Below are 57,671 nucleotides of genomic sequence, written 5' to 3'. Positions count from 1 at the left end.
TCACATCGTCCAGCGTCTTCGCGCCTATCGGACGGTCGGCCCATAGCGCGACCTTCATGCCATCGGGGCTGAGCAGGAAACCGGAAATGCCGCCGGGCGCCTTGCTGATCTGCACCGGATCGCCGCCGGTCAGCGCCACGCGCCAGAGCTGATCGTCGCCGCTCGCGTCCGACTGAAAATAGAGCGCCGATCCGTCGGGCGAGAAGACGGGCGAGGCCTCATTCTTGTCCGCCATCGAAGCGATCTTGCGCGGTGCCTTACCCGGCTTGTCGATGGCAAGCAGATACAGGTCGGTGCGCCCACGATTGGCGGCCAGGTCGGTGCTGCGCAGCTGATAGGCCAGCCATTTGCCGTTGGGCGACACCGCCGGCGCGCCGATCCGGTCAAGATTCACCATGTCGGCGGGCGTGAACGGCCGGGCAAGCGCGGGCGCGCAGGCCAGCGCCATCGCGCCGATCCCCCCAAGCAGCAAAGTCTTCATGCATATCGTCCCATGTCGTGCAGGCGGCGCCCGGACCCGATAGGGTCGTGCGCCGTCAGGATGACAGTGGGTCTAGGCCGCTGCGCCAGCGGCCGCAAGGCCAGCCTTAACGGCTGGTGATGCGCGCGATTTCCTTGGCCACCATATCCTCGACCAGCGCAGGCAGGCGCGCATCGAGCCATTCCTTGAGCATCGGCCGCAGCATGGAGCGGACCAAGCCGTCGAGCGTGTTTTCCTCGCCATCGCGCGGCGCGACCAGCATGGAGGACAGCGCAGAAAGCGAATGGCGCGCGGCCACTTCGCTTTCGACCGAGAGGATCGTATCGTCGCCCTTCGGATCGGACGGTTTGGCGGCAGCAGCTTTGGGAGCGGGCATCACTTCCTCCTCCGCGACCTCATCGGTCAATTCCAGCACTTCGTCGATCGCGGGCGCGACCGGGACGGACGCCGTCCGGGCGCTATCGGCACGGGCCCGGCGGGGCGCGGCCTGCACCGCCTCCTCGCCTTCTTCGGCGATGATCCGCTTGATGGACGAGAGTATCTCTTCCATCGAGGGTTCCTTGGTCATGTCACCCATGGATAGTCCCCGTCCAAAATCCATTGCGCAGCAATACCGCCTTAGAATTACCTGATCCGGTTAACAAGCAGTTAAGGCTGGCGGGCCGTCGCGGGGTCGACTTTGGCATCCTGCGCGGGCGTGTCAACGGTCCGCGTCGCCACTGGCGCGGGCGCTGCGCCCCAATCCCAGTCGAACCATTTTCCCTCGACCCGGTCATAATTGACCATCGGATCATAAAGGGTGCCGCTTTCCAGCCCCAGATCCTTGGCTTCGGCATGGCCCATCGCGGCGAGCAGTGAGAAGCCGGCGACATAGGCATTGCGCTGCGCCGACACCAGTTCGACCCGCGCGATCAGCGCCTCCTGCTCGGCATTGAGGATGTCGAGGATGGTGCGGCTGCCCACCGAATTTTCCGCCCGCACGCCTTCCAGCGACAGAGCGGTGGCGTCGACCGCCTTGCGGCTGGACTGGATCGTCTGGAGCGACGCCTGCCAGCTGGCATAGGCCGCTCGCGTCTGCGCGATGACGTTGCGCTCGGTTTCGATCTCCTGCTCGATCGCCTGCGATTCGAGCGCCTGATTCTGCCGCACCTGCGCCGCGGGCCGTCCGCCCTGGTAGAGCGGGATCGTCAACTGGACGCCGGCGGCGGCCTGCTTGTTGATCTGCGGCCCTTCGATGCTGTTGCCATCCGCGTCGAGCGCCGTGCTGTCGAGCGAATGGAGATAGTTGGTATAGCCCGCCTGGGTGAAGGCGGACACGGTGGGCAGCACGGTGCCGCGCGCCGCCTTCACGTCATAGCGCCGGGCCTCACGCTGCTTCTTGGCGGCCAATATGTCGGGATTGTCATTGAGCGCGACGCGCACCGCCACCGACGGATCGGCCGGCAGGCCGGGAAGCTGCGGCGGCGGCTCCAGCGCGTCGGGCGCTTCGCCCACCAGCGCGATATAATTTTCGCGGCTGGTGATGAGGTTGGCCTGCGCGGTCTGAAGGTCGGACCGCGCCAGCGCCAGTCGCGATTCGGACTGGGCCACGTCGGTGCGCGTCAGGTCGCCGACCTCGAACCGGTCGTTGGTCGCCTGAAGATTGACCTCCAGCACATTCACATTGGCCTGGTTGAGCGACACGATCGCGCTATCGCGGATCACGTCCATATAGGCCGCGACCGTTTGCGAGAAAATGCTGGCTTCGGTGCCGCGCAGGCCCGCTTGCCCCGCCTCCACGCGCACCTCGGCGGCCTTGACGCTGTTGCGCACGAACCCGCCGGAATAAATGGGTACGCTCAAGGACGCCTGGGCGTTCAGCGTGCGCTGCGGCGAGGTGAAGCTGATCGTAGGCTTGAGGATGCTTTCGCTATAACTGCCCTGGACGTCGGCGGCGGGTCGGCCATTCGCCTTCTGGATCGGTACATTCTCGTCGGTCGCACGCTGCCCCGCGCGCGCGCCGGTCAGCGTCGGGTTCGACGCGTAAGCCTTCGCCAGCGCGCCCTGCAGCGTTTCGGCATGCACTGGCAGGCTGATGGCGGAAGACAGCAACAGCAGGGCAGCTGCGGCATGGTGCCGTTTATAGGTGCGCTTGCCTGTCATCTCCCCCGCTCATCCTCCTTCTAGAACGTAAACGTCTTGGCCGCGCCGAACCCGGGCAAGGCCACCATTTCGATATCCGCCAGGCTGTTAAGCCCCAGCGCGCCGCCGACCATCCGACCCGCGCACAACCGCGTGACGCCGCGATCGATGATCCCAGTCACGACGCGGGCGCCATCGGCAAGCTGCTGAACGAGTGCGGCGGGAACTTCCTCCACCGCGCCGTCGATGAACAATATGTCATAGGGCGCGCCGTCGGGCGCCCCTTGGGCCAGTGTCCCGCGCACGACCGTGACGCCCGGGACGGCGATTTCGGGACCGCCCTCTTCTTCCACCGCCGTTACCTGCGCGCCCATTTCGGCAAGCAGCGCGGCGCTATATCCGGTCGCCGCGCCGATCAGCAGCACCTTGTCGCCCGCGTCGACCTGCGCTTCCTTGAGCAGCCGTCCCGTCACCAGCGGCGCATTGAGCGCGCGGCCGCCGTTCAGCGGGATGGGACGGTCGATATAGGTCATGGCGCGGCGCTCGGCGGGCACATAATCTTCCCGCGGCACCCGGGCCATCACGGCGATCACGCGCTGGTCATCCACGTCGCTGGTGCGCAACTGGCTTTCGACCATGGCGGTCCGCATCGAAGAATAGGTCTGCTCGCTCACGATAGTTCCTCGCTTGGCACAACTGTATTGGCAATGCAATACACTAAGGAGATCATCGGACCTCTAAATCAGCGGGCGCGCCGCGCCAAGCGGCTTTGCAAGAAGGCGCCCAAGTTTCTTGGGTCGCCGCCGCGCCATGCGGCTTGACTTTGCCGCCAAAGCCGCACATTTGCGGCGTCCCACTTGCAAGGCCCGATGGCGGAGTGGTTACGCAGCGGACTGCAAATCCGTGCACGCCGGTTCGATTCCGGCTCGGGCCTCCAAAATCCTGTCAGCACGAGCGTGTTGACGATTGAAAAAATCCCAGATTCCCGCTAGTTTAAGGCTATTCGTCGGTTGTCGGCGATGGCCTCTATTTGCCTGTAGCCGCGAATGATGGGGGCCTTTTCTTGGGGCCTCGTAAGGCCCCCACAGTAGCGAGGCCCCCAAATGGCGCTGACCGACACGGCAATCCGCAACGCCAAACCCAGGGAAAAGCCGTACAAGATCACGGACGCGCAGGGACTTTATCTTCTGGTCAATCCAAAGGGTAGCAAACTCTGGCGCGTCAAATATAGGATGGACGGCGTGGAGCGAAAGCTGGCGCTGGGATCATATCCTGAAATCACATTGGCCGAGGCGCGATCTGCGCGCGATGCGGCGCGCAGGCAACTCGCCCATGCGATCGATCCTAACGTCGCCAAGCGTCAGGCTCGCATTGAGGCCAGCATCCGGGCCAACAACAGTTTCGCTACCGTAGCCGAGGAACTGATTGAGAAGAAAACGCGGGAGGGTTTGGCGGAACCGACACTGGAAAAGATGCGCTGGTTCGTGAAACTGCTTGGCGGCGATTTCGGCAAGCGTCCCGTCGCTGAAATCACGCCGCAGGAACTGTTGCATGAATTGCGTAAGCATGAACGACGGGGCCGGTTAGAGACGGCGAATCTTCTCCGAGCGTTCGCCAGCCGTGTGTTTCGCTATGCGGTGGCGACAGCGCGGGCCGAGCGTGACCCGGGCCAACTGCTGATAGGCGCGCTGACTACGGCGAAGGTCAAGCATTTCCCCGCGATCACCGATCCGGTGGCTTTCGGAGCATTGCTTCGGGCAATCGAGGATTACCAGGGCGATCCCGCTGTCATGTATGCCCTAAAACTGACACCTCATGTCTTCCAACGTCCAGGCGAAATCCGGCAGATGGAATGGACCGAGGTGAATTTTCAAAAGGCGGTCTGGATCATCCCGGAAGGGAAGATGAAGATGCGCCAGTCCCATTCGGTGCCCCTATCCCGCCAATCGCTGGCGATCCTAACTGATATGCGGTCCCTGTCCGGCTCCGGGCGTTATGCCTTCCCGTCGATCAGGACACGGACAAGGCCGATCAGCGATAACACGATCAACGCCGCCTTGCGCCGCATGGGCTTTTCCAAGGATCAGATGACCGCCCATGGATTCCGCACGTCCGCATCCTCGCTGTTGAACGAATCCGGCAAATGGAACCCCGATGCCATCGAACGGGCGCTAGCGCATATGGTCGCGGGTAGCGTTCGGCGCATCTACAACCAGTCGGCCTATTGGCCGGAGCGTGTCGAAATGGCCCAGTGGTGGAGCGATTATATCGATGAACTGCGTGAAGGAGGAAACCGATGCATGGCGGCAAGACACCCGCTCTCTCCCAAATAGAGCGTCCCGGTAGCGATCATCACCGCGCCCTTCCGCACATTGCCGCCAGGCTTCTGTATGCCAAGGAGGCAGAACGCGAGGCGCTTCTTGAGATCGACAACATTGCTGCCGGGATTGAACGAAAGGTCCAAACCAGATTTCTGTTTTGCGCCATTGTGTTTTCCCTATCCTCATTTTTCGCGCTGATTGGCTTCTTCGTTTGGGGTGCAGAGACATTAGGCCAGCATGATCTTGGCCAGAGGCCAGCTTACGTTATTTTCCCCCTGCTTTTGATCGCAGGCGCGGCCGCCGTATACTGGCGGAATTTTCAATATGGGCTTGGCTTGGTTCGGCATAAACGCCCAGCCCTGTATGGAAAAGGCCGTCAGTCCACTATCGATACGCTTGAAAGCCTTTTTGCCTACCTTGGCGACCGAACTGGTCCCAAAGCCTATTTTTATGACCGAAAAGGCATCAGGCGTCCGATTAGCCGTCGCCATTTTTTTGGCCGGTTGAGAGGATTGCTCCTCTCTGAAGAACCCGGTGCGCGATGCCTTGTAATGCCTCCCAAGGGATTTTGGTTCAGCGCGCAGATTTTCGTGGAAGCGGAACCGGAAGAAATCATTCGCGCCCTTAAGGTCAAACCGCAAGCGGGAGGACGGCCAAAGGAATATGACTATGAGGCAATGCTCCTGACCCTGATCGAGCATCCGAGCCTACGCGCAATTGATCCCGAAAGCAGCCGTATCGAAACACAGATCATGAAATTGATCCATGCTCGCTGCGATCCCAGTGAGGATCATGGCAACAACATTCCGGTGCCTGAACCTACGGAATTGCGGAAATTCGCCAAGAGAATCATCGCGGCGATAAAAAATAATCGAAATCCACCTACACCATGAAAGACCGCATTACCGAAAACGCGCGGGAAAACGTCGGTGCTCGCAAAACCGATTTACCGAACTTTTCGAACATTGGCGGATTCAGGCGGCTTTCAGGTTCCCGCACGACCCAGCCCCAGCCTTGTGCAACTTGAGGCGTCTCCCACCGCGAATCATCAACTACGGAGGCTCACATGGAACCACTTGCCATATCCATCAATGATACCGCCAAGGCGCTAGGCGTCGGGCGATCATCGGTTTACGCCCTGATAAAATCCGGCGGACTGGATGCGATCAAGATTGGCAGGCGAACCCTGCTGACCACCGAGTCAATCCGGCGCTTGGCGCAATCGCGAACCGTCATCTGACCCCCAGGCGCTACGCGGTCCCAGCCTTTTGAGTTGGCGGGCCGCTCCGCGCCTACGTGCATCCCCCCCGCCCCCTGAACTCTCGCAACCGTGTTTTCACGGAAGGAGGCCCTATGCTCATTTTCCGCAAGGCCGTTGATCGGCTTGCCGACCTGCTGCGCCGTGACCGCAAGGTTACGTATCGCGCGTTCCTCGATGCCCGCACCGCGTCCTATGTGACGCCGTTGCTCGACAAGATCGTCGCTGACGACGCGGATGGCGACACGATTCGCAATGCGCTGATCCCGTGGAAGCGTGCCCAACGCCCGCCCATCGCCATCTATCACGGCGACATTTCCCAATGCCGGATCGACGGACCTTGGCAGGTGGCGGACGACCAGTGGCTTCCCTTGGGCGGCCTGATCGTCACCAGTGGCGTGACCGCCCATCTTAATCCGTTCGAGGCACAGGCGCTGCACAAGCGGATGCAGCAGGCGATTGAGGACGTGACCCTCGCGTGGGTCCGGAAGCATGATCTTTATGCCCTCCGCTATGTCTCGGAAGAAATCGACCGGAGCATTGCCGACCCCGCCGCCAAGGCGATGATCGCGGCGTGGGCGTTTGGGAAGCGCGAGGCCGACACCATGCCGGACGCAAGCCCGGACACGGCGCGCGATTGCTGCCCCGGCGAACCCAGTGACGGCTTGTGCGCCCTTTGCCGGAAAGGACTGGGACATGCCTGATATGGTCGCCGCAACGGCAAGGTTGCAGGGCTGCGATGCTACGCATCGAGCCGACAATTCAGATACACACCTCACGCACGGGTGCATCCAGCTTTTCTGCGGGTTTGACGGGATGCGGATAGCATCTCGCCAAACGCGGCTTGGCCAAAACAGCGCAAATCTGCCATTTCACGCGATGGCGAATAGCATCTCGGCTGGAGCGGTGCGATGAGCGCCCGTGCCCAGACCGTGCGGCTTTCTCCGGCCCAGCACCGCGCCCTTGCCGGCTTTGCCCGGCAACGCGGATTGAGCGAATATGCCATGCTCGCCCGCGTCGTGGACACGGGACTCGCGGCCCTCGTTCAAGGGACGGGCAGCACAATCGACACCCGCGAGATCGTGACCGAACTGGCATCGGTCGGTACGCGCATCGTGGACGTGGAGCACATGCTGGACCGCGCCCTGTTCACCGCCTGCGCGGCCTATTGCTACGCCCGCAGTGCCGCCAGCGGCGCGCGCAAGAGCGACGCGATCCTCACCGAGGAGATCACCGCCGCCTACGATCGCCAGCGGGGCCTCGCGCGGGAGAAGCGGCCATGACCAGCCCCGACGATCGCCGCAACCATGCCGATGCCCTGCGCAAGCATCATCTCAGCACGCAAGGCGCTCGCCTCAAGCGCCAGGCCCTCGTGATGCTGGCCTCGATTGCCCTCGGCGGACTGGCACTGCCCAACATGATGCTCGGCCGTGACGTGATGCTTGCCACCAGCACCTACTATTGGGCCAGGACAAAGCTCTGGGCCGTGTCCGGCTGGGAATCCGATACGGGGATCGACGTTCGCTTTCCCAACCATGTCGAGGAAGGGCGTTCGGCACGCCAGATCATCGCGCATCCCTATTTCCGACGGCGCGTCGATCTTGTCTGGTCTTGGGCCAGGTGGGGATGTTGGCTGGGCTTCGGCACCTGGCTGCTGGCGTTGATCGCCTTGCGCGGCGCGCTGGCCCGGCGGCGCGAGCGCCTGTTGGCCGACCGCTGGATCGGCGGAACGCAGGTAGTGGACGAGAAGCAGCTTGCCAGGTTGACCGGCAAAGAGGCTGACGCCCACACCTTGTCGATCGGCAAGGTGCCGATCCCCGCCCGCCTCGAAACCCGCCACATGGCGATGATCGGAACGACCGGCAGCGGCAAGACCACGGCCTTGCGGCAATTGCTTGATGGCATCGAGGCACGCGGCGAAGCCGCCCTGGTCTATGACACCAGCGGCGAGTTCATCGCACACTATTACAACCCGGCGCGCGGCGACGTGATCCTCAATCCGTTCGATGCCCGCTGCGCCTTCTGGTCACCCTTTGCCGAGATTGCCCACCCTGCCGATGCTGACCGCATCGCCCACCAGCTGATCACCGAGACCGGGCAGCACGACAGCGACGTGTGGCTCGATACCAGCCGCATCCTTGTTGCCAATATGATCCGAGCTTTGTGGCAGGAGAACAAGTGCACCCTGCCCGACTTGCTCCATGCCCTCAAGAACCGGCCAAAGGACGACTTGAAGGAATGGCTGGCCACCAGTTCGTCGGCGCGGACCTTTGCCGACGATGCCGACCGGGCCACGGGCAGCGTCCTGTTCATGCTGGCGAAGGCGGCGGACCTGATCCAGTTCCTGCGCGCCGGGGACGGCAAGGCGAGGCCCTTCGCCTTCCGCAGCTTCATTGAAGCGCTGGACCGGCATCCCGGTGCGCGACCCTGGATATTCGTGCCGAGGAAGGAGGACTACTTCGAGGCGTCGAAGCCGTTGCTTGCCTGCTGGCTGGAATGTGCCGCCAGCGCCATGCTGGGCCTGCGCTCTTCCGAAGATCGGCGTATCTGGTTCGTGCTGGACGAGCTAGCTGATCTGCCCCGCGTAGATAATCTGGCGCGGCTGCTGCCCGAAGGACGCAAGTTCGGCGCGGCGGTGGTGCTGACCTTTCAGGCGCTGGGCCAGATGCAGCACCGCTATGGGCCGCAGATCGCAGAATCCATGCTGGGCTGCTGCAACACCAAGCTGTTCCTGCAAACCATCGACAGCGACACACGGCAATGGGCCAGCCAGACCATTGGCGATTGCGAGATGGAGATCCGCACCAAGACCGACATGCTGGGTGACGGCGACGAGGGCCACCGCATAAACTTGGGCAGAATGCGCGAGGTGCGGCCAGCCGTCATGGAGAGCCAGCTCCGCCTTGCTCGGCACGAAGGCTATCTGCTGCTGCCCGACGGCTTGCCGGTGGCCAGGATCAGGCTGACCGCCGATCATATCGCGCAGCGTGGCGATCCCCGCCAGCCGGGGTTCATCGGCGCCGATCCGGCGACCATGCTGTGGGGACAGGCCGCCAGCAGCACTGTTCCACCGCCATCGTCGTCATCAGCATCGTCGTCACCCACCCCGAAGCCTGACAGTCAGGGACCGGTGTGATGGTGGCGTCGGTATCGGCGCTGACCAGTTCAGCGCAAGCCAGCAGCTATTATGAGGCCGACGACTATTATGCCGACGGCGGGCTATCGCCGTCGCAATGGCAAGGTGCTGGCGCGGAGGCGCTGGGCCTGTCGGGCGAAGTGGATCGCGATGAGTTCCGCGCTCTGCTCGACGGCAGGATCGGCGACCAGCAGCTTGGCACCTTCCGCGACGGGCAGTTGGAGCATCGTCCCGGTTGGGACGTGACCCTGAGCGCGCCCAAGTCGGTGTCGATCATGGCCGACGTCGCGGGTGACCGGCGGTTGTTCGAGGCGCATGGTGAGGCTGTGAAAACCGCGATGGCCCATGTCGAACGTCATATGGCCGCCACCCGTATCCGCGACGGCGGCACCGTTGCCCGCGAGGCGACCAGCAATCTGGTGATCGCCAGCTTCCAGCACGGCACCAGCCGCGCCCAGGACCCGCAGCTTCATACCCACAATGTCATCCTGAACGCGACACAGGGCGAGGACGGTGCCTGGCGCAGCCTCGAACCGCGCGCGATCTATCAGCTTCAGAAGCAGATCGGGGCCATCTACCGGCAGGAACTGGCCTTGAAGGTCCGAGAACTGGGCTATGAGATCGAGGCGGGCAAGGAGTCCCTGTTCGAGATCAAGGGTGTCTCCAACCAAGTCATCGAGGCGTTCAGCACCCGCAGCGCCGAGATCGAGGCGGCGCTTGTGGAACGTGGTACGTCCCGCAGCACGGCAAGCGCCATCGAGAAGCAGGTGGCCACGCTCGACACCCGTGAGGCCAAGGTTGCTGCCGATCATGGGAACCTTGTGGCGGAGTGGCGGGAGACGGCAGCCAAAGCGGGGTTTGGGGCGGAGGCAAGACTGGCGATGGTCCGGGAGGCCGAAGTCAGGGCCGCCGATCCGGCTTATCGTGCTACCATGGAATTGCACGGCAACGGCGCCGCCGCACGCGCTGTTGCCCACGCCGCCGACAAGCTGGGTGAGCGGCAGTCAGTATTTTCCGCCGCCGCCTTGCAGGAGGAAGCCGGAAGGATCGGGCTGGGGCGGATCGGTTACGCCCAGATCGGGGCGGCGATCGATGCCGCGACGAAACAGGGCGACTTGATCGACCGCACCCATATCGACCTGCGCGGTGCGGAATTTACCGGGTTCACCACCCGGCAGAATGTCGAGACCGAAGCCAGGATGCTGCGGATCGAGGTCGAGGGGCGCAGTGCGCTCTCCCCCATCGCCTCACCGCTTGCCGCCGCCAAGGCTGTTGCCAGCGCAGCGGCGCAGGCCGAGCGCGCAGGCCGTGGCTGGATTCCCGATCAGCGCGCCGCCGCCGAGCAGCTTCTGACCAGCCGCAACCGGATCACCGCCGTCCAGGGCTATGCCGGCACCGCCAAGACCACGACCGTGCTGGCGACTTTCGCCCGCGAGGCCGAAGCGCGCGGGATAGCCGTGACGGCCCTGGCTCCGACCGCGTCGGCGGCGATGGTATTGGGCGAGGCGCTGGGCACGCGCGGCGATACCGTTGCCCGGCACCTGCTGTCGCCAGAGCGTGGCGATCCCACCCGGCCCACCGCGTGGATTGTGGACGAGGCATCCCTGTTGTCGGCGCGCGATACCGCGCGGCTGTTCGACCTCGCCGCGAAGCATGATGCCCGCATCCTGCTGGTCGGAGACGTGAAGCAGCTGGGGTCGGTCGAGGCGGGCGCGGCCTTTGCCCAGTTGCAGGGCGCTGGCATGGAAACCGCCAAGCTGGCCGAGATCGTGCGACAGACCAACCTCGCCACCAAGGAGGCTGTGCTGGCGTCGATTGAGGGAGATGCCAGGAAGGCGCTTGCTGCGCTGGATCGGGGTGGTGGGCAGATCATCGAGAGTGCCGAACGCTCGACACGCTTTGCCGCCATTGTCGAGCGGTACGCCGGGCTCGACAAGGCAGGGCGTGCCCGCACCATCGTGATCGAGCCATCGCGTGAGGGGCGCGATGCGTTGACCGCCGACATTCGTACGGCGCTTGCCAAGTCGGGAGCGCTGACCGGCCCCGCCGTCCCGGTGGAAGCCCTCGTCAACAAGGGACTGACCCGCGCGGAGGCGCGCGATCCGTTAAGTTACGACAAGGGCGATGTTGTCCGCTTCACCCGCGACTATGCCGACAAGGGCGTCGTGCGGGGTGAAGCCTATCGCGTCGAGCGCATCGACCCGGCCAGGGCTGCCATAGCGCTCAAGGCGGAGGACGGGCGTGAGGTGGACTGGCGCTTGCGGCAATGGGGTGCGGGTCATGCCCAGGCCTTCTCGGCCCAGCCGATCGACCTGAAGGCCGGTGATGCCATCCGGTTCACCCGCAACGATCGCGAAGCAGGGCGAATCAATGGCGAGCGTGGCGACGTGATTGCCGTCGATCAGCAGGCTCGCACCGCTACGATCCAGACCGGGCGAGGAGCGACCGAAACACTCCATCTCGATGCCGCCCGCGACCGGCATATTGCCCATGGCTATGTCGATACGGCCTTTGCGGCCCAGGGGCGCACCGCCGATCACGTCATGATCCATGCCGACAGCAAGGCGGCCAATCTGGTCGACCAGCAGTCCTTCTATGTGGGGATATCACGGGCTAGGGAATCCGCCATCATCTTCACCAACGATCGCGGCAAGCTGGTGGCGGCGATAAACGAGCGCGCTGGGCAGGTGCAGACTGCTATCGCTCAGACCGCAGCATCGCGGCTGGCGGCAGGCAACGCGAACGGAGCCGGTCTCGGGTGAGGCCTGGCTTACGCCCACGAACCTAGCGGGGTGGCGGAAATCAGTTTTCTTATCCTACTCTTTGAACCCGATATTTGTTTGTCTGTTTCGCCGCACGTAGTGACCAGGTTTGCATGCACGCCGGAGCGCCCCTTTCTAGGAGCGCAGATTGAATAGCAGACATTACGGCCGCTCAGTTGACTAGACAAACGCCTCGGGAGGGGCCGCTTGTCCATACTGAACGACCGATTGCGTCAGCTTTTCGTAGCCAAGACTCGACAAATTAGATGCCATACGTGGATACCTCTGCCTTTGCCTTTTTAGCTCTATCAGGCCGAGGGAATCGTGCTAGCTACCAATCATTGGGTGTGGCAAACGGGGCTATCAGTGAATCTGGGAGAATTAGAAGCATTTGCTGACAAGCTAAAGGCCAAGTTCGCCCTTCCCGGTTCAGCTTCTCCGGAAGATCAGCTCAAGCCAGTGGTTGCCGATCTCCTCGCAGGGGCTGGCGTCTCATACGGCCTGACGGTCGAAACGCGAACCGAAGCTCATCTCTCTGATCACAAGGTCCGCCCCGACATCGCGGTCTATGTCGACGGGCTGATCTGTGGCTACATCGAACTGAAAGCCCCGGGCCTCGGTGCCGATGCGCCAAAACTAAAGGGCGATCATAACAAGAGGCAATGGGAGAAGCTGAAGGGTCTGCCCAACCTCATCTATACGGATGGGCAAGAGTGGGCGCTTTACCGGACGGGCGAGCGCCCCGACAGCCAGCCGATTGTGCGGTTGCACGACGATCCCACCGATAAAGGCAAGGCTGCGGTCCAGAAGGATGATGCCGATGGGTTGGAGCGACTCTTCCGGGATTTTCTCGGTTGGACCCCTAATGTCCCCCAAAACCCATCCAGCCTGGCCAAATATCTCGCCCCCCTAAGCCGTTTCCTACGCTCGGAGGTCGAGAACGCCCTTGATCAGTCTGGCTCAGCGGTAGAACTCCTCGCAAACGAGTGGCGACAGTTCTTCTTCCCGGACTCAGATAAGGGGAAATTCGCTGATGCCTACGCCCAGACAGTCACTTACGCGATGCTCCTGGCCCGGCTTTCAGGGGCAAACAAGCTCGACCCAGCCGAAGCAGCTAAGACGCTCGACAAGAACAACGGCCTCCTTGCCCGCACGCTTGAACTGCTCGGTCAGCCGGACGCCCGAAAGGAATTGTCGGTCGGATTCGAAATGCTCCAGCGGTCGCTGGAGGGGCTCAACCCGCACGACTTCCTGAAATCCAAGCCCGATCTGTGGCTCTATTTCTACGAGGACTTCCTCGCCGCCTACGATCCGAAGCTGCGCAAGGATTACGGTGTCTATTACACCCCTCGCGAAGTCGTTGAATTGCAGGTGCGGCTGGCCAGCGAGTTGCTGGAAAAGCGGTTCAGCAAGAAGCTCGGCTTCGCTGATGACGGCGTGGTCTTTCTAGACCCGGCCGTCGGCACCGGCACCTATCCCGTCGCAGCAGTCAAACACGGGCTAGAGAAAGTTCGTACTCGATCCGGTCCAGGCGCCGTGCCCGCACGTGCCCGGCAGATGGCCGAGAATATGCATGGCTTCGAAATACTCGTCGGACCTTATGCCGTTGCCCACCTCAGGCTGACACAGGCGCTCGAAGGCGCGATGAATAACGCCAAAGCCGGAGGGGAACCTGAAGAGAAGCTAGACAAGCGGCTCAACATCTATCTCGCCGACACGCTTGCAAGTCCGAACAAGGCTCCTCCTGGCGGGCTGGACCTGACACACAAGGCGTTGACTCAGGAGCATGAGGCTGCACGAAAGGTGAAGCAGGGTGGCGAAATCCTCGTTTGCCTCGGCAATCCTCCATACGATCGGCAACATATCGAGGATGGAGACACCTCCACCAAGCGTAAAGGTGGCTGGGTCCGATTTGGCGACCAGATTGAAGGTGGAGCCAAGGTTGAAGAGCAAGGGGAACGCCCAATTTTCAAGGATTTCACTGATCCTGCGACGAAAGCTGGAGCCGGGGTCCACCTGAAGAACCTATACAATGATTATGTCTATTTCTGGCGTTGGGCGCTCTGGCGACTGTTCGAGCAGCAGACCTGCGGCGGCATTGTGACCTTCATCACCGCGTCCAGCTTTCTCGGCGGCCCGGCCTTCGTGGGTATGCGCGAACATATGCGGCGCGAGTTCGACGAAATTTATGTGATCAATCTTGGGGGCGATCTACTCGGGACGCGAAAAACGCCCAATGTCTTCAACATTCAGACCCCGGTCGCTATCACAATCGGCGTTCGATCCGGAGCAAGGGACACCGCGAAGGCTGCCAATGTCAAATATGTGCGGGTTGAGGCAGACAATCGAGCCGCCAAACTCCTCGCACTGGACGCTCTAGATAAAATAGACAGCTTTCCTTGGGAATCCGTCTCAGATGGCTGGCTTGACCCATTTTATCCGAAATCAAATGCTGCCTATTTTTTCTGGCCTGAACTGGCCAACATCTTCCCTTGGCAGCACAGCGGCTCCCAGTTCAAAAGAGTTTGGCCCATTGGTGAAAACGCCGAGACGCTTGGCCGGCGTTGGAAAGAGCTATGTTCGGCACCCATCGATGCGCGGAAGAAGCTTTTTAAGGAATCACGCGATCGGAAGATCTCCAAATCATATTCGAATTTCGAAGGCGTGGCCGGCACTGCTCTCGCGAACCTTGTGATAGGCGATCCCGCTCCTGAGGTCGGCCGCTATTGCTATCGATCATTCGACCGCCAATACGCGCTGATTGATAATCGGCTTGCTGACTATATCCGGCCACCATTGGTTAAGGCCAGAGGTGAAGCCAACCTGTTCTTCGCTTCACTTATGACAAAGATGCTTGGTGTGGGTGCGGCAATGACTGCCACCTCAGAGCTTCCCGATCTTGACGTCTTTTGCGGTCGAGGCGGGAAAGACGTTTTCCCGCTGTATCGTGATGCAGCCGGGACCGATCCGAATATAACTATGGGCCTCTTGGCAGCGCTTGCGACGGAATACGATACCGAGGTCACACCAGAAGACCTTGCGGCCTATGTCTATGCGGCGTTGGGAGGGCAGTCATACACCCGGCGCTTCTGGAATGAACTCGAGACTCCTGGTCCGCGCGTCCCGCTGACGAAGAGTAGCAAGATTTTTGCGGACACGGCGAAGCTAGGCCGCAAGCTGATCTGGCTACACACCTACGCCGAGCGGTTCAGGGGCGATGACCGTGGCGACGAGGTGTCAGCCGGTTCAGCCAAGATCATCAAGGGGGTTTCCGACAGCCCAACCCAATACCCTGAGACTTACAGCTTCGATCCGGACTCGGGCGAAATCTTTATCGGGACTGGCCGAATTGGACCGGTTACGGCCGAAGTCTGGGAGTTCGAGGTTTCGGGCCTTAAAGTGGTTCAGTCCTGGCTCGGCTATCGCATGAAAAAGCGTGCGGGGAAGAAATCTTCACCCTTGGACCTCATTCGTCCGGAACGCTGGACAGCCCGAATGAGCGAGGAATTGCTTGAACTCCTCTGGGTGCTCGAAGCAACTTTGGCCATGGAAGCGGATCTTGAGGCGCAATTGGACAAGATCGTTGCCGGGCCGTGTTTCACGTCGGCTGAATTACCGGAGCCTTCGGACGACGAGCGAAAGGCACCCGGCGCCGGGACAAGTGCGGCTGGAGGGCTGCTCGGGCTGATGGGTGTCGAGGCCGACGAGGAAGATGACGGCGGCGATAAGGATGAAGATGGCGATTATTGAGTCAGTCGGATAATATTTAGTTCCGAATATTCATTGATCAAGTTGGACGTGGGCGACGAAGCTACCTGTTGGCCAATCTTCGCAAACGCTTGTCGTTTGGCGTAGAACTTCTCATGTGGATCTACCTTTGCACGTTTGAAGCGGCCCGGACAGCTGTCGAACGGCAGGTAACGAGAGGGCGATAGATTGTTTCGTACAGTGAGGATATATCACTGTCGGAGCCTTTATCGGAGCACGCCTTGCAGATTCCCATCCGCCTCGCTTCAGGAGAACTAGCATTGGTCGCGCTGCGGCTGGATCAGTCGCAGCCCGACGGCTTGTCCCGCTGGATCGCAGAAGACGTGCCGCATGAGCTTACCATCACGACGGGTGAAGCTGGCCGGATCGTCAAAATCGAAAAGTCCCAGGATATCGGATCAACGGCGGGTGAGATAGGCGAAGTCTTCATACAAACACTGGCTGAGCGGTCGATTCAGGAGGCTGCGGGCATAGAGGTGACGGAGGAATTCGAAGATGATTCACCCGAGCCCTTCCCATACGATCCGGAGTTCATCCGGGTCGACACGAAACCATTTAACATCAGCCTCGTCTATGACATGATCAAGGACGGCGACATCAACCTGTCGCCCGATTTCCAGCGCCAGTTCGTATGGACCGATATCGGCGCGCGGTCGCGCCTCATCGAATCAATCATGCTGCGCATCCCGCTGCCGGTCTTCTACCTCGCACAGGATCACGCCGGACGCCTGCAGGTCGTTGACGGTCTGCAGCGGCTGACAGTCATCAAGCAGTTCCTCGACAACGAGCTCCGCCTGCGCGACCTGGAATATCTTAAGGAAGAGGAGGGCAAGGTCTTCCGTCACGACGATCCGAGCCGATGCATCGACCAGCGCTTCCGGAAGCGGATAATGCAGACGCAGATCATGATGAACATCATCGATCCGCAGACGCCGGCGGACGTGAAGTTCGACATCTTCAAGCGCATCAACCAAGGCGGGCGCCCCCTGAACGCTCAGGAGATCCGCAACTGCATGTCGTCGCCGGAGACGAGGCATCTCCTACACAGCCTGTCCCGATCGCCCGATTTCCTGGAGGCGACCTGCTCGAGCGTTGGCACCGTGCGCATGCAGGATCAGGAAATCGCGCTCCGCTTCGTGGCGTTTCGGCTTGCAGACCTAAAACGTCAGGCGCCCTATTTGGGAAACATGGAGCGGTTCCTAGATCAGACGATCGAAACGATAAACCGAGACCCCCGCCTGTTCGATCAACTTGTCCCTGCCTTCGAGCGCAGCATGCGCAACAGCGCGCACCTCTTCGGAGCCTTCGCCTTCCGGAAATGCAGCCCGCAGGATCTGCTTCCGGGCGCACGTCGCAGGCTGATGAACAACTCGCTCTTCACGACTTGGTCTGTTGTTTTGGCGGAGCGGGACGAAGAGGACGTCCGGACCGTCGAGGCGGAAAGCTTCGCCGGGCTGATCGCCCACGAGCTCGATAGCGACGCCGACTATTATGACAGCGTCTCATTCGGCACCAATGATCGGCGCCGGCTGCGCTACGCGTTCGAGAAAGCCCGGGCCCTCTGCGCGGAGCATATCGGATGATCCGCGACGTCCATCTGACCAATTTCAAATGCTTTCAGCAGGAGCGGATACCGCTGAACCGGCTGACCGTGCTGAGCGGCGGAAACGGGGTCGGCAAGTCGAGCGTGATCCAGTCGCTGCTTCTCCTCCGGCAGACCGGAGATCGAGCACGCCTCCTAACCGGAGCGGTCAGCGGCACCGATGGAGGACACCCCCTGCTGAGCATCAAGCTCAACGATGAGTATCGGTTAAACCTAGGCAACAGCGCTACCCTCACAAACGCAGACATCGAATCCGACATCGTTGTCCTGGGGGTGTCGGGCGACGACACCGAACCGGTCCTTTGTAGTTTCGAGGCGAGCAACACCAAGCCGACGACGAGCATCGTCTGCCTTGAGGCGCCCGGGGACCTGCTCGCGCGTGCCGGCGCCCTTCCGATCTTTCGGCAGGAATTTCATTACCTCGTCGCGGAGCGGGTTGGCCCGCGGGATCTGCAACCCATGGCCGACCAACCCTTCATCTCCACCGGGTACGCAGGCGAGTTCACGGCGTTTGCGATCTCTCAGGCAGAGGCCGAGGGCCGGATGGTGGCGAAGCCGTTGTGCATCGTGGCTGATTCCAGCCTCTTCCGGATCCAGCTCGAGGCCTGGATGGGGCGCCTCGTACCGGGAGCGCAAATCTTCACCACGCCCCATCCTGATCTCAATCGTGTACAGATGGCGATCGGCCGGCGGGGTGCAACGGCGAGAGCGTTACCCCCGGCCAATACCGGCTTCGGGATCAGCTATGCCTTACCGGTAGTAGTGAGCGGGCTGCTCGCGGCTCCGGGATCGATGCTGATTGTCGAGAACCCCGAGGCCCATCTCCACCCCGGCGCCCAGACCGCGATCGGGATCTTCCTTGCCTCGGTAGCCTCATCGGGCGTCCAAGTTCTTGTCGAGACCCATAGCGAAAATGTTCTGAACGGTGTCCGCCTCGCCGCTTTGCGAGACATTATCCCGTATGACGATGCGAGGTTCCTGTTCCTGTCGCTCGGCGAAGGGCCGGGGCAGCCGATTCTCCACCCGATCACGATGGATAAGGCGGCCGAGCTCACGAGCTGGCCACCCGGCTTTTTCGATCAGCAGGGTGCCGACCTGGCTGAGATGATGAAGGCCCGTCGAGCCTTGGCCGCACAGGCCAAGAGCTAACTTACCACCATGCCGGCGAGCCTCATCCATAGCCTTGGACGTTATGATCCGCCACCAGATGCGACGCGCGAAGCGCTGGTCCAGCGTATAGAGGCGCTGCTTGTGCTCGACGGCGAACTACGCGAAGCCGGGTACGCGATCCACAAGGACGAAGACCTTTACTATGCTGAGGTCCTTCCCGACATCGCTCTCTACCAGATCCTCTTCGAAAGCACCGAGGGTATTGGCCGGGACATGCAGCTTCTCCTGCAGCTTGCTATCGACAGGACCGTGTCAACCGCCTTGGCCGAGCTTGAGACGCTGGGCGCCGTCGGTGAGCTTGGACCTTGGGCGGAAGAAGGGGCGCGGAGCATCAATGCGCTTCACCAATGGATCGCGGTAGTGCGCGAGCAACTCAAGGCATATCAGGGCGATCGCGACGGCTTTCTCATGGAATGCCGCCAAGCGTTCCCGGATTTCGTCTTCAGCAAGCGCTTTCCCGGCTGTCTCGACACCTTTAAAGGCAATCTGAACGACTTCGTCGCGGTGATTGTATCCGCGCTCGTCTCGCTTGCCGACGACATGCCAGAGTGCATGGAACAGCCTACCACGCAGGCGTGCATGAAGGCATTCACCGCGATGTCAGGTTACGAGACGTCGATGGAGGGGGACGCGGACCGCAGGGATGCACTGACCTTCCAGTTCGCGGGCAAGGACGGCACAATCCGGATCCTGTGCGAGCCCCATATCAAACTCCATTGCTCGGCCCGCGCCGGCGACGCCGAATATTACTTCCACCGCATCTATTTCTCGAGTGCGGAGCATGCCGAGTTCGAGGGCAAGACGCTCATTGGGCATATAGGTGAGCATCTGTGAGATGCGGGATGAAGACGGCGATCAGTACCTCATTATGGGGCGGCTGCGTGCCGTCCCCAAAGAAGCATGAAGCCCGTGTGGCGACCAGAATCCAGTATTTGCACTTCGTTGCCTCGTACCAGTCACGACCGGCGCATTTGCGACGGCGGAGAGTGGGTGCCTGTGGACTCGGGCCGCGATAGAGAAGCAGTTGTTCTTTCGCTAAACTTTGACCCAGTGCCGTCGATGGCAACGGGCAAGCTCACTTGGGCTTTTTCTCCTTTGGAGCCGCGTCGATCGCCCGCGCGGACGGATTCGTCTCGAATGGCAGGAGCATGTGGAGGACGAGCACCTGCCCGGTCGCATGCGAGTTGACCAGCGAGCCGGTGACACGACCTCCATCGAGATCGAGCATCTCGAACGGCCCGACGGCGGTCAAGGACGTGGCGGTCTTCTGGATTTCCTTGAACCAGTGGGCGTCATCGCGGCGGACGGAATAGCCGAGCATCATCCCTACGTGCTGGTCTGTGTAGGGTTCGGCGTCGGCGAAGCGGAGAAGGCCGTTCTTTCCGCAGTACGCGGCGACGTCCCCTCCGCCAAAGAGCACCTTAGCCTCGATGCGCAGATCAAGGTCCGGCACGACGAGCGATCTGACCTGGATGTCGGTCGTGTAGGCTTTCGAGCCAAGCTTGTTCTGTTTCTTGCGGGGCTGCTGCTGGACGAAGCAGACCTGATATCGGCTGATGAGATGCTCCGGCGGAGCGGCAGCCCGGACGAGTTCTAGCGCGCGAACGAGAGGGTCGGTGATTCCGTTCTCCATGGGCAGTACGACGTCCGAGCCCTTCGCCTTACGCGATCCGCTCGCCCAGTATCCGTCAAGCGCTGTGTGGTCGAATCCCAGTCCATACGAGCCAAGGATGTCCGCCGCGTCCCGCAGTGCGTTGCATGCCATAGCTGCAAAGCGCTCCCAGCCCTTGGCCCGCGCGTCACCGCCTGCAGTGCCGCCGCCCGGCACGCGCGAATGGAATGTCGTTGTAGTCAAGCGGCCATGATCTCCCTTACGGCGGCGAGCGCGTCCGCATAGGCACGCTCGACTGTCCAGGCAGACCGGACGTCAGGCTTAATTATGTCGATTATGGTGCTAGTCGAGCCGCGCACCAGCCGAAGCGCCGCCTCCTCGCCGATCTGCTGCCGGTGTCTGGGTGCAGGTGGAGCCGCTCCTCCACCAATAGTGATGCGGTAGGCAAGGCTGCCGGCATCGGCATCGCCGAATTCGACGCTAATCTCTTCCGGTAGCAGCGTCGCAATCTGCTCCCGCAGGACGGTCACATAGGCATCACGTCCGTCGTCGTCAGTCGGATTGGAGCCATCGGCCGGCCGGCGGCCGTCCTGATAACCTTCACGCAGATCGTGATGCTCAGCCACGGCGGCCTCGAAAAGCGCGCTTTGACCGAAGCGAATCCGGCAGAACGAAGTGAAGGCCTTGTCGTCGAAGCCGGTAACGGGGTTTGTGAGCAAATCCTGCATGTCATGATATGGGAAGGGAAGGCTGCGCAGGTCCTTTGCTTCGAACCGGCGCTGGTCGAAGACCCAGAGCCGGCCAAAGAGGGCGAGGAGGTATCTGCCGACGCTCGTCCTCGGGAACGCCCCGATCTCGCGGAGTGCGGCGATCCTGTCCTGCCGGGAGAGGATCCCACTTGTGAAGTGGATGCCGAGCAGCGACGAGGAGTACGCTGCTGGCCCATCGACCGGCAGGAAGTCGGATTGCGCGCGCGACATGAGGAGCATCGGGCCCTCGAAAGCCGTCCGGAAGGACACCGGCACCTGTGTCAGAAGTTCCGGCGGAAGCACGTAGTTGGGTTCCGTGCCAGGAAGGTCCCCCAACCGCAGGCGATAATGGTTGGACTTGGTGTTGAGGAGCATGTCTGCGGGGAGACCGGTCTCTTTAGGGCTACCACCCCGCCTTACGTCAATCGATGCGGCGCTCATAAACGCTCCCAGCGACCGGGCCGAGCCGTTGCGCGGGCTCGACAGCACTGACGCCAGTTGGCGATCGAGCGGCTGCAGCATAAGGTCCCGGAACCATTCGTGTCCCGGAAGGACAAGGTCGGCCTGCCGGAAGCGCTCCACCTGCCCTCGATCGACCACGATTGCCCACGGGACGCCATCCCGGCCGACGGGCTGGCTGGAAGGCTTCGGCGAGTAGCGCCAGGTCCAATCGAGCGGCTCGGGCGCGTGTGGGGTCGCGAAGACGACCGTTGCGGCCTCCCGCGCGTTTGCAAACAGCCTTTCGCGGAAGTGGGCGAGATTGGTAATGCCGAGGATACGCGAGGCCTCGGAGAGTGCTGCCGGAAACGCGGTCGCGGACGGAGCGATAAAGGACTTGGTCGGAAGGACCATCGCCACGTAGCCGTCAGGCGCACACAGGTCGCGCAGCGCGCGCCAGTAGAACACCTCCGCCATGCCGTCCTTAGGTGAGACGAGGCTGCCATTTTTCGGCGTTGCAATGCGCTTACGGTAGGTGTCTGCTTTGGAAGGTTCCGGGACCTTGGTCCATGGAGGGTTGGCAAGGACGTGCGTCGCCTTGCGGCGCAGATCCCAGGGCAGGACGTTGAAGGCATCCTGTGTACGGACACGGCTCACGAGTTTTGGGAACAGGCGCTGCCCGTCCGCCGTCGGCGGCAGATCGCGCAGCGTAAATCTGGGCAGGTAGTCAAGCATCGTGAGATAAAGGCTGAACCTGGCGACGTTGACTGCCTGTTGCTTAATCTCGAAACCAGCGACGCACCGAGCGAGCGTCTCATGCAGTAGTTGGGCAGACAGGACGTGGCCATCCGAACGCTGCTGCTCCACGATGCGCCTAAAGGCCGCGACGAGGAATGCTCCCGACCCGCATGCCGGATCTACGACAAGCGAATTGGCATTGAAGGGGTGCAGGTGGTCCATCTCGTCGACAACATAGTCGACGAGAAACGGGGGCGTGTAGAACGCGCCGTCCTCTTTCTTGCCTTCGCCATTCTCGAGTTCGAAGAAGCACTCGTATAGAGCGGAAATGGTCTCGGTCCGGATCGTCGCATAGTCGACGTCGAGGAAGCCGTACTGAATCTGGTCGCCTTGCGCGTCGTCCGCTCGGAGGACGCGGCGGATATAGTGGAGCGTCTCCGGGCCAACACGCTTGCGGTCTGTCGTTCCGATCGGGAAGATCGAGCCGTTGAGCTGTTCGTCGATGGCATCGAAGAGCCGCCACGTCTGGATGGCGGGCCACCGGGCAGGCGGCGGCCGTCCGTCCTCGACCCTCTCGTCCAGCACCACGTTCGGACATGCCGGCCGACCGTCGACCGTCAGATGATCGATCCAGGCTTGGTCGATGACACCGCGATCGGCGAGCACATAGAGGTAGAGAAACCGACCGACTAGCGCGTTCACCAGGTCGCGCCGGTCGCGAAGCCGGCGGTCCCGACGCACGGTGGCGTCGCTAAGAGCTCGCACAGCGCGGCCGAGACGCTCGTCGACGCGGGTCGGAACGTGGAAGTCTCGCCACGACGCCGAGCTCCGAAGCGCGGCGGCTGTTAGGGATGCGAGCGCGGCGGGCAAGCCTACGTCGAGCTCAGACCATGGCCACAGCGTCCGCTTCCGGTAATCGAATCCGTTGCGGATCTCGAATCCGTTCTCGGTCGCGATCAGGAGCAGCGGCGCGACGGACTGAGACCAAACGGCTCTGTGCACGGCGTCTGCATTCCCGGAGAAGGCGGCGGCTACGTAGAGGACGGGGACGCGGCGGACCGATCCGGATCCAAGGGAGGACATGGGGCAGAACGCGCCGACGAGGCCCATCCGCTCGAACGCCGAACGGACCGGCTGGGCCACCTGAATCGCCCCTAGTTCGTCGGCATTCTCCAAAAAGTCGGGGTCGCCACGCAGTCCGACCGCCCGGAGCAACTGCTCCAGTCGATCTGCAAATCCAGCCGAGGCGGCGGTGCCGGACGTCAAAACTGCCTTCCCGAGCTAGTTACGCTAAAGAAATCATACACCGGCGATGCGATCTCATCAAGAATCTTTCTTAAGACTCAGTGGTTTAGCTCTCAAAATGTTATTTTGTTCAGGAAGTTCAGGGGCTTAACCCGAGCATGTTGGTCCGAAGCGAACTGGCGCGAACGTCATCTAAAATCTGCCTCGCTGCGAAAGCATATGCAGCGGCGATGCGCAATTGACCACGTTGTACCAACGCTTGCGGCGAACGTTGGTCTTTCCGATGGCGTGCTGGATGTCCGGCCACGCTGTTGGACTCGCAGCGATTGCGCTTGCCAAACAACGGCGAATGCAGAAAGAATCCCGCCTATGCGTACCGATAGCGACCATCTTCCTGCGGCAAAGCAGCGCGAGCTTGAGCGCATCGTTGAGGTCATTTTCGAGGAGTTCCACGACGCGATCGGGAATGCCACGGGCCCTCGGAAGGGTGCGCGCATCCTGAAGGTCGTCCTCTTTGGCAGCCATGCGCGGGGTGACTGGGTGGATGCGCCGCTGTCGGCGAACCAGTACAAGTCCGACTACGATATCCTCGTCATTGTCAGCCAAAAGGAACTGACCGACCGGGCGGCTTACTGGGCAAAAGCCGAGGAGCGGCTGATCCGTGCCTATACGATCGAGAAGACTCTGCGCACGCCAGTCAATTTCATCGTCCATTCGCTGCATGAGGTGAATGACGGCCTCGCCCATGGCCGCGTCTTCTTCATGGAAGTCGCCAAAGACGGGATCGCGCTGTACGAAGCCGACGACCGGGAGCTGCGTGAACCCAAGCCCAAGACGCCGGATCAGGCATTGGCAGCGGTGAAGGAATATTTTGAGGAGTATTATCCAAGCGCGGTTGTTTGGCTCAACACATCGCGAGAACTAGCAAAGCAGAGTCGGCCCAAGGAAGCGGCCTTTCTGATGCATCAGGCTTCAGAACGGCTCTACTCGTGCTTGCTGCTGACGCTGACGTTTTACGCGCCATACAACCACAATATCGCCTTCCTGCGGTCGCTGGCCGAAGGGCTGGACCGCCGCCTCTACGGCATCTGGCCAGAAACCTCGCGCCGCGAGCGCGCCATGTTCCAGAAGCTGAAGGAGGCCTACACCAAGGCCCGCTATTCCAGGCACTACCGGATCAGCGCAGAAGATCTGGCCTGGCTTGGTGAACGGGTCGAAGAACTGGGCCGCGTTGTCCATCAGGTCTGCTCGGAACGGATCGCCGAACTGGAAGCCGCCTCCGGGAAGCAATGATACCGCCAGGCAGCTTGCCCGGTCTTTGCATGCCTGGCATATTCGGCGCTACGGGATGGAAGGACTGGCGGCCATCTCCGGGATAACCCCGCCAGGCATCATGTAGGTCCGGCCACCGAGGTCGGGCAGTTGCTGGAAGCCGCGATAGCGGCGCACAGCGGACACCGCTTGCACAATCCGCGCCCGAATGCGCGGACCGCTGGTGTGCGAGCTGCAAATGACACCTCCTACCGACGTTTACGCGCGCGAAGTGGTGATGGCGCGCGTCAATCATCTGGTCTGGCGCAAACAGAATGAGATCGAACGCATAGCGCGCATCATTCGCGCCTGCTTCGAGCCCGAAAAGGTTCAGGCGCCCAGACCAGGAAAGATCAGGCGGATAGTCCTGATCGGTCCCTATGCGCGCCGATCATGGTATGAGGACCAGCATACAATCCAGTTCTCGGATTATGAATTCTGGATCGTCGTCAACCATCCTGCCTTCAAGGATGAGCGTTGCTGGCAGCGGGTGCGCGATGTCATCGACAGCGAACTGGGCAATCGGTGTGCAGTCGATCTCGACATATTCTCCAAGGCCGACATCCGCATCGCCAGGATCGAGCGCGACACCTTCATCCTAGACCGCATCGAAGCCGGCATCACGCTCTACCGCGCCTCGCGCGACGCGCCGCTGAACGAACGCGAACGTCGGGAGGCAAAGCGATGATCCCCGCCCGTTCTATGGCCGCGTTTGAGGCTCTTTACCGAGCTGAATATGCACGGGTCCTGCGCTTCTTCCGAAAGCGCGTAGGAGGGGACGATGCTCCCGACCTCGCACAGGAGGTTTTCGTGAAGCTGTTCGCTGCGGGAGTGGCCGAACAAATCGAAAATCCGCCAGCCTATCTCACCCGATGTGCGCGCAACCTTCTTATCAGCCGTGCGCGCCGCAGAGCGTCAGCACATATCGTCACCTGTGCCATCGACGAGGGTCGGGATGCACCGGCGCCTCCCGAGCAGACGTGGGGGATTGAGGAGGGAGACATCCGGAGGGTTTATCGGCGGACACTGCTGGCCATGCCGCGCAAGACCCGCCGCATCTTCCTGATGCACCGGCTGAAATGCATGACCTATGCGGAAATCTCCGAGCAGGTCGGCATCGGCTGCAGTGGCGTCGAGTATCACATGACGCGCGCCCTGGCACGGTGCCGCAGGGCGGCTTCTGTGCATCGATTGTAGAATGGCTTCCTAAGCTCACGATTGAGCGCCGCCAGCGGCGCAACCTTTCCAAAGTTCCGGAGGGAGAAAGAGGCTCTGCCTCTCTCTCCCTGCAAGGTGCCGCTTTGGGGCCGTGGCTCGCTTCGCTGCGCCCGCACCACCCCCGGCACCGGACCTTGCCCCCACTCTCTCCGCCCCTCGCCGGGTCGGCAGGGGTCATGCGCGGCATGACCCGCTGCGCGGATTGGAAGGGAGTAACAGCAATGACCCAGAGCACCGGCAAGCAAGACCCTCACAGCCGTATCACCGACCGCATCCTGGCCGAACTTGAGCAAGGCACCCGCCCCTGGCTGAAACCGTGGAGCGGCGGTGACATCGCCAAGTCCGGTCAGGCTCGCCCCTTGCGCGCCACCGGCCAGCCCTACCGAGGGATCAACGTTCTTCTTTTGTGGATAGAGGCGCAGGCATCCGGTTTCGTCAGCCCGTCATGGATGACCTACAAGCAGGCGCAAGCCTTGGGCGCCCAGGTGCGTAAGGGGGAGCATGGCGCGTCCGTGGTCTATTATGGCGACAGCACCAAGACTGTGCATGACAACGCCAGCGGCGAGGATCGGGAACAGGGCTTCCGTTTCCTGAAAACCTACACCGTGTTCAATGTGGCGCAGATCGACTGCTTGCCCGAGCGTTTCCATATTGTGCCGGAACCGTCGCCGGAGGTGGAGCGCATCGAAGCCGCCGAGGCATTCTTTGCCAGCATCCCGGCAACCGTGAACCACGGCGGCGACAGAGCCTACTACATACCGTCAGCCGACCGCATCCAGCTGCCGCCCTTCGCGGCCTTCCATGATGCCCACGGATATTACGCTACGAGGGGCCACGAAACCGTGCATTGGACTCGCCACGAGAGCCGCCTTGATCGCAGCTTTGGCCGCGAGAAATGGGGCGATGCAGGCTATGCCCGCGAGGAATTGTGTGCAGAGCTTGGCGCGGCTTTCCTTGCCGCCGACCTTGGGCTTTGCATTGAGCCGCGCCCCGATCATGCCAGCTATATCGCAAGCTGGATCAAGGTGCTGCAAAACGACACCCGCGCCATTGTCCAAGCCGCCGCCCATGCCGAACGCGCCGTTGCCTATCTGCACCAACTGGCAAGCCCTGATAAGTTGAAGCAGGCGGCGTAGTCTTTCGATGATCGAGGCTGCCCCGAGAGAGGCGGCCGCTTCATTAGACCTTACGTCTCATCTCGGAACAAGCGGCATCGGCTTTGATGGCATCGAAAATCATGTGGTATCCTGTCAGACAATCAACGCGTTTTGTCCACGACGCCCAGCAACGTGTTCAGACGCACTCTGACCTGCATCACCATACGCGCATCAGGTTTCCGACCATCCAAGGACCCTCAAACCCTCGCGGCATTATCGTGGCGTATAAGCCGCTTCTGCTTCTCCATCAGGAACGCCGCTCGCCGAATACGGCTCGCGGGCGCGCCGAATTTTTTTCGACTGATGGGATGAGATACCCGGTCCAAGTGACCGTCGCACCGATCTAGCTTGCTCCGCTATCCAACAACGCACACCCCGACGACGTTGTTAACCCTATGATAAGGTGAAGGCATCATCAGCCCACCCCCGACCCTTCGCGGTCGCGGAGAAGGCTACCACCTCGAAGTAATTTTTGGAGCCCCGGCGGACTCCGCACTCGGCCTGTGAGGGGTAGCCTAAAGGGAGCATTGATGACCACGTCGCAAAATTCGAAGCCAGAAATCTGGATTGGACTTGATACGGGCGTTGCGTCGACCGCGCTATGTGCAATCGATGGCAACAGCAAAGTCCTCATTCAGCAGGAACTTCCGACGAAAGCTGCCAAAATCAGGGACCTGCTTGTCGAGCATTTTCCCGATGGTGTTAGCTCAATAGGCATGGAAGCCTGCTCAACAAGCCTTCAGGTCGTGAAGGGCCTCCGGGCATTCGGCTATAACGCCAACGCTTACGACACATTTGCCGTGCGGCGCTTTCTCGAATTGAGGAAGAACAAGACCGACAAGAACGACGCACGGGGCATAGCCGAAGTGGCGCGGCTGGGACGCGGATTTCTCGTTGAGGTCCATATCAAGAGCAACGAATGCTACGCTACGCGGTCCAAATTGGTAGCTCGGCACAATATGGTCCGGCAGCGCGTCTCTACAGAGCTGATGATAAAATCCATGCTGCGGGTATATGGCACTAGGATCAAGGAACGGACCCATAACGCAAGTCGCTTCCGATTCCATGTGGAGCGCGCCATTGAGGAAGTCAGGGCCGAGACGGGCCATGATCTTACCCAGCATATGAAGCCGCTCCTTGAGCTGTCGCTGAAGCTCAGGACTGAGATCGTGAACCTGGAAAGTGAACTCCACGATTTCGCGATGTCCAATGACCTTTGCAGGCGGTTCACCGAAATACCTGGCGTCAGCAGCATCACGGCAGTTTCGTTCTTCACCGCGATCGAGGAACCGACCCGATTTCGCCGGTCTACCGATGTCGCCGCGTATCTCGGTCTAACACCCAAGATCTTCGAGAGTGGCGATAGTACGCGGAACGGCGGGATCACCAAAGCGGGCAATCCCATGACGCGCGTGCACTTGGTCAGTGCCGCAACCGTGATGCTGGCTGTCGCCAAGAAGCATGATACGGCGCTGAGGCGCTGGGGACTGGACCGGGCTGAGGCGATCGGGTTTTCCAAGGCGCGAGTTGCGGTCGCCCGGAAACTTGCCGTCATCATGCTGAACATGTGGCGCACCGGCCGCTCGTATGAAGCCTTTCCTGAGGTTCGCGATCCCGAGCCTCTACCAGTTGCAGCCTAACGGCTGCAGGCGCGGCACCCCGTTGGGCAATATAAGGCAGCAATGACCTTGGATCAGATTCAGAGGGGGCCGCGCCATAACCACATTTCGGGAAAAACCTTCAGCTACCGTTCGCCTGCCCCATTCTCGCTATCCATCGGCGCTGGTGATGTGAAGCCTAACGTCCGAGGGCAGCAAGCAGCTTCCGCCACAAGCTGGGCGACTGGAATATCTTTCTGACCCGTGAGGCATTCGTCACCTCGTGATGCAGGAATCTCGCGATGGCCAGTGCGTCGCCATCTCCCTCGCGCTTAGCCTTTTCGATCAAGGCTGCTGTCTCCTTGGCGTTCAATGACAGGCTGGTCTTCTTGGTCATCGGTAGCTCCTGCATCTTCCGCGCGGATCGAATATATGCGATGGCCCGGTCTGGTCGAGTGTATTCACCGGTCAAATCCTGATGATCGGGCGTCACAGGAATGAGTGTTACGCGTAGCAAATCAGCTTAGCGAAGCCATTGTTTCGCTGACTGATGGTATATTTGGGGGCACGATCGGGGGCTTTAAACGCCTTCCCCTTATGTAAGCTACTGTTTAAAAAAGGATCATTTCCGGAATTCGATTCCGGCTCGGCCTCCAGTATCCTGTTTTTTTGGCCAGATGCCGCAGGCTGGCGCTCCATACAAGTTCATGGAATGGCGGTTCGAAAATTTATGCCGCACGTTGCCGCTGCCCCCCTTCGCTATCCCGATGGCGGCAGACAGCTTCAAAACGACCCGTCTCCTAACCTCACCAAGCAAAATGACAAACTGCACCGCTGCGTACTCACTCCTCACTTGCAGGGCACTCGATCCTTGTTCATGAAGGCCTGGAAATAGACAGGGATTCAATCATGGCCGGTTTCAATTTGTCTGATTTTGCCGCACTTTCGGACGAAGAATGGTTTGCTCAAATCACTGGCGAAGCCGATGATCGCCAAGGGCGTCCGCTGTTCCCTCTTCCGCCGGAAAGTCTTCAGACAAGCACTGTAGGAAGGTCAGGAAAGCCGATACTTCGTGATGCTTTCATGTTCTGGCAGTTTGTACGCCGCATGCTGATCCAGCACGGTAATGGCCTGTCGCGCAACACGCAGGTGATGGATTTCGGCTGTGCCTGGGGACGTATCATTCGCTACTGGCTGCGCGACCTGCCGGCAAAAAACCTGCACGGATTTGATGTGGAGGACCGCTTTCTGACGATCGCGCGCGAGCATGTTCCGGGTCCGAATTATACATTGAGCCAGGCCCGCCCTCCGCTTCCTGCCCCGGACAATAGTTTCGATGTCATTTACGCCTTCTCTGTATTCTCGCACCTGCCCAAGGACGTGGCGGATGCCTGGATCAAGGAATTTTCGCGTGTATTGAAGCCCGGCGGCATTGCCTGCCTGACGACACGTCCAAGAGCGCATATCGAGTTTGCAGGTTCCGAAGCCGACAAGACCGCGCATGCAGGAAATTATGCGCAGGTTATGACGGACAAGAATGACGCGTTGCGTCGATATGATGCAGGCGAATTCATATTCTACCCTGCTCATGGCGGCGGGGGTCTGGCCGCAGAAACCTATGGTGAGGCGATCATTCCTGGCGATTATGCCCGATCCCACTGGCAGGACCTTGAGTTGGTGACGTTTGCATCAAATTATTCGGCAACCTATCTTCAGCCCTGTTTCGTGCTACGAAAAAACTGATTGATATAGTTGGCAGCCAAAAGACCTGCGTGATTTTATCGCGTGGTCGCATAGCCTCTCAAGAAAGCCCGCCCCCCTGGTGGAGCGGGCTTTCTCCATTTGGCGGCGTGACCTTCTATTGACAGGCTAACCCGCCCATCTAAGGAAAAGCCGCGGCCCTTGATACCGCGCCACAGGCAAATTCAACAGAAAGACATACTCGTGTCCGCCATGCTCAAAATCACTCTGCCCGATGGTTCCGTGCGTGAAGTCGCGCCCGGCACTACCCCGGCGGATATTGCGGCGGCGATCGGTCCCGGTCTTGCCAAGGCGGCGATTGCGGCGCGGGTGGATGGCGAATTGCGCGATATCGGGCGGCCGCTGGAACAGGACGCCCAGCTTGCGCTCGTGACCGCGAAGGACGAGGCGGACGCGCTGGAACTCGCCCGCCATGATTTCGCGCATGTTCTGGCCGAAGCGGTGCAGGCTCTGTTTCCCGGCACGCAGATCACCTTCGGTCCCGCGACCGAGGATGGTTTCTATTACGACTTCGCGCCCAAGGATCGGCCCTTCACCGAGGAGGACCTGCCGGCGATCGAGGCGGAAATGCGCCGGATTATCGCCGAAGACAAGCCGCTTAAACGCGAAGTGATCGACCGCGATACGCTGATCGCTCAATGGGAAGCGGCGGGCGAGACGTTCAAGGCGCAATGGGCAGCCGAATTGCCGCAGGGAGAGGAACTGACCGTTTATCATTCTGGCGCCCCCGGTTCCGACGGCTCCTGGTACGACATGTGCCGCGGCCCCCACCTTGCCTCTACCGGCAAGCTCGATCCCCAGGCCTTCAAGCTGACGCGCGTTTCGGGCGCTTACTGGCGCGGCGACCAGAAGAACGCAATGCTCAGCCGCATCTATGGCACCGGCTGGCTGAACAAGAAGCAGTTGAACGCGCATCTGACGCGGCTGGAGGAAGCGGCCAAGCGCGACCATCGCAAGCTGGGCGCTGAAATGGACCTGTTCCATCTCCAGCAGGAAGCGCATGGGTCGGTCTTCTGGCACCCCAAGGGCTATCTCATCTGGCGCGAGCTGGAAGCCTATATGCGCCGCGCGATTGATGCGGCGGGCTATCGCGAGGTGAAGACGCCGCAGGTGCTGGACGCACGCCAGTGGGAACAGTCGGGCCACTGGGGCAAATATCGCGAAAATATGTTCGTGATCCCCGACGAAGTGCCCAATGTGGCGGATGAAGGCCCGCTGGTGTCGGACGATGCCGACTGGATGGCCTTGAAGCCCATGAACTGCCCCGCGCATGTCTTGATCTTCCGTCAGGGGATCAAGAGCTATCGCGACCTGCCCTTGCGCTTCTACGAAAATGGCTGCTGCCACCGCAACGAGCCGCACGGCGCGCTGCACGGTCTGATGCGCGTGCGCCAGTTCACGCAGGACGACGCCCATATTTTCTGCCGCGAAGACCAGATCGTCGAGGAAGTGCGCGCCTTCTGCTCGCTGGCCGATCGCATCTACAAGGATTTCGGTTTCCGATATTCGATCAAGCTCGCGCTGCGCCCTGAAAAGCGGTTTGGCAGCGAGGACATGTGGGACAAGGCGGAAAATGAGCTGCGCGACGCCGTCGTCGCGGCGGGCCTGGCGACCGAAGACTATGGCTGGGAGGAATTGCCCGGCGAAGGCGCTTTCTACGCGCCCAAGCTGGAATGGCATCTGACCGACGCGATCGGCCGTACCTGGCAAGTCGGCACGCTCCAGTCGGATCGCGTGCTGCCCGAACGACTCGACGCCGCCTATATTGGCGAGGATGGCGAACGGCATCGGCCGGTCATGCTCCACCGTGCGATCTTCGGCAGCTATGAGCGTTTCATCGGTATATTGATCGAACATTATGCGGGTAAATTCCCGCTGTGGCTCGCGCCGGTGCAGGCGGTGGTCGCGACCATCGTTTCGGATGCGGACGACTATGCCAGAGCGACGGTCGACAGGCTGCGCGCCGCAGGGATCCGGGCCGAACTCGATACCCGCAACGAGAAGATTAACTATAAGGTGCGCGAGCATAGCCTGGCCAAAGTGCCCAATTTGCTGGTCGTCGGCCGGCGCGAGGCGGATGAAGGCACGGTGGCGCTGCGTGAACTGGGCAAGGAGGGCCAGAACGTCCTGTCGCTCGACGAGGTGATCGCCCGACTTGAAAAAGAGGCGCTGGCTCCCGATATGCAGTGAGGCAGAAATGCCGCAAGGGTGCGTGATTTCGTAACGGCGGAACCGCGCACCCCTTCCCGCATTGGTAAAATGCCGCTAAAAGCCGTCCGTTTTCGTAACGACCATAGGAGATATTGCTATACGTCCCCCGATGATGCGCCGCCCGATGGCGCCGCCGCCGAAATCCGGCCCCCGTTATAACGAGTTCATCAACGTGCCCAAGGTGCGCGTGATTGATGATGAAGGCGAAAATCTGGGTGTGATGTTTACGCAGGAGGCGATCGAGCAGGCCTATGAGGTCGGCCTCGACCTCGTCGAAGTCTCGCCGAACGCCGATCCGCCGGTCTGCAAGTTCCTGGATATCGGCAAATTCAAATATGAAGCGCAGAAGAAGGCGAATATCGCCCGCAAGACGCAGAAGACCCAGGAACTTAAAGAAATCAAGATGCGCCCCAACATCGACGATCATGATTATGAGACGAAGATGAAGAAGGTGCATGACTTTATCGGCGATGGCGACAAGGTGAAGATCACGCTGCGCTTCCGCGGACGCGAACTCAGCCACCAGCAACTGGGCATGAACCTGCTCCAGCGCGTGGCCGAGAATGTGCAGGAAATCGCCAAGGTCGAAGCCTATCCGCGTATGGAAGGCCGCCAGATGCTGATGGTGCTGGCGCCGAAATAAGCGCGAGCGACAGCGATTGGAAAAAGGGCGGAGTCTTTACGGGACCCCGCCCTTTTTTGTTTGTGACGTATCAATTCAGCTGGCGTGCCCGGAAAAGCGATCGGGCAGCGTCTATCGTGTGAAGTGGCTGGCGCTGAGCAGAGAAATATCGCGCTTCCGTGTCCTAATGACTGCAAAGGCCCGTCCGGCTTCCCCTCATCCGTTGGGCAGCAGCAGATATTTTTCGCCGGTCCGCCTTGCGTTATAGGCCATTACCGCGTCGCGCTTGAGCGCGTCGTCCAGCGAAATGCGCGCCTGGTAGTGGCTGGCGAAGGTCGTCGTCAGATTATCGCGCACGCGCGCCCGCAAGCCTTCCAATGTCTTGGCATCAAGACTTTGCAGGAAGGGGAAAAGCAGCCAGCCGCCGACCGACCAGCTGAAACCGAAGCTGCGATTGAGAATGGTAGGCCCGGTATCGAGCGCGCCATAAATATAGGCCTGCTTGCGGCTGCTGGAGCCGTAGCGGCTATAGTCCTGCCCTTCCGACGCGACTTGCTCCATGGCGTGCAAAATTTGCCCGACCATCTTACCTCCGCCGATCGCGTCGAAGGCCAAGGTCGCGCCCGTTGCCTTGAGGGCGACGACGAGATCATTCCTGAAGTCATCGCTGCTGCTGTCGAGCACATGCTCCGCGCCCATGTCCTTCAACAGCGCGACCTGGGCCGGGCTGCGCACGATATTGACCAGCGGGATGCCATCTGCCTGGGTAATGCGCAGCAGCATCTGCCCCAGATTCGACGCGGCGGCCGTGTGAACGATGGCGCTATGGCCATCCCGTTTCATGGTTTCGACGAAGCCCAGCGCGGTCAACGGATTGACGAAGGCGGATGCCCCCTGCTCCGCCGTGGCATCGTCAGGCAGGACGATGACGGAGCGGGCATCGACCGTCCGATATTGGGCGAACATGCCGCCTGCGACGCAGGCCACCGTCTTGCCCAGCAGGGCCTGCGCCTCCGGGGCCTCGCCCGCCGCGACGACGGTGCCCGCCCCTTCGTTTCCGACCGGCATCGCCTGCCCGACACGCGCAGCCATCGCCCGGCGCGCGCCGTCCGGCATCGTCGCGACGATGCGTCCCTCGCCATAGTCGGCGGTATTCATGTCGGCCGGACCGAACAGCAGGCCAAGGTCGGATGGATTGATCGGCGCGGCATCGACCCGGACGACGACTTCATGCCCGGTCGGCTGGGGCAGCTTTTCCTCTGCCAGCTCCACGACCAGCTGGCCGTCCTCCTGCAGCGTCGTCAAAATCTTGCGGCCGCGCAACTCGCTCATCCTGTCCTCCTGCATCGTTCGGCCAAGAGGTAGTCATAGGTGCGGACGGAACAAGGGCCGGCGGCGAACCAGCCGTTCAGGCCGAAGGCTGATCGCGATAAAGCCCCGGATACAGGGATTTGAACGCCGCCAGCTTGGGCGCGTCCCAGCGCAGGATATAGGGGTGACGCGGATTTTTGCGCATGAAATCCTGATGATAGCTATCGGCGTCCTGGAATCCGGTGAACCGCTCGACCTTCGTCACAATCGGATCATTCCATACGCCGCTTTTCCCTAACTGCGCCAGATAAGCGCGCGCCGCCCGATCCTGTTCGCCGTTCAAGGGGAAAAGCGCGCTGCGATATTGCGTTCCCCGGTCAGGTCCCTGCCGGTTCAGCAGCGTCGGGTCGGCGATGACCGAGAAGAAGATGCGCAGCAGCGTGCCGTAGCTGACGACCTTGGGATCATAGGTCACGCGCACGGCTTCGGCATAGCCAGTGTCGCCGCCGCTGACCTTGTCATAATCGACGCGAACGTCGCGCGGGCCACCGGCAAAACCGGAAACGACCAGCTTCACCCCTTTGACGTGTGAGAAAACGCCTTCGACGCCCCAATAGCAGCCGCCGGCAAAAACTGCGGTTTCCAGCTTCCGCGTCGGCTCGGCATCGACGGCGGGGACAGGCGCGTTGACAACGCGCTCAGCATGTGCGGGCACAGCGGCGGCCAAGGCCACCGCCATAAAGGGGACGACGCGCTTAAAGAGCCGAGCCATCGGTCGAGGTCGCGGCGACGGCGGTGCTGCTGAACATCGGGGGCTCTTCGGGTTGCAGCATGACCATGCCCACAGCGCCGATCGCGAACCCGCCCAGGAAGCGCAGGAACAAGTCGGATTTGAGGAACGCCTTCATGGCAAACGCCTTTCTACCAAAGTCTGCCGATCTCATCGGCTTTCCCGCTACCTTCATGCGCCTTGCCCCTGACTGAACGGCCGGTTCTGCAGCAGCAGCTTTCGACCAATGCCAGGATAAGGACGACGAACGCCGCCGGATATTTAAGTTTCTGTTCGCAACCGGCATATAAGCCGGCCTGCGCCGAACACAAGACGGCGCAGGGGGAAAAGGACCGTTTCAAGATTGCGCAAAAAAAGTTCCCGCCGCTTGGGCTTTTACCGTGCGGCGGGAACGGTCGCGCCTATTTCAGCGCCGCGCAGGCTTCCTGAATGCGGGTGCAGGCCTTGCGCAGCACATCGTCCGAGGTCGCATAGCTGATGCGGAAGGCCGGCGACAAGCCGAAGGCGGCGCCATGGACGGCCGCCACCTTTCCCTCATCCAGAAAATAGCCGATCAGGGCTTCGTCGCTGTCGATCACCGCCCCCTTGGGCGTGGTCTTGCCGATGACGCCGCTGGCGTCGGGATAGACATAGAAAGCGCCTTCGGGCGTCGGGCAATCCAGACCCGGCGCATCGTTCAGCATGGCAACGACCATGTCACGGCGTTTCTTGAACACCGCGTTGCGATCCTCCAGAAAATCCTGCGGGCCGGTCAGCGCGGCGACGGCAGCGGCCTGGCTGATCGAGCAGGGATTGCTGGTCGACTGCGACTGGAGCTTGCCCATCGCCTTGATGATCCATTCCGGGCCGCCGGCAAAACCGATGCGCCATCCTGTCATGGAAAAGGCCTTGGAACAGCCATTGACCGTCAGCGTGCGGTCATACAGCTCCGGGCAGACCTGCGCGATGGTGGCGAAGGGCGTGGACGCATACCAGACATGCTCATACATATCGTCGGTCATCACCAGCACATGGGGATGGCGCAGCAGAACATCGGCCAGGGCCTTGAGTTCATCGGCCGAATAGGCCGCGCCCGACGGGTTGGACGGGGAATTGAGCATCACCCATTTCGTGCGCGGCGTGATCGCGGCGTCCAGCTGTGCCGGCGTGATCTTGTACCCCTGGGCGGCGGGCGCTTCGATAAAGACCGGCGTGCCGCCCGCGAAGTTCACGATGTCGGGATAGCTCACCCAATAGGGCGCGGGAATGACGACTTCGTCGCCCGCATCGACCGTGGCGATCAAGGCGTTGAACAGCGTATGCTTGCCGCCCGAATTGACGCTGATCTGGCTGCGCTTGTAGGCAAGGCCATTGTCGCGCTTGAACTTGAAGGCGACGGCTTCCTTGACATCGGCGGTGCCGTCCACGTCCGTGTAGCGGGTCTGGTTGTTGCGGATCGCCGCGATGCCGGCTTCTTTGACGAAGTCGGGCGTGTCGAAATCCGGCTCGCCGGCCGACAGGCCAATAACGTCCACGCCTTCGGCTTTGAGCGCGTTGACGCGCGCGCTCATGGCGAGCGTGGCGGACGGCTGGATGCGACCGAGGGCAGCGGAAGTCTGGCTCATGGCAATCTTCTTTCTCAAATATCCTCTTGTCCGCACATTTAACGGACGCGGCGGTCCTTAGTGCGCAACGCAGGCAGGGGCAACCGCCAGATGGGCGGCAAAGGCTTTGCGCTTCGAAAGCCCGGCTATCGACGGCTGCCTAATAAGCGAGCGTCGCCGCCACCATCCCGCGCGCGGCGTTGCCGATGAAGAAGCCGCCTTCCAGATCATGGACCTTGAGGTCCGCCTCCACCGCCTCGCCCATGTCGATCAGGCTCTGGCGCAAAACGCCGGGTAGCAGGCCGCGCGCCAGCGGCGGGGTGAGCAGCTTGTCGCCGCGTTCGACGAAGAGGGTGGAGAAACAGCCTTCGGTCAGATAGCCGTCCGCATCGGTCAGCAGCACTTCATAGGTGCCGCCCCGGCGCAGCGCGTCGCGATAGAGGCTGCGATCGGTGGTCTTGTGCCGCAGCCGCAGGTCTTCAGCCGATGCCTGGCGGGGCACGACGGCCACCGGGACGATCGCCTGCGGCCAGGTGCGATGATCGCGCACCTCGATCGCCAACGCGCCGCCGCGCGACACCAGCAACCGCACGCGGCTGCGTTCGCGCAGGCGGAAGGTCGCGGCCTGAAGCTCGTTCCGGACATCGTGCCGGTCGAAGGTAAAGCCCAGCGCATCGGCGCTGTCCTTCATGCGCGCCAGATGCAGATCCAGCAGCCTGACCCCTTCATGCGGGTCGAAGGCCATGGTTTCGAGCAGGTCATAATGTCCGTTGGTCAATGACATTGCCGTTATTTCAAGCCCCTGCTCTTATTCAAGTCAAGCCGCGCCAAGAAAACGCGCCTTCGCCAGGCATTCCGCCCATTCGGACACGCCGTCGGAATCCGCGACGATGCCCGATCCCAGCCCAAGCCGGCCTGCATCGGCACCGTTGTCGATGCAAAGCGTGCGAATGGCAACGTTGAAGGCCGCGTCGCCATCAGGATCGATCCAGCCCAGCGCACCGGTATAGACGCCGCGCGGATGCGGTTCGACCGCGTCGATGATCTCCATCGCCCGCAGCTTGGGCGCGCCGGTGATCGACCCACAGGGGAACAGCACGCGCAGCACATCGACCGGCGACAGGCCGGGCAGCACGCGCGCGCGGACGGTGGACACCAGCTGGTGCACGGTGGGGTAGCTTTCCACCCGGAACAGGTCGGGCACGATGACGCTGCCTGCCCGCGACACGCGCGACAGGTCATTGCGCAGCAGGTCGACGATCATTAGGTTTTCAGCGCGCTGCTTCTCATCCTCCTCCAGCCAGCGGGCCTGGGCGGCATCGCTGGCTGGATCGACCCCGCGCGTGGCGGTGCCCTTCATCGGCCGCGCGGTCAGCTGGCCGCGCACTTGGCTGAAGAAGAGTTCGGGGGAGAAGGACAGGATCGTGTGATCGCCGGTCTGGATGACGCCGCCATAGCCGGCGGCCGCGCGCGGACGGGCAGCGGCATAGAGCGCCAACGGGTCGCCCTCCAACGGCACATCGCAGGGGAATGTCAGATTGACCTGATAGACGTCGCCGGCTCGGATATAGTCCTGCACTCTGTCGAAGGCCCGGCAATAGCCCGCTTCGTCGATCAGGGGGCGCACAGGCCCGATCCTTGCGCGCGTGCGGTCCGGCAGCAGGTCTGGCACGGCGGTGGAGGGGATGCGCCGCATCCCTTCGAACAGGCCGAACCACAGCAGAGGCGCGCCGCCCCCTGCCCTTTGCGCCGCAATCGGCGCCAGCCTGTCTTCCAAAGCCAGTCCCGCTTCATAGCTGAGGAAGCCGGCCGCATGCAGGCCTGCGTCACTCGCCTGCGCCACGCGGTCGAGCGCTGGCTGCACTTCCTCCATGCGCCAGGCCGCGATGGTGGCGACGGGATCGCGATAGAGACGGGCTGGCGCGGGGCCGCGCAGACGCGCGTCGTCGAACAGGCAGAATATCTCAGTCGGACCCGGCAGGCGCATGGCGTTTCCTAGCAGGCTTTGCCGCGGACGGAAGCGCCATTGGCATGGCGATGCTGTTGCGCCCGCCGGGCCATCGCCCTAGCGATGAGGGCATGACCGAGCCAACTGCCCCGCAAACATCGGACCGCGCCGCCTGGCCCGCCATCGCCCGCGGGCTGCGCGGACGCTGCCCTGCCTGTGGCGCGCCGGGCCTGTTCGCGCGTTTTCTGAAAGCCTCGCACCGCTGCACCGGATGCGGCCTGCGGCTCGACGCGCATCAGGCGGATGATTTCCCGGCCTATATCGTGATCCTGCTGCTCGGCCATATCCTGGTGCCGCTGATGATCGAGACGAACAGCGTGCTGGCCATCCCGCTGGCATGGCAATCGCTGATCTGGCCAGCCCTTGCCGCCATATTGGCGATCGCCCTGATCCAGCCGGTCAAGGGGGCGGTCATCGCATTCCAGTGGAGCCGCCATATGGCGGGGTTTCGCTGACGCGCGATCAGTCGGGCTTGCGCAGGAAATTCCGCTCCATCGCCTCGCGCAGCGTGTCATCGATGAGGCGACGGCCCTCGGCACCATGGGTGACGACGGTCGTGTCGCAGGTCGCGACGCATACGCCCTTCTGGAAACCCGCCGAACTGATCGTCCAGCTGGTGCGGCCGATATGGCCGATCGCGCAATGGACTTCGAACGGATAGGGGAAGTGCGATTCCTCCAGGAAATTGAGGTTCACATTGGCCACCAGCCAGCGCACCCCCTGTTCCTGCGGATGCCGGCCCAGATGGTGGTGGAACCGGATACGCGCGGTTTCGAAAATGCCCGAAATCGCCACATTGTTGATGTGGCCCATTGTGTCGAGATCCTGAAATCGCGTGTCGATGCTCGTGATGAAACGATAGGCATCGGGACTGAACCGCCAGCTATCAGGTTTGGCCATGTTCTGCTTTCCCTCGGAAATCTATCGTGATTGCCATAGCCATCGCAGCCATTGATGCAATAACGTCATGCAAAATGATGCAGCTGCGGCTTTTTTGACACAGGCGGCAACACGCCATTCATGACGCGCCTGTCACGGCCATGACGCCGATCCGTCAACGATCCCTCACCACGGTGCAACATGCCGACGATACTGGCCGCTCGCGACCCGGCGATCAGACCGGAGTCCAGGGGGACTATCATCATGCGGCCACTTCACGCTTTCTTGCTTGCATCGACTTTCCTGGCGGCGACGCCGGCTTTCGCGCAGGACGCCCTGCCCGCAGCGGACACGCCGACCGATGGCGGGGAAATCATCGTCTTTGGGCGCGGCGAAACGCGCCAGGTGCAGGAGATCACCAACAAGGACCTCGTCACGCTGACGCCGGGCACCAATGCGCTGAAAGCCATTGAAAAGCTGCCCAGCGTGAATTTCCAGTCCGCCGACCCGTTCGGCAATTATGAATGGTCGCAGCGCGTCACCATCCGCAGCTTCAACCAGAACCAGCTGGGCTTCACCTTCGACGGCATCCCGCTGGGCGACATGAGCTATGGCAATCATAACGGGCTGCACATCACCCGCGCCATCAGCTCCGAAAATATCGGCAGCGTGCGGGTGAGCCAGGGCGCGGGTTCGCTGGGCACCCAGTCGACCGGCAATCTGGGCGGCACCGTCGAGACATTCTCCGCCGATCCAGCCGATTATCTGAGCGGCGGATCGCTCGCGGGCCAGGGCAACCTGACCTATGGCAGCGACGAAACCTGGCGCGCTTTTGCGCGGCTGGCGCTGGGCACGCGCGATGGCATTCGCGGCTATGTCTCCTATGGCTATGGCGCCACCGACAAGTGGAAGGGCCAGGGCACGCAGGATCAGCATATGGGCAATGCCAAGGTCGTGATCCCGGCCGGCGACGCGACCATCGACGGGTGGCTGAGCTATTCCGACCGGCGCGAGCAGGATTATCAGGACATGTCGATGAACATGATCCGGCGCCTGGGATGGAACTGGGACAATACATTTCCCGACTATGCCCGCGCGATCGACTATGCCGACCGCCTCAACGACGTCGATCGGGTCAGCAACAGCGGCGGATCGCCCTTCCCCGATGGCCTGTACGATTATAGCGGCGCGCCGGTCGCGGGCGGGCAGGTCTATCCCGGCAACGTCACCAGCGCCGACGACGCCTATTATGATGCGGCGGGCCTGCGGAAGGACTGGCTGGGCGCGGTTGGCCTGACGACCCCGATCGGGGAGGCGGCGACCGCCCGCATCAAGGGCTATTATCATAACAATAGCGGCATGGGCCTTTGGGCGACGCCCTACACCCCCAGCCCCAATGGCGTGCCCATGGCGGTGCGCACGACCGAATATGACATGGACCGGATCGGCGTCTTCGGCAGCGTCGACTATAGGCTTGGCGTCCATGCGCTTAGCGCAGGGGCCTGGTATGAGAATAACAAATTCCATCAGGCGCGCCGCTTCTACGCTTTTGCCAGCCGGACGCAGCCGGGCCTGAGCTTCCGCGACTATCCCGAAAACCCCTTCTTCACTCAGTGGGAGTTCGATTTCACGACGAACACCTTCCAATATCATGTCCAGGACAAGATCGACCTGGGCATGGTGACGATCAACCTGGGGTGGAAAGGCTTCAAGGTCACGAACAAGGCCGACGCCATCGTCCAGGCGAGCTTTCCCGAAGGAAGGATCAAGGTCGAGGACTGGTTCCAGCCCCATGCCGGCTTTGCCGTCGAACTGAGCCCGGAGGCGGAAATCTTTGGGGGGTTCACCCAGGTGACGCGCGCCTTCTCCTCCGCCACCACGACCGGCCCCTTTTCGACGAACCAGGTCGGCTTCGACGCTATCCGGGATGATTTGAAGCCCGAACAGTCCGACACCTATGAACTGGGCCTGCGCTACAACACGCCGATGTTCAACGGTGTGCTGGGCGCCTATCTGGTGAACTTCCGCAACCGGCTGCTGGCGGTGACGGTGGGCAGCCCGATCCAGGGCCTGGCGTCCGCGCTCCAGAATGTCGGCGGCGTGCGCGCACTCGGCTTTGAAGCAGCGGGCGACCTGAAACTGGGGTCGGGCTTTGGCGTCTATGCGTCCTACAGCTACACCGACGCCACCTACCGCGACGATGTGCTCAACAGTTCGGACGGCACGCTGGTCGCGGCGATCAAGGGCAAGACCGTGGTCGACAGCCCCAAGCATATGGCGCGTGGCGAATTCAATTATGATGATGGCCGGGCGTTCGGGCGGGTCGGCGTCAACTATATGTCGCGCCGCTTTTACAGCTACACCAACGATGCCTCGGTCCCCGGACGGGTCATCGTGGACGCATCGGTTGGCTATCGCCTGACCGACCGGATCGAGGTGCAGCTCAATGCCACCAACCTGTTCGACAAGAAATATGTCGGAACGATCGGGTCGGGCGGGTTCGTCAACAGCGGCGACGCGCAAACATTGCTGGTGGGCGCGCCCCAGCAATTCTTCGCCACGCTCAAGACCGGCTTTTAAGCCAGATCGCGGAGACAGACGCATGAAGACACTCGCGCTTGCCGTTTCGGCCCTGGCGATGGCCATTCCGGTCATAGCCTCAGCAGAACCCGTCCTCCTCATTTCGATCGACGGGCTGCGCCCCGGCGATGTGCTGGAAGCGGACACGCGCGGGTTGTCCATTCCCAATCTGCGCCGCTTCGTGGCGGAGGGGGCGCATGCGACCGGCGTCACCGGCGTGCTGCCCACCCTGACCTATCCCAGCCACACCACGCTGATGACGGGCGTGTCGCCGGCCAGGCATGGCATCGTCGCCAATAACAGCTTCGACCCCATGGGCATCAATCAGGGCGGCTGGTACTGGTATGCGCAGGATGCAAAGACGCCGATGCTGTGGGAAGCGGCGACCAAGGCCGGCCTGTCCACCGGCAACATCCACTGGCCGGTCAGCGTCGCGGCCAAGGGCGTGACGTGGAACCTGCCGCAGATATGGCGCACGGGCCATGCCGATGATGCGCAACTGCTCGATGCGCTGGCGACGCCGGGCCTCAAAGCCCAATTGGAAGCGCGGGTCGGCGCGCCCTACGCCATGGGGATCGACGAAAGCCTGGCGGCGGACCAGAATCGCGCGCGTTTCGCCCGCGCGCTCATCGCCGCGCACCGGCCGGATTTCCTGACCGTCTATTTTGCGGCGCTGGACCATGAGGAACATGCCAGCGCGCCGGGATCGCCCGCGGCAAAATCCGTACTGGAAAAGATCGACGCGCTGGTCGGCGATCTTGTCGCGGCGGAGCGGCAGGCGCATCCCGACGCGGTGATTGCGCTGGTCAGCGACCATGGGTTCGAAGCGACCCATAGCGCGATCAACTTCTACCGCCCCTTCATTGACGCGGGCCTCATCACCCTGGGGTCCGACGGCAAGGTCGCGTCCTGGCTGGCGATGCCGTGGATCGCGGGCGGATCGGCCGCGATCATGCTCGCGCGGCCGGACGATGCAACGCTCAAGGCGCGGGTGCGGACGCTGCTCGACCGGCTGGCGACCAATCCCGCCAACGGCATTGATCAGATCGTCGATCATGACCGGCTCGTGTCGATGGGCGGCAATCCGCAGGCCAGCTTTGCCGTGAATCTGAAACCCGGATTTGTGACCGATATCTTCCGGGGCGCGGCAGCTCCCATGATCGGTCCAAGCCCGGTCAAGGGCATGCACGGCTATTTCCCCGGCCCCGCCAGCCTGGACGCGACATTGCTGCTGATGGGACAAGGCATCCCGGCCGGCAAGGATCTGGGGCGGATCGACATGCGGGCCATTGCGCCTACGCTGGCGAAAATCATGGGCGCCAACTTGCCGACGGCGCAGGTGGAAGCGCTGGATATCGGCGACTAGCATGGCCCTGCTCTTGGCGGGTTCATCGCCATGCATCGGGCTTCTGGTTGCAAGATGATGGACTTGCATGTCGGTCCGCCCTAATTTGGCGGCACGACATATCGGGGGAGCATCCATGCCGCAGCGCTACAGCATAGCCGCCATCATCCTGCACTGGGCGATCGCCGCCCTGCTGGCGTTCCAGATTGCGGTCGGATGGGCGCTGGAGGATCTGGGCGCGCGCGGCTTTGACCTGTTCCAGCTGCACAAGTCGGTCGGCATCACCATATTGGCGCTGACCCTGCTGCGCATCGCGGTGCGGTACTGGAAACCACGTCCGCCGGCGAAAGAAGGCGGATGGCAGGGCGGGCTGGCCTCGGCCGTGCACTTCGGACTCTATGCCTTCATGCTGGCCGCGCCTCTGACCGGCTGGGCACTGGTGTCGACTGCGAAGGTCAAGGTGCCGACCTTGATCTTCGGCGTCATCCCCCTGCCCCATCTGCCGGTGCCGGCGAGCGCGCATGAAGTTTTCGAGGGTAGCCATGGCCTGATCGCGTGGATCGGCATCGCCTTGTTCCTGCTGCATGTCGCGGGCGCGCTGCGCCATCATCTGCTGCTGCGCGACGGATTGCTCTGGCGCATGGCTCCGGGCCGGTCGCAACTGTGGCTGGTGGCATTGCCGGCGCTGATCCTGATCGGCTTCCTTGCCGGACGCGCGATCGTGCCGACCGGCGCGCCGCCCGCCCCTGCGCCCGTGGCGCAGGACCTGGACATGGGTAACGACGCCGCCAATATGGCAGAGGCGCAGAACGCCGCAGTGGCGGCGGACGGCGACAATGCGGCCGCCAACGCCAGCGATGACGCGGAAGAAGAGACGGGCGAACCGCCGGCATGGGCGGTGCAACCGGGCGGCGCCATCCGCTTTTCGGTGGGCAATGACGGCGAGACGATCAGCGGCGCCTTTTCCAAATGGACCGCGCAGATCGTCATGGACCCTGCCCGGCCCGAAAGCGCGGACTTGAGCGTGACGATCGACATGACGTCGGCGAGCGTCGGTGACGCTTACAAGGACGGGATGTTGCCGGGCGACGAATTTTTCGCGACCGCCGCGCACCCGACCGCAACCTTCACCGCCAAGGGCGCGCAGGAAACCAGCCCCGGCCGCTACAGCGCCAATGGCACCTTGACGCTCAAAGGCGTATCCAAGCCGCAGTCCATCCGGTTCAGCCTGTCGGGCGACGGCGCGACGCGGCGGGTGCGCGGCATCGCCAGCATCGCGCGGGCGGCCTTTGGCGTGGGCAATGGCGAGAGCAGCGGCAGCCTGGCCCCGCAAGTGGCGGTGACGTTCGACTTCACCGCCAGGCGGAAGGACTGACGACCCGGTCGATCAGCATGATCGAGACAAATCATTGCGCGGCGGAGGGGCAGCACCGCTATAAACTTGCCTTGACCCGCGTGGCGGCGTAGGTGCGGCGCCTATTTTGATGCATGCGAAGGAGAAGAGACGTGGCGGCGAAGTGGACGCCGGAAAGCTGGCGGAGCCAAAGGGGCATTCAGATGCCCGTTTATCGGGACCAGGCGGCGCTCGCCGCGGTCGAGGCTCAGCTTGGCCAGTTTCCGCCGCTCGTCTTTGCGGGCGAGGCGCGCAACCTGAAGGCGGACCTTGCCAAGGTGACGACGGGCGAGGCGTTCCTGCTGCAAGGCGGCGATTGCGCCGAAAGCTTCGCCGAGTTCCACCCGAACAATATCCGCGACACGTTCCGCGTGCTGCTCCAGATGGCGGTGGTGCTGACCTTCGCGTCGAAACTGCCGGTGGTGAAGGTCGGCCGCATGGCGGGCCAGTTCGCCAAGCCGCGATCGGCCGATACCGAGACGATCGGCGGCGTGGAACTGCCGAGCTATCGCGGCGACAATGTCAACGACATCGCCTTCACGGCGGAATCGCGCGAGCCGGACCCGGCGCGGATGGTCCGCGCCTATAACCAGTCGGCCGCGACGCTCAATCTGCTGCGCGCCTTTTCGACCGGCGGCTATGCTTCGCTCGACCGGGTGCATGGCTGGATGCTCGATTTCATGGGCCGGTCCCCCTGGGCTGCGAAGTTCGAAGCGATGGCCGACCAAATCGGTCAGGCGCTCGACTTCATGCGCGCGTGCGGGCTGGACGCGGAAAGCGTGCCGCAGCTGGGCGGGACCAGCTTCTACACCAGCCATGAGGCATTGCTGCTGCCGTTCGAACAGGCGCTCACCCGGCAGGATTCGATCACCGGCGAATGGTATGACACGTCGGCGCACATGCTGTGGATCGGCGACCGCACCCGCTTTGAAGGGTCGGCCCATGTCGAATATCTGCGCGGCATCGGCAATCCTATCGGCATGAAGTGCGGGCCGAGCCTGGAGCCGGACGCGCTGCTGCGCCTGCTCGATGTGCTGAACCCGGCGCGCGAGGCGGGGCGGATCACGCTCATCACCCGCTATGGCCATGACAAGATCGAGGCGGGACTGCCCAAGCTGGTGCGCGCGGTGCTGCGCGAAGGGCATCCGGTGGTCTGGTCGTGCGACCCGATGCACGGCAATGTCATCAAGGCGCCCAATGGCTACAAGACGCGGCCGTTCGACCGCATCCTGGCCGAAGTGCGGGGCTTCTTTGCCGTGCATCGCGCAGAGGCCAGTTTTGGCGGGGGCATTCATGCCGAAATGACCGGCCAGAATGTGACCGAGTGCACCGGCGGCGCCATCGCCATCACCGACGAGGGGCTGGCCGACCGCTACCACACCCATTGCGACCCGCGCCTCAACGCGGCGCAGAGCCTGGAGCTGGCCTTCCTGCTGGCGGAAATGCTGAACGAGGAACTGAAAGAACGTCGCGCGGCGGCGTGATGTCCTGAGCCATCGCGAAAGGACGTCGCTGAGGAAGCGGCGCCCTTTTTCGTACGCTTATCGCGACGACAAACGCGACGGCTGCAAGACGTTTTGCATTTGCACGCCGTCAGGATCAAATATTATCGTTGTAAATCAGATACTTAACCGTTCGCAATAAGGCAAGTTATTGCGAATCCAGCCATATTGTAAAAACCACTCTGACCTGTCGCCTTTGCAGGGCGCGGTCAGTTGTTTCGTTGGGGGACGGAGAAGGTGCCCGATACGCGGCCGCTGGGGCTGGTCGAGGTGCCCGTGCCGCCGCCGTTGGAGCGGCCATCGACGGTGGATCGCCCGCTGTTCAAATCCATTACCAGCCGCCCGCCGGTCAACCGGTTCGCGCCCTGCGTCAGCGCGACATTGCCCAGCATCGTGATGAGCTTGGCATTGAGGTCGTAGATGGCGACATTGCCGCGCGCGGTCTGATCGCCCTTGGTCACGACGACGTTGCCCGATGCGTCGATGCGGTCGATTTCCACGCCGCTGGCGCCGCTGCCGGGCTGGTTGCGATAGGCGACGGTCATGCGCGCGGCGTTGAGCGTCATGCCCGCCTGCGTCACCACGACATTGCCCGACACGACAACGCGGTCGGCGCGGTCCTGCACCTCGATCCGGTCGGCGGTGAAATTGACCGGGGCGTTGCTGTCATGGTTGCGGAACACCTGCGCGAACAGGGGGCCGCCCGGACCGGCGATCATCACGCCGGTGGTCGCCAGAAAGCCGGTCGCAAGCAGGATGAGGGAGCGTTTCATCACTTCTGCCCTTTGAGGCCATTTTGTTCGATACGCAAGCGGGCGCGACCGTTGAGCGTAACGGTGCGCGCGCCCATGTCGGCTTCCAGATGATCGGCGCTGAACGTGCCGATCGGGATGCGCCCGTCGACGCGCCCGGCGCTGCGCATCCGCCGCGTGGTAAGGTCGACGCCCACGTCGCGCGTGGTCAGGCGATAGCCGCCCGCCGCCTGGAACTGCACCGGCCCCTCGATCGCGACGCGCTCGCTTTCCATGTCGTAGCGGCCCTTCTGCGCGGTCAGCACGGCGGGGCCATCCGACAGCAGGATGCGCGCGGACATATCGTTCAAGTCGACGATCGGTTCGCGCGAGCTTTTCTGCACCGCCGATCCCGCGCGCAGCGAGAAGGGCTGCCCTTTGCTGTCTTCGCCGCGATAGAGGGCTTCGGTGACGCGCATGCGTTCCTTGGCAACTTCCACCTTATTCTTGTCGAGCACGAAGCTGAGCTTGTCGCCGCTGGTGAAGGGCGCGGTGGCGAGCAAAGCGGCGAGCACGCCGACCGACACGGGCAGCCAGTTCTTGAGCAGCCTGACCAGCCGGTCATGGCTGCCGCCCGGCCGCGCCCAGTGGCGGCGGACATTGCGTTGCTGTTCGGCCTGAACGGACATGGCGGCGCTTACCCGTCCCCCTTACATATGCGCGAAAATGTCGATTTCCGGCCAGCCCGCCAGGTCCAGCTCGGCCCGGTGCGGCAGGAAATCGAAACAGGCCTGGGCGAGCGCCATGCGCCCTTCCCGCTCCAGCCTTTTGTCCAGTTCGGCCTTGAGCTGGTGGAGGAAGCGCACGTCGGACGCGGCATAATCCTTTTGCGCGTCAGACAGGACCGGGCCGCCCCAGTCGCTCGACTGCTGCTGCTTGCTGATGTCCTGCCCCAGCAATTCGCGCACCAGTTCTTTCAGGCCATGGCGGTCGGTATAGGTGCGCACCAGGCGCGAGGCGATCTTCGTGCAATAGACGGGCGCGGCGACGACGCCCAGATAATGGCGCAGCGCGGCAATGTCGAAGCGGCCGAAATGATAGAGTTTGAGGCGCGCAGGATCGGCCAGCACGGTCTTCAGGTTCGGCGCGGCATAATCACTGCCGGGGTTGAAGCGCACCAGATGCTCGTCCCCCTTGCCGTCGCTGATCTGGACCACGCACAGGCGGTCGCGCGGGGTGATGAGCCCCATGGTTTCGGTATCGACGGCGATCGGCCCTGGCGCGAGCACGCCGGCGGGCAGATCTTCTTCATGGAAATGCACGGTCATGCCACCCCCTCTATGGCGAAACCGCCCGCACCGCAATCGAGGCAATGCATCGCGCTCATGGAGCGACGAGCCGAGACACGCACGCGACAGGATGCGCACAGTGGCGATAATATCGCGAAAAGGAACGGATCGGGACCGGAAAGGTGAAAATCATTCGCGTGGGCCTGAAAAGTTGATATAGTGATTCCCAAACCCGCCTTTGCGGTGGATTTTGCATGTCATTCGCCCGACATGTTTGTCCGATTGGTCTTGGGGCGAAGCGAAAGTGACTAACAGGGCATGAGTTTTGATAGAGGTCGCCGCGGCGGGCGCGGCAGGGATAAGCGCGACGGTTTCGGCGACGACAATTTCTACGATCAGGGCCGCGGCGGTTTTGGCGGTGGTGGTTTCGGCGGTGATCGCGGCGGCTTTGGCGGCGGCGGCGGTTTCGGCGGCGATCGTGGCGGTTTTGGCGGCGGTGACCGCGGCGGCTTCGGCGGCGGTGGTGGCGGCTTTGGCGGCGGCGGTGGTCGCGGCTTCGGCGGTGGCGGCGGCGGTGGTCGCGGCATGCCCGCGCAGGTCGTCGGCGAAGGCAAGGGCGTCGTCAAATTCTTCAACGGACAAAAGGGTTTTGGCTTCATCGTTCGTGACGATGGCGGCGAAGACGTGTTCGTCCATATCAGCGCGGTGGAACAGGCCGGCCTCACCGGCCTCGCCGAAGGCCAGCCGCTCGGCTTCACGCTGGTCGATCGGGGCGGCAAGGTGTCGGCCACCGATCTGGTGATCGAGGGCGAGCCTTTGCCCGTGACCGATCGCGCGCCCCCGCGCGAACCCCGCGCCGGCGGCTTCGGCAATGATCGCGGCGGCTTTGGCGGCGGCGATCGTGGTGGCCCGCAGCGCCAGCTGACCGGTGAACGCGCCAGCGGCACGGTGAAATTCTTCAACGCGATGAAGGGCTTTGGCTTCATTCAGCGCGATGACGGCCAGCCCGACGCCTTCGTCCACATCAGCGCCGTCGAACGCGCCGGCATGGCCGCCCTCAACGAAGGCGACCGCCTCGACTTCGAACTGGAAGTCGACCGTCGCGGCAAATATGCCGCGGTGAACCTCCAGTCGAAGGCCGACTGAGCCAGCGCGAAAGACACATCCCTGTCACAAGGGAGAGGATGCGAAAGGGGCCGCTTGGAAAAGCGGCCCCTTTTTTGTGGCGGATGTTGGGAGGGTGGCAGGGATTGGGAGGCAGCTTTGCGCGCATCTAAACTGTTCAACGGCGATTTATCATGCCCGGAAGCAAACATTCTGCTTGTGACTGCGTCTGGGATAAACCCGTCAATCCCGCTCGGTTCGTCAAATGTCGGCTTTCGACAAGAGCCGATATTCACACGCTCGGACGCCGGAATCAGTGGACAGCCCATATACTCTTCGCGCCACTCCTGAGTACGGCTAGGAAGGCCTATGCGCACAGCAAGCGAACTTGAAGCGGCCTATTCTCGCGAACCCGTCCGTCTGCTCGCAGACGACAATAAGGGAACTGGTGTCCTGTCGCTCTCAGGCCGCAGCACCGTTGTAACATTAACCACCGACAATTTTATCAACGAACGCGACCCAGACACGGGCTGGTTCGACCTCACCCTCGAAACGAATAACGGCAGCAAGATCTTACTCCACAACGCACTGACATCGCAGTCCGGCATGCCATATGGCGAGCGGCGCGAATGGGAATTCACGATCTTTCCCAACATCGTTCTGTTCAACGCCGAGTCCGTGTTACCCGGTGGTCGTGTTCGCGAAATCCAGTTCACTGCTGACGGCCTCGAAGACATTTTCTATTATGAGATCGCGGAATGGCAGTCGCTCTACAACGCAACGCCGGACACGCTGAAGCAGGTTCGCGCCCTTCGCGATGTCGAAAGACTTTACCCGCGCAACTATGCCTATTTCTCACCGGAAAGCGTCTACATTGTTCACAGGCTGCCAAGGGTGCTGCGCGAACGGGTTGGCAATGCCACCTACGAGATATTTCTCGGGCACAGCCAAAGCCACGGCCGAAAATCGCTGACCATATCCTCCGTCGCGATCGCTACGATCCGGTTCGCCAATGCGGTCTCGATCGACGAGGCACTTGATGCCGCATGGGCATGGCGACGCTTCTTTCGGCAGATCGCTATGCGCTCGCTTCCCTTCACAACCCTGAGCTGTCGTGGAAAAACGAAGCGCGGTGACCGCCACAGTGACATTTACTTGTCGAACATGGAAACCGCGATCTCTCGCGATCGAACCGAGATGTTCGATTTCGGCCCGAGGGATGTGCCTTATGGTCAATGGAAGCACCGCAAGAAATTCGCGACCGTGATGCGACAATGGCTTGAGCGCGATGGTAGCCGCCGGCTGTTCCGCGTTCGGGTTGATCGTGTCCTCGAACGTATGCGTAAGGAATCCTCGACGAAACTGGTCGCCGATTTGTGCAGCGCAATCGAGAGCCTGAGCGAGTTGCGTGCTCCGTCCACCTTATCGGATGCGGACTTGACGGCGATCGTCGACGCCGCCGCAAAGGCTGGCAAGGAGGCGACTCCGGCAGTGCCGCGCGATCGGCTGCTAGGCATTTTGTCGCTTCTCCAACATCAAAGCCTGCCGCGGCGCCTCAAGATGCTCGCCGCGGCGATTGAATCCGAGGTGCCTAGGAAAGATGCGAGGACAGTGATCAAGATCGCGCGGGATATGCGTACCTTCGAGGCTCACGGCGATCACTGGGATGAAATGACCGTTCCGTTAGTAGCGCCTGTGCTCGACATGCTCGCTAGCATGTGTGTCCTGTGGGATCTGACGACATGCGGGATGCCGACTTTGTTTGAAGACCGCCGTCTATCCGCCTCGGGATGGGCGCATCGGTCCGCGCAGGAATTACGCACGCGCTTGTTGAAGAAAGGCGAACAGGCGTAGCTATGTCAAACGTATCCGCCTTGATGCATCCCACCGGCCGCTTCCGCGAGAAACGAACGTCCACGGTGGCTGGCCTGAGCGACCGGCTCCAGTCAGTGCTGATACCATGCCAGCGTCAACTATCTGCATGCTGGACCTTAAGACCAGACATTCCATCATCGGCCACCCCACCCTACCCCTCGCGGCCGCGGCGGGATTGGGCTTCGCGTTGGTTGACGGCGCGGATTTTGGCGTGGGCGCGGCTCAAGTCGCTGTCGTGCGCGCGGCGGGCCGGGGTGGGCTGGGTCGCGGGCCGCGATGCGCCGGACGGGCGGCGGGCCGGTTGCTGGCGGTCGGTCATCGCCGGGATGTCGCCGCCGGCAACTGGCGCGCGACGTGCGAGGCGGAGCGGACGACTTCGCCCTGGATGAGCTTGGCCTTCATCAATCCGCGCAGCGTGTCGGCGTCGCGCGGGTCCAGCATCACGACGCGCACGCCGCCTGATTGCAGCGGTTCGATCACCGAAATGCGCAGCGCATGGCTGGCGCACAGGGCCGTGACCGCTTCGGGCGTGCCCTTGACGTTGATCGCGCGGCTCATGCCCGCACCTCCACATGCGCGGAGAGCGTGAAGGTCGCCGTGCCATCGGCCCGTTCCGACCTGTAGGGATGAGGATGCTGGCGAATGCGCTGATTATAATCAGCCGCCGAGCGACGATGGGCGGAAGATATTTCGGGTGTGCGCGCGCTCTGGTAGCGGATCAGTTCTTCCTGCTCGCGCTTCAATAGATAATTGAGATCGTCCAATATTTGGCTCCTCAGCTGGCAAGCGGGAGCACTATGGTCTCTCTGTCACGGCGAATGCTTGCGGCATGGGTCGCGCGATGGCCATGATGTAGCATAATAGTCAGGATATGTCGCCCTTTTAAATCGGGCGACGTCAGGCGGGCAGCACCAGGCTGGCCTCCAGCCCCCCTTCCGCGCGGTTGGCAAGGCGCAGTTCGCCATGATGTTCGGTCATGATCGCGCGGACAAGGGCGAGGCCGAGGCCCGCGCCGCCGGTTTCGCGGTTGCGCGAACCTTCCAGCCGGGTGAAGGGTTCGAGCATTTCGGCCATGCGGTCCTGCGCGATGCCGGGGCCTTCGTCCGCGACGGTGATGCGCACCTGGCCGGGTAAGTGGGCCACGCTGACATGGGCGCGATCGCCATAGACGATGGCGTTTTCGATGAGGTTGCGCAGCGCGCGGCGGATCTGTTGCGGGCGGACCAAGGCGACAGCGCGGGCGCTGTCGGCCAGGGTGACGGGCGACCCCAGCTCGACGAAATCCTCCACCACCGCGTCCGCCAGCGCCGACAGGTCGACCTTTTGCGGGCTTTCAGCGCTGCGGCCGGCGCGGGCGAGCGAGAGGATATCCTCCAGCATGCGGTTCATTTCCTCGATCGTGTCGGACATGCGCGCCCGCTCGGCCTCGTCCTCCACCGATTCGGTGCGCACCCGCAGCGAGGCGAGCGGGGTGCGCAGGTCATGGCCGATCGCGCCCAGCATCCGGTCCTTTTCATCCAGCATCGCGATGATGCGCGCGCGCATGGCGTTGAAGGCCATGGTGAGATCGCGCACGTCGCCCGGCCCGCGTTCGTCCACCGGATCAGCCGCGCCGGTGCGGGCGAATTGCTGAGCCGAGGCGGTCAGCTGGCGCAGCGGACGCGCGAGGCGGCGGCCGATCCACAGCAAGGGCGCGAGCACGATGATGTAGAGGATGAGCGTCTGCCCCGCCAGCCAGCCGCCAAAGCGGGGCGGGCGGTTGCCGATGCGCCCTTCGACCAGCAGCCATTGGCCCGCATCATATTCGACGGCCAGTTGCAGCCGGCCGACGCGGCGGTCATCGGGCGCCTCCCCCTGACGCAGGCGCAGCCTTTCCCAGCGACGCAGCGGCATGACGAGGCTGTCCTCCGCCGCGATCACCTGGCGCACGGTGAGGCCCATATCCTCCAGCATGTCGCGCGCGCGGTCCGCGACATCGGGCCGGGGCTTGCCGCCGAGCGTGGGCTGAGCGGACAGGAAGCGGATGGCGCGCGCTTGGCGCCGGTCGGGGCGGCCATCTCGCGCTGTGGGGCGGTCGGGCGTGCGATCGGCGCGCTGATCCAGCGCGGTCACGACGCGATAGGCGAGCGGCGCGGTCTGGCCGGTCAGCGTCAGCCGGTTGCGTTCGCGCAGCAGCAGGCTGAAATTGATCGCCTGCGCGACGAACAGCGCCAGCGCGACGAGCAGGATCACCTGCCCGACCAGGCTTTGTGGCCAGAGGCGGCGTATCGTCATGCCCAGCGCATCACAATTTGCGCACTTCGGCCGACAGGGTGTAGCCGCCGCCCCAGACGGTCTTGATCAGGGTGGGATTCTTGGGGTCCGGCTCGATCTTCTTGCGCAGGCGGCTGATCTGGTTGTCGATCGCGCGGTCGAAGGCGTTGGCCTCCCGCCCCTGGGTGATGTCGAGCAGCTGGTCGCGGCTCAGCACCTGATTGGGGCGCGTGGCAAAGGCGAGCATCAGATTATATTCGGCGGTCGACAGCGGCAGCGATACGCCTTCGTTGTCGACCAGCGTGCGTTCCTGCGATTTGAGCAGCCAGCCGGCAAAGGCGTAGGTCGCGCCATCGGGCGCGGTGACGCGCTGGCCGCCGCTGGCGACGCGGCGAAAGATCACCTTGATGCGGGCGACCAGTTCGCGCGGCGAAAAGGGTTTGAGGACATAATCGTCCGCGCCCATTTCCAGGCCGACGATGCGGTCCGTCTCCTCCGATTTCGCGGTGAGCAGGATGACCGGTATCTCGCTGGTTTCGCGGATATGGCGGCAGAGCGACAGGCCGTCCTCGCCCGGCATCATGATGTCGAGGATGACGAGGTCGATGGCGTTGGCGTTGAGCCGCACCCGCGCCTCCGCAGCGTTGTCGACGGCGGTGACGCGAAAGCCGTTGCGCGAGAGATATTGCGCCAGCGGTTCGCGGATCGAACGCTCGTCATCGACGAGCAGGAGATGGGGACGGTCGCTCATCATGCCTGTCTGTCATGGGTTGGTTATGGTTGGAAGGGCGAAGGAGGTGCCTTCGCCCTTCCGGGGCGGAGCGGCGCGCGCTTCCCGGGGGAGAGGAGCCCGGCAAGACAGCAGCGCCACCCGCCATCACAGCGCTCAGTTCTGGGCGGACGCCTTGCGGTCCTTCCACGCGGCGCGCATCGCCTGGCGGCCCGCCTTCATTTCGTCGGCGGTGACATAGCCATCCTTGTTGCTGTCAGCCCGGTCGAACATGGCGAGCGCCCCGGCCGTGAATTCGGCCTTGGTGACGGTGCCGTCCTTGTTCGCGTCACCCATGGCGCCGCCGTTTCCGCCGTGGCCCATCATGCCGCGATGATGGCGCTTGCCCATGTGACGGCGGCCTTCGCCCTTGCCCATTTCGGCGCGCTTGTCGGCGCGGGCCTGCTGGCCGGCGGCAAGTTCGGCCTTGCTAAGCTGGCCATTCTTGTCGGTGTCGAGCCGGGCGAAGCGTTCGTCCATGCGCTGCTGGCGCTTGAGATCGCGATCCTTGGAGGTCAGCTGCCCGTCCTTGTCGACGTCCATTTTGGCAAAGCGGGCATCGAGCGCGGTGATGAGTTCAGCCTTGCTGATCTTGCCATCCTTGTTGGCGTCGGCCTGCATCATCATGCCGCCGCGTGGGCCACTGGGGCCGTCCGCGCCGGGCTGGGCCGATGCGACATGGGTGGCGGCAAGTCCGCCGACGAAGAGCGATCCGACCGCGACGGTGGTGAAAAATTGGCGAAGCATATCTGTTTCCTTGGCTTGGTTCATCCGAACGAGGCCGATGCCGCGTCCTTGATGACCCTTATGGAAACAATGTGTCCCGCAACTTTGTCAGTCCAGCGGTCAATTTGTCGCGAAATGTAACGGGTAAGCGGCGCTGGGGAGCGCCACTATGTCGGGTGGGTCGAGGGGGGCAGCGATGAGGCTGCCCCTCCCCCTTGCACGATCAGCGGTCGCGGCGTCCGAGCAGGCGAAGCCGCAGGGCGTTCAGCTTGATGAAGCCCGCTGCGTCACGCTGATCATAGGCGCCCGCATCATCCTCGAACGTCACGACCTTTTCGCTGTAGAGCGAATAAGGCGATTTGCGGCCGACGACATACACGCCGCCCTTGTAGAGCTTGAGGCGGACGGTGCCCGTTACCTTTTCCTGGCTATGGTCGATCGCCGCCTGGAGCATCTCGCGCTCAGGGCTGAACCAGAAGCCGTTATAGATGAGTTCGGCGTAGCGCGGCGCGAGTTCGTCCTTCAGATGCGCAGCGCCCCGGTCGAGCGTCAGCTGCTCGATCCCGCGATGGGCAAGGTGATAGATGGTGCCGCCCGGCGTTTCATACATGCCGCGTGACTTCATGCCGACAAAGCGGTTTTCAACAAGGTCGAGCCGGCCGATGCCATGTTTGCGGCCATAGTCGTTCAATGTTTCGAGCAAAGTGGCAGGCGACATGCCAACGCCGTTGATCGCGACGCCGTCGCCACGTTCGAAGTCGATGGTGATATATTCCGGCGCGTCGGGCGCATCCTCCGGGTTCACCGTGCGCGAATAGACATAGTCTGGGGTTTCCTCCCACGGGTCCTCCAGCACTTTACCTTCCGACGAGGTATGCAGCATGTTGGCGTCGGTCGAAAACGGGCTTTCGCCGCGCTTGTCGCGGGGGATCGGAATCTGGTGCTTTTCGGCGAACTCGATGAGCTTGGTGCGGCTGGTCAGGTCCCATTCGCGCCAGGGCGCGATCACCTTGATGTCGGGCGACAGGGCATAATAGCCCAGTTCGAAGCGGACCTGGTCATTGCCCTTGCCGGTTGCGCCATGGGAGACGGCATCTGCGCCGACCTGTTTCGCGATCTCGATCTGACGCTTGGCGATCAGCGGGCGGGCGATCGACGTGCCGAGCAGATACAGCCCCTCATAGAGCGCGTTGGAACGCATCATCGGGAAGACATAGTCCTTCACAAACTCTTCGCGCAGGTCGTCGATGAAGATATGCTCTTCCTTGACGCCCATCAGCCGGGCCTTGGCACGCGCTGGCTCAAGCTCTTCGCCCTGCCCCAGATCCGCGGTGAAGGTCACGACTTCGCAGCCATAGGTCTGTTGCAACCATTTCAAAATCACGCTGGTGTCGAGGCCGCCGGAAAAGGCGAGGACGATGCGATTGATCTTTTCGGTCATGGAGCGGCGACTCTTTCTGATGGAAATGGCGCGTCAAGGGATGCGCGCGCCCGGTATCAGCCATGCTGGAAAAGCGCAACCGGACTGGCGGAAACGCACGGTAAAAAGGCCGGGCGCGCGGCCCGGCCTTCGTTGCGCTTTGCCTCTGGTGTGACGGCAAGCCGCCGATCAGTTGGTGCGCGGCTTCAGGAAAGACGCGCGGCGATTGTCCTTGTCGAAGCGATAGACCATCTGGCTACGATCCTGCGCAGCCGGGCTGTGCGCGGCGGCCGGTTCGGCATGGACGGTCTGCGGCACATCGGGGATGCGAGTCGCGCCGTCGCGCTGGGCCAGCAGGAAGCGCGCGCGACGGGCGCGCTTTGCCCGGGTGGTGAAGGGGTTTTCCGGGCTGGGCGGCGCTGCGACCATGGCGGCGAGCGTCGCGTCGGATGCCGTCGCCATCGCCGGGCGCGGGTGGAGCGCAGGCCGGGTGGCCGGCGCTGTGTCGACAGGTTCAGGGGCGATCGGGCTGGCCGTTGCTGTCGATGCCATCGCCGGCGCTGAAACCGCGCTCTCATAGGTCGGGACGGCCATCGCCTCCTCCTCTTCCGGCCGGCGACGACGCATCAGCGCCGCGCCACCCAGGCCCAACAGCAGCAGCGCACCGCCGCCCATGGCCCAGAGGATCGCCTGATCGGTGCGGTCCGCCTGCGCTGTCGGTGCTGGTGGCATCAGCCGGTCAGCTGGAGCGGATGCCGCCTCTGCCGTAGTGCGATCGGCCGTCGGGGTGTCCGGCGTGGTAACGGGCGTGGCTGCTAAAGGGGCGGGCGATG

Annotated in this window: 50 protein-coding genes and 1 tRNA gene (2 of these 51 cut by a window edge); 27 read left to right on the top strand and 24 right to left on the bottom strand. The window is 62.4% G+C overall.

What is annotated here, in order from left to right; translation table 11 throughout:
* The 4 genes from RLDS_RS36175 to RLDS_RS36160 all read right to left on the bottom strand — a co-directional run.
* Positions 1–481, bottom strand: partial view of a prolyl oligopeptidase family serine peptidase gene (locus tag RLDS_RS36175; protein ID WP_021225345.1) — the start only. The gene continues 1,547 nt to the left of window position 1, outside the view; only the first 481 of its 2,028 coding nucleotides appear in the window; the start codon lies at positions 479–481; its stop codon lies beyond the left edge, outside the window.
* Positions 482–587: 106 nt separating this feature from the next.
* Positions 588–1,058: a DUF2497 domain-containing protein gene (locus RLDS_RS36170; RefSeq protein ID WP_021225344.1), complete on the bottom strand. Its 471-nt coding sequence runs from the start codon at positions 1,056–1,058 to the stop codon at positions 588–590.
* 71 nt (positions 1,059–1,129) lie between these two features.
* Positions 1,130–2,623, bottom strand: a complete 1,494-nt coding sequence (locus tag RLDS_RS36165; protein WP_021225343.1) for a TolC family outer membrane protein — start codon at positions 2,621–2,623, stop codon at positions 1,130–1,132.
* A gap of 20 nt (positions 2,624–2,643) precedes the next feature.
* Positions 2,644–3,276 carry a protein-L-isoaspartate O-methyltransferase family protein gene (locus tag RLDS_RS36160; RefSeq protein ID WP_021225342.1) on the bottom strand — a complete coding sequence of 211 codons (633 nt, stop codon included), beginning with the start codon at positions 3,274–3,276 and terminating at the stop codon, positions 2,644–2,646.
* A 189-nt stretch (positions 3,277–3,465) separates the two neighbouring features.
* On the opposite strand from RLDS_RS36160, the gene RLDS_RS36155 reads away from it, so the two are divergent.
* The 12 genes from RLDS_RS36155 (at position 3,466) to RLDS_RS36100 (ending at position 19,454) form a co-directional block, all read left to right on the top strand.
* A tRNA-Cys gene (locus RLDS_RS36155) sits at positions 3,466–3,539 on the top strand.
* 166 nt (positions 3,540–3,705) lie between these two features.
* A complete protein-coding gene (locus tag RLDS_RS36150) occupies positions 3,706–4,935 on the top strand; it encodes a tyrosine-type recombinase/integrase (RefSeq protein ID WP_021225341.1) in 1,230 nt (409 codons plus the stop codon).
* Complete coding sequence (locus RLDS_RS55890; RefSeq protein ID WP_152528020.1) at positions 4,899–5,816, top strand: hypothetical protein; 918 nt, start codon at positions 4,899–4,901, stop codon at positions 5,814–5,816. The genes RLDS_RS36150 and RLDS_RS55890 overlap by 37 nt, the downstream gene beginning before the upstream one ends.
* A 173-nt stretch (positions 5,817–5,989) precedes the next feature.
* Positions 5,990–6,163 (top strand): helix-turn-helix domain-containing protein, encoded by a 174-nt coding sequence (locus RLDS_RS36135; RefSeq protein WP_021225338.1) that lies wholly within the window; start codon positions 5,990–5,992, stop codon positions 6,161–6,163.
* 113 nt (positions 6,164–6,276) lie between these two features.
* Positions 6,277–6,885: a hypothetical protein gene (locus tag RLDS_RS0127930; protein WP_021225337.1), complete on the top strand. Its 609-nt coding sequence runs from the start codon at positions 6,277–6,279 to the stop codon at positions 6,883–6,885.
* A gap of 207 nt (positions 6,886–7,092) precedes the next feature.
* Entirely contained in the window at positions 7,093–7,464 is a 372-nt protein-coding gene (locus tag RLDS_RS36130; RefSeq protein ID WP_021225336.1) for a hypothetical protein, read from the top strand.
* Positions 7,461–9,317 (top strand): type IV secretion system DNA-binding domain-containing protein, encoded by a 1,857-nt coding sequence (locus tag RLDS_RS36125; RefSeq protein WP_021225335.1) that lies wholly within the window; start codon positions 7,461–7,463, stop codon positions 9,315–9,317. The genes RLDS_RS36130 and RLDS_RS36125 overlap by 4 nt, the downstream gene beginning before the upstream one ends.
* Positions 9,317–12,079: a MobF family relaxase gene (gene mobF, locus RLDS_RS36120; RefSeq protein WP_021225334.1), complete on the top strand. Its 2,763-nt coding sequence runs from the start codon at positions 9,317–9,319 to the stop codon at positions 12,077–12,079. The genes RLDS_RS36125 and mobF overlap by 1 nt, the downstream gene beginning before the upstream one ends.
* 366 nt (positions 12,080–12,445) lie before the next feature.
* Positions 12,446–15,829 carry a type ISP restriction/modification enzyme gene (locus RLDS_RS36115; RefSeq protein WP_021225333.1) on the top strand — a complete coding sequence of 1,128 codons (3,384 nt, stop codon included), beginning with the start codon at positions 12,446–12,448 and terminating at the stop codon, positions 15,827–15,829.
* 278 nt (positions 15,830–16,107) lie between these two features.
* Positions 16,108–17,430, top strand: coding sequence for a GmrSD restriction endonuclease domain-containing protein (locus RLDS_RS36110; protein WP_021225332.1), 1,323 nt, complete (start codon positions 16,108–16,110; stop codon positions 17,428–17,430).
* On the top strand, positions 17,427–18,599 hold the full coding sequence (locus tag RLDS_RS36105) for an AAA family ATPase (protein WP_021225331.1): 1,173 nt from the start codon (positions 17,427–17,429) through the stop codon (positions 18,597–18,599). Before RLDS_RS36110 ends, RLDS_RS36105 begins: the two co-directional genes overlap by 4 nt.
* A gap of 9 nt (positions 18,600–18,608) precedes the next feature.
* Complete coding sequence (locus tag RLDS_RS36100; protein ID WP_021225330.1) at positions 18,609–19,454, top strand: hypothetical protein; 846 nt, start codon at positions 18,609–18,611, stop codon at positions 19,452–19,454.
* 241 nt (positions 19,455–19,695) lie between these two features.
* Here RLDS_RS36100 and RLDS_RS36095 read toward each other — a convergent pair whose 3' ends face one another.
* Both RLDS_RS36095 and RLDS_RS36090 read right to left on the bottom strand, forming a co-directional pair.
* On the bottom strand, positions 19,696–20,475 hold the full coding sequence (locus RLDS_RS36095) for a hypothetical protein (protein ID WP_152528019.1): 780 nt from the start codon (positions 20,473–20,475) through the stop codon (positions 19,696–19,698).
* Entirely contained in the window at positions 20,472–23,423 is a 2,952-nt protein-coding gene (locus tag RLDS_RS36090) for an HsdM family class I SAM-dependent methyltransferase (protein ID WP_021225328.1), read from the bottom strand. Before RLDS_RS36090 ends, RLDS_RS36095 begins: the two co-directional genes overlap by 4 nt.
* A gap of 348 nt (positions 23,424–23,771) precedes the next feature.
* Here RLDS_RS36090 and RLDS_RS36085 point away from each other — a divergent pair, with 348 nt between their 5' ends.
* The 5 genes from RLDS_RS36085 to RLDS_RS36065 all read left to right on the top strand — a co-directional run bounded on the left by RLDS_RS36085 (position 23,772) and on the right by RLDS_RS36065 (position 28,728).
* Positions 23,772–24,695: a HEPN domain-containing protein gene (locus RLDS_RS36085; RefSeq protein ID WP_021225327.1), complete on the top strand. Its 924-nt coding sequence runs from the start codon at positions 23,772–23,774 to the stop codon at positions 24,693–24,695.
* A gap of 217 nt (positions 24,696–24,912) precedes the next feature.
* Positions 24,913–25,401, top strand: coding sequence for a hypothetical protein (locus RLDS_RS36080; protein ID WP_236616823.1), 489 nt, complete (start codon positions 24,913–24,915; stop codon positions 25,399–25,401).
* Entirely contained in the window at positions 25,398–25,910 is a 513-nt protein-coding gene (locus RLDS_RS36075; protein ID WP_084514716.1) for a sigma-70 family RNA polymerase sigma factor, read from the top strand. Before RLDS_RS36080 ends, RLDS_RS36075 begins: the two co-directional genes overlap by 4 nt.
* A 242-nt stretch (positions 25,911–26,152) precedes the next feature.
* Positions 26,153–27,067: an ArdC family protein gene (locus RLDS_RS36070; protein WP_021225324.1), complete on the top strand. Its 915-nt coding sequence runs from the start codon at positions 26,153–26,155 to the stop codon at positions 27,065–27,067.
* Between the two features lie 551 nt (positions 27,068–27,618).
* The gene (locus tag RLDS_RS36065) at positions 27,619–28,728 is read left to right on the top strand and encodes an IS110 family RNA-guided transposase (RefSeq protein WP_021225323.1); all 1,110 of its coding nucleotides are present in this window, start codon (positions 27,619–27,621) and stop codon (positions 28,726–28,728) included.
* Positions 28,729–28,885: 157 nt separating this feature from the next.
* On the opposite strand, the gene RLDS_RS36060 is transcribed toward RLDS_RS36065, so the two are convergent.
* Complete coding sequence (locus RLDS_RS36060; RefSeq protein ID WP_007677347.1) at positions 28,886–29,083, bottom strand: hypothetical protein; 198 nt, start codon at positions 29,081–29,083, stop codon at positions 28,886–28,888.
* 512 nt (positions 29,084–29,595) lie between these two features.
* On the opposite strand from RLDS_RS36060, the gene RLDS_RS36055 reads away from it, so the two are divergent.
* The 3 genes from RLDS_RS36055 to infC all read left to right on the top strand — a co-directional run bounded on the left by RLDS_RS36055 (position 29,596) and on the right by infC (position 33,301).
* A complete protein-coding gene (locus RLDS_RS36055; protein WP_021225322.1) occupies positions 29,596–30,429 on the top strand; it encodes a class I SAM-dependent methyltransferase in 834 nt (277 codons plus the stop codon).
* Between the two features lie 210 nt (positions 30,430–30,639).
* The gene (thrS, locus tag RLDS_RS36050) at positions 30,640–32,637 is read left to right on the top strand and encodes a threonine--tRNA ligase (RefSeq protein WP_021225321.1); all 1,998 of its coding nucleotides are present in this window, start codon (positions 30,640–30,642) and stop codon (positions 32,635–32,637) included.
* Between the two features lie 130 nt (positions 32,638–32,767).
* Positions 32,768–33,301 (top strand): translation initiation factor IF-3, encoded by a 534-nt coding sequence (gene infC / locus RLDS_RS36045; protein ID WP_021225320.1) that lies wholly within the window; start codon positions 32,768–32,770, stop codon positions 33,299–33,301.
* A 195-nt stretch (positions 33,302–33,496) separates the two neighbouring features.
* On the opposite strand, the gene RLDS_RS36040 is transcribed toward infC, so the two are convergent.
* The 6 genes from RLDS_RS36040 to pabB all read right to left on the bottom strand — a co-directional run bounded on the left by RLDS_RS36040 (position 33,497) and on the right by pabB (position 38,951).
* On the bottom strand, positions 33,497–34,612 hold the full coding sequence (locus RLDS_RS36040; RefSeq protein ID WP_021225319.1) for a zinc-binding dehydrogenase: 1,116 nt from the start codon (positions 34,610–34,612) through the stop codon (positions 33,497–33,499).
* A gap of 76 nt (positions 34,613–34,688) precedes the next feature.
* Complete coding sequence (gene msrA / locus RLDS_RS36035; RefSeq protein ID WP_021225318.1) at positions 34,689–35,330, bottom strand: peptide-methionine (S)-S-oxide reductase MsrA; 642 nt, start codon at positions 35,328–35,330, stop codon at positions 34,689–34,691.
* Positions 35,331–35,346: 16 nt separating this feature from the next.
* A complete protein-coding gene (locus RLDS_RS56480; protein WP_021225317.1) occupies positions 35,347–35,499 on the bottom strand; it encodes a hypothetical protein in 153 nt (50 codons plus the stop codon).
* 283 nt (positions 35,500–35,782) lie between these two features.
* A complete protein-coding gene (locus RLDS_RS36030; protein ID WP_021225316.1) occupies positions 35,783–36,985 on the bottom strand; it encodes a pyridoxal phosphate-dependent aminotransferase in 1,203 nt (400 codons plus the stop codon).
* Between the two features lie 139 nt (positions 36,986–37,124).
* A complete protein-coding gene (locus RLDS_RS36025) occupies positions 37,125–37,748 on the bottom strand; it encodes an aminotransferase class IV (RefSeq protein WP_021225315.1) in 624 nt (207 codons plus the stop codon).
* Positions 37,749–37,781: 33 nt separating this feature from the next.
* Positions 37,782–38,951 (bottom strand): aminodeoxychorismate synthase component I, encoded by a 1,170-nt coding sequence (gene pabB, locus RLDS_RS36020; RefSeq protein WP_021225314.1) that lies wholly within the window; start codon positions 38,949–38,951, stop codon positions 37,782–37,784.
* A 92-nt stretch (positions 38,952–39,043) separates the two neighbouring features.
* On the opposite strand from pabB, the gene RLDS_RS36015 reads away from it, so the two are divergent.
* Positions 39,044–39,427, top strand: coding sequence for a DUF983 domain-containing protein (locus RLDS_RS36015; RefSeq protein WP_031297746.1), 384 nt, complete (start codon positions 39,044–39,046; stop codon positions 39,425–39,427).
* A gap of 7 nt (positions 39,428–39,434) precedes the next feature.
* Here RLDS_RS36015 and RLDS_RS36010 read toward each other — a convergent pair whose 3' ends face one another.
* Positions 39,435–39,872 carry an acyl-CoA thioesterase gene (locus RLDS_RS36010; protein WP_021225312.1) on the bottom strand — a complete coding sequence of 146 codons (438 nt, stop codon included), beginning with the start codon at positions 39,870–39,872 and terminating at the stop codon, positions 39,435–39,437.
* A gap of 243 nt (positions 39,873–40,115) precedes the next feature.
* On the opposite strand from RLDS_RS36010, the gene RLDS_RS36000 reads away from it, so the two are divergent.
* The 4 genes from RLDS_RS36000 to RLDS_RS35985 all read left to right on the top strand — a co-directional run bounded on the left by RLDS_RS36000 (position 40,116) and on the right by RLDS_RS35985 (position 46,653).
* Positions 40,116–42,431: a TonB-dependent receptor gene (locus RLDS_RS36000; RefSeq protein ID WP_021225310.1), complete on the top strand. Its 2,316-nt coding sequence runs from the start codon at positions 40,116–40,118 to the stop codon at positions 42,429–42,431.
* A gap of 22 nt (positions 42,432–42,453) precedes the next feature.
* A complete protein-coding gene (locus tag RLDS_RS35995) occupies positions 42,454–43,797 on the top strand; it encodes an alkaline phosphatase family protein (RefSeq protein ID WP_021225309.1) in 1,344 nt (447 codons plus the stop codon).
* A gap of 115 nt (positions 43,798–43,912) precedes the next feature.
* Positions 43,913–45,151 (top strand): YceI family protein, encoded by a 1,239-nt coding sequence (locus RLDS_RS35990; RefSeq protein WP_021225308.1) that lies wholly within the window; start codon positions 43,913–43,915, stop codon positions 45,149–45,151.
* A gap of 131 nt (positions 45,152–45,282) precedes the next feature.
* Positions 45,283–46,653 carry a class II 3-deoxy-7-phosphoheptulonate synthase gene (locus RLDS_RS35985; RefSeq protein WP_021225307.1) on the top strand — a complete coding sequence of 457 codons (1,371 nt, stop codon included), beginning with the start codon at positions 45,283–45,285 and terminating at the stop codon, positions 46,651–46,653.
* A gap of 227 nt (positions 46,654–46,880) precedes the next feature.
* Here the strand turns inward: RLDS_RS35985 and RLDS_RS35980 are convergent, their stop codons facing one another.
* From RLDS_RS35980 to RLDS_RS35970, 3 genes are read right to left on the bottom strand one after another with little or no spacing between them, the layout of a single operon-like run.
* The gene (locus RLDS_RS35980) at positions 46,881–47,444 is read right to left on the bottom strand and encodes an LptA/OstA family protein (RefSeq protein ID WP_021225306.1); all 564 of its coding nucleotides are present in this window, start codon (positions 47,442–47,444) and stop codon (positions 46,881–46,883) included.
* A complete protein-coding gene (locus RLDS_RS35975) occupies positions 47,444–48,091 on the bottom strand; it encodes a hypothetical protein (RefSeq protein WP_021225305.1) in 648 nt (215 codons plus the stop codon). Before RLDS_RS35975 ends, RLDS_RS35980 begins: the two co-directional genes overlap by 1 nt.
* A gap of 21 nt (positions 48,092–48,112) precedes the next feature.
* A complete protein-coding gene (locus RLDS_RS35970) occupies positions 48,113–48,730 on the bottom strand; it encodes a ribonuclease D (protein ID WP_021225304.1) in 618 nt (205 codons plus the stop codon).
* A 279-nt stretch (positions 48,731–49,009) separates the two neighbouring features.
* Between RLDS_RS35970 and RLDS_RS57265 the strand changes: the two genes are divergently transcribed.
* Complete coding sequence (locus tag RLDS_RS57265; protein WP_031297744.1) at positions 49,010–49,837, top strand: cold-shock protein; 828 nt, start codon at positions 49,010–49,012, stop codon at positions 49,835–49,837.
* Between the two features lie 327 nt (positions 49,838–50,164).
* Positions 50,165–51,649, top strand: coding sequence for an ApeA N-terminal domain 1-containing protein (locus tag RLDS_RS35965; protein ID WP_021225303.1), 1,485 nt, complete (start codon positions 50,165–50,167; stop codon positions 51,647–51,649).
* A 336-nt stretch (positions 51,650–51,985) separates the two neighbouring features.
* Here the strand turns inward: RLDS_RS35965 and RLDS_RS35960 are convergent, their stop codons facing one another.
* The 7 genes from RLDS_RS35960 to RLDS_RS0127910 all read right to left on the bottom strand — a co-directional run.
* Entirely contained in the window at positions 51,986–52,228 is a 243-nt protein-coding gene (locus RLDS_RS35960) for a hypothetical protein (protein WP_021225301.1), read from the bottom strand.
* Complete coding sequence (locus RLDS_RS35955; RefSeq protein ID WP_021225300.1) at positions 52,225–52,434, bottom strand: hypothetical protein; 210 nt, start codon at positions 52,432–52,434, stop codon at positions 52,225–52,227. The genes RLDS_RS35960 and RLDS_RS35955 overlap by 4 nt, the downstream gene beginning before the upstream one ends.
* 133 nt (positions 52,435–52,567) lie before the next feature.
* Positions 52,568–53,944: an ATP-binding protein gene (locus RLDS_RS35950; protein WP_021225299.1), complete on the bottom strand. Its 1,377-nt coding sequence runs from the start codon at positions 53,942–53,944 to the stop codon at positions 52,568–52,570.
* A gap of 10 nt (positions 53,945–53,954) precedes the next feature.
* Positions 53,955–54,674 (bottom strand): response regulator, encoded by a 720-nt coding sequence (locus tag RLDS_RS35945; RefSeq protein WP_031297739.1) that lies wholly within the window; start codon positions 54,672–54,674, stop codon positions 53,955–53,957.
* A gap of 135 nt (positions 54,675–54,809) precedes the next feature.
* The gene (locus RLDS_RS35940) at positions 54,810–55,439 is read right to left on the bottom strand and encodes an EF-hand domain-containing protein (protein ID WP_021225297.1); all 630 of its coding nucleotides are present in this window, start codon (positions 55,437–55,439) and stop codon (positions 54,810–54,812) included.
* Positions 55,440–55,641: 202 nt separating this feature from the next.
* A complete protein-coding gene (locus tag RLDS_RS35935) occupies positions 55,642–56,859 on the bottom strand; it encodes an argininosuccinate synthase (protein WP_021225296.1) in 1,218 nt (405 codons plus the stop codon).
* A 168-nt stretch (positions 56,860–57,027) separates the two neighbouring features.
* Positions 57,028–57,671: the 3' portion of a hypothetical protein gene (locus RLDS_RS0127910; RefSeq protein WP_236616822.1), read on the bottom strand. The gene runs 397 nt beyond the window's last position; the window shows 644 of its 1,041 coding nt (coding positions 398–1,041); its start codon lies off the right edge, out of view — the gene reads right to left on this strand; the stop codon is at positions 57,028–57,030.

Origin of the sequence: Sphingobium lactosutens DS20 (assembly GCF_000445105.1) — a bacterium.
In the GTDB taxonomy this organism is placed as follows: Bacteria; Pseudomonadota; Alphaproteobacteria; order Sphingomonadales; family Sphingomonadaceae; genus Sphingobium; species Sphingobium lactosutens.
Note: the sequence above shows the minus strand (reverse complement) of the source record. Positions and strands in the feature narration are given on the sequence as shown.

Coding starts and splice junctions, on each gene's coding strand:
- RLDS_RS36170 (WP_021225344.1), bottom strand. CDS start 1,058: ATGGGTGACATGACCAAGGAACCCTCGATGGAAGAGATACTCTCGTCC.
- RLDS_RS36165 (WP_021225343.1), bottom strand. CDS start 2,623: ATGACAGGCAAGCGCACCTATAAACGGCACCATGCCGCAGCTGCCCTG.
- RLDS_RS36150 (WP_021225341.1), top strand. CDS start 3,706: ATGGCGCTGACCGACACGGCAATCCGCAACGCCAAACCCAGGGAAAAG.
- RLDS_RS55890 (WP_152528020.1), top strand. CDS start 4,899: ATGCATGGCGGCAAGACACCCGCTCTCTCCCAAATAGAGCGTCCCGGT.
- RLDS_RS36135 (WP_021225338.1), top strand. CDS start 5,990: ATGGAACCACTTGCCATATCCATCAATGATACCGCCAAGGCGCTAGGC.
- RLDS_RS0127930 (WP_021225337.1), top strand. CDS start 6,277: ATGCTCATTTTCCGCAAGGCCGTTGATCGGCTTGCCGACCTGCTGCGC.
- RLDS_RS36130 (WP_021225336.1), top strand. CDS start 7,093: ATGAGCGCCCGTGCCCAGACCGTGCGGCTTTCTCCGGCCCAGCACCGC.
- RLDS_RS36125 (WP_021225335.1), top strand. CDS start 7,461: ATGACCAGCCCCGACGATCGCCGCAACCATGCCGATGCCCTGCGCAAG.
- mobF (WP_021225334.1), top strand. CDS start 9,317: ATGGTGGCGTCGGTATCGGCGCTGACCAGTTCAGCGCAAGCCAGCAGC.
- RLDS_RS36105 (WP_021225331.1), top strand. CDS start 17,427: ATGATCCGCGACGTCCATCTGACCAATTTCAAATGCTTTCAGCAGGAG.
- RLDS_RS36100 (WP_021225330.1), top strand. CDS start 18,609: ATGCCGGCGAGCCTCATCCATAGCCTTGGACGTTATGATCCGCCACCA.
- RLDS_RS36085 (WP_021225327.1), top strand. CDS start 23,772: ATGCGTACCGATAGCGACCATCTTCCTGCGGCAAAGCAGCGCGAGCTT.
- RLDS_RS36080 (WP_236616823.1), top strand. CDS start 24,913: ATGACACCTCCTACCGACGTTTACGCGCGCGAAGTGGTGATGGCGCGC.
- RLDS_RS36075 (WP_084514716.1), top strand. CDS start 25,398: ATGATCCCCGCCCGTTCTATGGCCGCGTTTGAGGCTCTTTACCGAGCT.
- RLDS_RS36070 (WP_021225324.1), top strand. CDS start 26,153: ATGACCCAGAGCACCGGCAAGCAAGACCCTCACAGCCGTATCACCGAC.
- RLDS_RS36065 (WP_021225323.1), top strand. CDS start 27,619: ATGACCACGTCGCAAAATTCGAAGCCAGAAATCTGGATTGGACTTGAT.
- RLDS_RS36060 (WP_007677347.1), bottom strand. CDS start 29,083: ATGACCAAGAAGACCAGCCTGTCATTGAACGCCAAGGAGACAGCAGCC.
- RLDS_RS36055 (WP_021225322.1), top strand. CDS start 29,596: ATGGCCGGTTTCAATTTGTCTGATTTTGCCGCACTTTCGGACGAAGAA.
- thrS (WP_021225321.1), top strand. CDS start 30,640: ATGCTCAAAATCACTCTGCCCGATGGTTCCGTGCGTGAAGTCGCGCCC.
- infC (WP_021225320.1), top strand. CDS start 32,768: ATGATGCGCCGCCCGATGGCGCCGCCGCCGAAATCCGGCCCCCGTTAT.
- RLDS_RS36040 (WP_021225319.1), bottom strand. CDS start 34,612: ATGAGCGAGTTGCGCGGCCGCAAGATTTTGACGACGCTGCAGGAGGAC.
- msrA (WP_021225318.1), bottom strand. CDS start 35,330: ATGGCGGTGGCCTTGGCCGCCGCTGTGCCCGCACATGCTGAGCGCGTT.
- RLDS_RS56480 (WP_021225317.1), bottom strand. CDS start 35,499: ATGAAGGCGTTCCTCAAATCCGACTTGTTCCTGCGCTTCCTGGGCGGG.
- RLDS_RS36030 (WP_021225316.1), bottom strand. CDS start 36,985: ATGAGCCAGACTTCCGCTGCCCTCGGTCGCATCCAGCCGTCCGCCACG.
- RLDS_RS36025 (WP_021225315.1), bottom strand. CDS start 37,748: ATGTCATTGACCAACGGACATTATGACCTGCTCGAAACCATGGCCTTC.
- pabB (WP_021225314.1), bottom strand. CDS start 38,951: ATGCGCCTGCCGGGTCCGACTGAGATATTCTGCCTGTTCGACGACGCG.
- RLDS_RS36015 (WP_031297746.1), top strand. CDS start 39,044: ATGACCGAGCCAACTGCCCCGCAAACATCGGACCGCGCCGCCTGGCCC.
- RLDS_RS36010 (WP_021225312.1), bottom strand. CDS start 39,872: ATGGCCAAACCTGATAGCTGGCGGTTCAGTCCCGATGCCTATCGTTTC.
- RLDS_RS36000 (WP_021225310.1), top strand. CDS start 40,116: ATGCGGCCACTTCACGCTTTCTTGCTTGCATCGACTTTCCTGGCGGCG.
- RLDS_RS35995 (WP_021225309.1), top strand. CDS start 42,454: ATGAAGACACTCGCGCTTGCCGTTTCGGCCCTGGCGATGGCCATTCCG.
- RLDS_RS35990 (WP_021225308.1), top strand. CDS start 43,913: ATGCCGCAGCGCTACAGCATAGCCGCCATCATCCTGCACTGGGCGATC.
- RLDS_RS35980 (WP_021225306.1), bottom strand. CDS start 47,444: ATGAAACGCTCCCTCATCCTGCTTGCGACCGGCTTTCTGGCGACCACC.
- RLDS_RS35975 (WP_021225305.1), bottom strand. CDS start 48,091: ATGTCCGTTCAGGCCGAACAGCAACGCAATGTCCGCCGCCACTGGGCG.
- RLDS_RS35970 (WP_021225304.1), bottom strand. CDS start 48,730: ATGACCGTGCATTTCCATGAAGAAGATCTGCCCGCCGGCGTGCTCGCG.
- RLDS_RS57265 (WP_031297744.1), top strand. CDS start 49,010: ATGAGTTTTGATAGAGGTCGCCGCGGCGGGCGCGGCAGGGATAAGCGC.
- RLDS_RS35965 (WP_021225303.1), top strand. CDS start 50,165: ATGCGCACAGCAAGCGAACTTGAAGCGGCCTATTCTCGCGAACCCGTC.
- RLDS_RS35960 (WP_021225301.1), bottom strand. CDS start 52,228: ATGAGCCGCGCGATCAACGTCAAGGGCACGCCCGAAGCGGTCACGGCC.
- RLDS_RS35950 (WP_021225299.1), bottom strand. CDS start 53,944: ATGACGATACGCCGCCTCTGGCCACAAAGCCTGGTCGGGCAGGTGATC.
- RLDS_RS35945 (WP_031297739.1), bottom strand. CDS start 54,674: ATGAGCGACCGTCCCCATCTCCTGCTCGTCGATGACGAGCGTTCGATC.
- RLDS_RS35940 (WP_021225297.1), bottom strand. CDS start 55,439: ATGCTTCGCCAATTTTTCACCACCGTCGCGGTCGGATCGCTCTTCGTC.
- RLDS_RS35935 (WP_021225296.1), bottom strand. CDS start 56,859: ATGACCGAAAAGATCAATCGCATCGTCCTCGCCTTTTCCGGCGGCCTC.